General features: G+C 33.3%; 48 protein-coding genes (1 of these 48 running past the window's edge). 23 read left to right on the top strand and 25 right to left on the bottom strand.

What is annotated here, in order from left to right:
* From atpD to ACYSNV_RS02070, 4 genes are all read left to right on the top strand, one after another.
* On the top strand, positions 1 to 1,251 hold the 3' portion of the coding sequence (atpD, locus tag ACYSNV_RS02085; protein ID WP_461760902.1) for a F0F1 ATP synthase subunit beta. 261 nt of this gene lie to the left of the window's left edge; only the last 1,251 of its 1,512 coding nucleotides appear in the window; its start codon lies off the left edge, out of view; it ends in the stop codon at positions 1,249 to 1,251.
* A 22-nt stretch (positions 1,252 to 1,273) separates the two neighbouring features.
* A complete protein-coding gene (locus tag ACYSNV_RS02080) occupies positions 1,274 to 1,555 on the top strand; it encodes a F0F1 ATP synthase subunit epsilon (RefSeq protein ID WP_461760901.1) in 282 nt (93 codons plus the stop codon).
* Positions 1,556 to 1,688: 133 nt separating this feature from the next.
* Positions 1,689 to 3,068 carry a DNA repair protein RadA gene (gene radA / locus ACYSNV_RS02075; RefSeq protein ID WP_461760900.1) on the top strand — a complete coding sequence of 460 codons (1,380 nt, stop codon included), beginning with the start codon at positions 1,689 to 1,691 and terminating at the stop codon, positions 3,066 to 3,068.
* 5 nt (positions 3,069 to 3,073) lie between these two features.
* On the top strand, positions 3,074 to 4,669 hold the full coding sequence (locus ACYSNV_RS02070) for a DUF4139 domain-containing protein (protein ID WP_461760899.1): 1,596 nt from the start codon (positions 3,074 to 3,076) through the stop codon (positions 4,667 to 4,669).
* A gap of 81 nt (positions 4,670 to 4,750) precedes the next feature.
* On the opposite strand, the gene ACYSNV_RS02065 is transcribed toward ACYSNV_RS02070, so the two are convergent.
* Both ACYSNV_RS02065 and ACYSNV_RS02060 read right to left on the bottom strand, forming a co-directional pair.
* Entirely contained in the window at positions 4,751 to 6,208 is a 1,458-nt protein-coding gene (locus ACYSNV_RS02065; protein WP_461760898.1) for a lipopolysaccharide biosynthesis protein, read from the bottom strand.
* Positions 6,209 to 6,252: 44 nt separating this feature from the next.
* Complete coding sequence (locus ACYSNV_RS02060) at positions 6,253 to 7,011, bottom strand: PdaC/SigV domain-containing protein (protein WP_461760897.1); 759 nt, start codon at positions 7,009 to 7,011, stop codon at positions 6,253 to 6,255.
* A gap of 246 nt (positions 7,012 to 7,257) precedes the next feature.
* Between ACYSNV_RS02060 and recO the strand changes: the two genes are divergently transcribed.
* The 4 genes from recO to ACYSNV_RS02040 all read left to right on the top strand — a co-directional run bounded on the left by recO (position 7,258) and on the right by ACYSNV_RS02040 (position 12,546).
* Positions 7,258 to 7,971: a DNA repair protein RecO gene (gene recO / locus ACYSNV_RS02055; protein ID WP_461760896.1), complete on the top strand. Its 714-nt coding sequence runs from the start codon at positions 7,258 to 7,260 to the stop codon at positions 7,969 to 7,971.
* 99 nt (positions 7,972 to 8,070) lie between these two features.
* Complete coding sequence (gene ileS / locus ACYSNV_RS02050; RefSeq protein ID WP_461760895.1) at positions 8,071 to 11,472, top strand: isoleucine--tRNA ligase; 3,402 nt, start codon at positions 8,071 to 8,073, stop codon at positions 11,470 to 11,472.
* Positions 11,473 to 11,479: 7 nt separating this feature from the next.
* The gene (locus tag ACYSNV_RS02045; protein WP_461760894.1) at positions 11,480 to 11,866 is read left to right on the top strand and encodes a TraR/DksA family transcriptional regulator; all 387 of its coding nucleotides are present in this window, start codon (positions 11,480 to 11,482) and stop codon (positions 11,864 to 11,866) included.
* Positions 11,867 to 11,952: 86 nt separating this feature from the next.
* Positions 11,953 to 12,546, top strand: a complete 594-nt coding sequence (locus tag ACYSNV_RS02040; RefSeq protein WP_461760893.1) for a lipoprotein signal peptidase — start codon at positions 11,953 to 11,955, stop codon at positions 12,544 to 12,546.
* Positions 12,547 to 12,601: 55 nt separating this feature from the next.
* Here ACYSNV_RS02040 and ACYSNV_RS02035 read toward each other — a convergent pair whose 3' ends face one another.
* The 3 genes from ACYSNV_RS02035 to ACYSNV_RS02025 form a co-directional block, all read right to left on the bottom strand.
* A complete protein-coding gene (locus tag ACYSNV_RS02035; protein ID WP_461760892.1) occupies positions 12,602 to 15,742 on the bottom strand; it encodes a S41 family peptidase in 3,141 nt (1,046 codons plus the stop codon).
* A gap of 65 nt (positions 15,743 to 15,807) precedes the next feature.
* On the bottom strand, positions 15,808 to 16,383 hold the full coding sequence (locus ACYSNV_RS02030) for a 5-formyltetrahydrofolate cyclo-ligase (RefSeq protein ID WP_461760891.1): 576 nt from the start codon (positions 16,381 to 16,383) through the stop codon (positions 15,808 to 15,810).
* Positions 16,376 to 17,329 (bottom strand): succinylglutamate desuccinylase/aspartoacylase family protein, encoded by a 954-nt coding sequence (locus ACYSNV_RS02025; RefSeq protein WP_461760890.1) that lies wholly within the window; start codon positions 17,327 to 17,329, stop codon positions 16,376 to 16,378. Before ACYSNV_RS02025 ends, ACYSNV_RS02030 begins: the two co-directional genes overlap by 8 nt.
* Before the next feature lie 180 nt (positions 17,330 to 17,509).
* Here ACYSNV_RS02025 and uvrC point away from each other — a divergent pair, with 180 nt between their 5' ends.
* From uvrC to ACYSNV_RS01975, 10 genes are all read left to right on the top strand, one after another.
* Positions 17,510 to 19,306, top strand: a complete 1,797-nt coding sequence (gene uvrC, locus ACYSNV_RS02020) for an excinuclease ABC subunit UvrC (RefSeq protein WP_461760889.1) — start codon at positions 17,510 to 17,512, stop codon at positions 19,304 to 19,306.
* 15 nt (positions 19,307 to 19,321) lie between these two features.
* Positions 19,322 to 21,556, top strand: coding sequence for a patatin-like phospholipase family protein (locus ACYSNV_RS02015; protein ID WP_461760888.1), 2,235 nt, complete (start codon positions 19,322 to 19,324; stop codon positions 21,554 to 21,556).
* 210 nt (positions 21,557 to 21,766) lie between these two features.
* Positions 21,767 to 22,933 carry a homogentisate 1,2-dioxygenase gene (locus ACYSNV_RS02010; protein ID WP_461760887.1) on the top strand — a complete coding sequence of 389 codons (1,167 nt, stop codon included), beginning with the start codon at positions 21,767 to 21,769 and terminating at the stop codon, positions 22,931 to 22,933.
* Positions 22,934 to 22,972: 39 nt separating this feature from the next.
* Positions 22,973 to 24,133 (top strand): 4-hydroxyphenylpyruvate dioxygenase, encoded by a 1,161-nt coding sequence (gene hppD / locus ACYSNV_RS02005; RefSeq protein WP_461760886.1) that lies wholly within the window; start codon positions 22,973 to 22,975, stop codon positions 24,131 to 24,133.
* Between the two features lie 260 nt (positions 24,134 to 24,393).
* Positions 24,394 to 25,173 carry a DUF3108 domain-containing protein gene (locus ACYSNV_RS02000; RefSeq protein ID WP_461760885.1) on the top strand — a complete coding sequence of 260 codons (780 nt, stop codon included), beginning with the start codon at positions 24,394 to 24,396 and terminating at the stop codon, positions 25,171 to 25,173.
* A gap of 2 nt (positions 25,174 to 25,175) precedes the next feature.
* On the top strand, positions 25,176 to 26,090 hold the full coding sequence (locus ACYSNV_RS01995; RefSeq protein WP_461760884.1) for a tryptophan 2,3-dioxygenase family protein: 915 nt from the start codon (positions 25,176 to 25,178) through the stop codon (positions 26,088 to 26,090).
* 14 nt (positions 26,091 to 26,104) lie between these two features.
* The gene (locus ACYSNV_RS01990; protein WP_461760883.1) at positions 26,105 to 27,343 is read left to right on the top strand and encodes a peptidoglycan DD-metalloendopeptidase family protein; all 1,239 of its coding nucleotides are present in this window, start codon (positions 26,105 to 26,107) and stop codon (positions 27,341 to 27,343) included.
* A gap of 3 nt (positions 27,344 to 27,346) precedes the next feature.
* Positions 27,347 to 28,957, top strand: a complete 1,611-nt coding sequence (pgi, locus tag ACYSNV_RS01985) for a glucose-6-phosphate isomerase (protein WP_461760882.1) — start codon at positions 27,347 to 27,349, stop codon at positions 28,955 to 28,957.
* 122 nt (positions 28,958 to 29,079) lie between these two features.
* Complete coding sequence (locus ACYSNV_RS01980) at positions 29,080 to 31,899, top strand: TonB-dependent receptor (protein ID WP_461760881.1); 2,820 nt, start codon at positions 29,080 to 29,082, stop codon at positions 31,897 to 31,899.
* Positions 31,900 to 32,015: 116 nt separating this feature from the next.
* The gene (locus ACYSNV_RS01975) at positions 32,016 to 32,966 is read left to right on the top strand and encodes an aldo/keto reductase (protein WP_461760880.1); all 951 of its coding nucleotides are present in this window, start codon (positions 32,016 to 32,018) and stop codon (positions 32,964 to 32,966) included.
* 65 nt (positions 32,967 to 33,031) lie between these two features.
* Here the strand turns inward: ACYSNV_RS01975 and metG are convergent, their stop codons facing one another.
* The 4 genes from metG to ACYSNV_RS01955 form a co-directional block, all read right to left on the bottom strand.
* A complete protein-coding gene (metG, locus tag ACYSNV_RS01970; RefSeq protein WP_461760879.1) occupies positions 33,032 to 35,092 on the bottom strand; it encodes a methionine--tRNA ligase in 2,061 nt (686 codons plus the stop codon).
* Between the two features lie 148 nt (positions 35,093 to 35,240).
* A complete protein-coding gene (locus ACYSNV_RS01965; protein WP_461760878.1) occupies positions 35,241 to 35,483 on the bottom strand; it encodes a hypothetical protein in 243 nt (80 codons plus the stop codon).
* 481 nt (positions 35,484 to 35,964) lie between these two features.
* Positions 35,965 to 36,528, bottom strand: a complete 564-nt coding sequence (locus tag ACYSNV_RS01960; protein ID WP_461760877.1) for a hypothetical protein — start codon at positions 36,526 to 36,528, stop codon at positions 35,965 to 35,967.
* Between the two features lie 140 nt (positions 36,529 to 36,668).
* The gene (locus ACYSNV_RS01955; RefSeq protein WP_461760876.1) at positions 36,669 to 38,099 is read right to left on the bottom strand and encodes a DUF5074 domain-containing protein; all 1,431 of its coding nucleotides are present in this window, start codon (positions 38,097 to 38,099) and stop codon (positions 36,669 to 36,671) included.
* 145 nt (positions 38,100 to 38,244) lie between these two features.
* On the opposite strand from ACYSNV_RS01955, the gene ACYSNV_RS01950 reads away from it, so the two are divergent.
* Complete coding sequence (locus tag ACYSNV_RS01950; protein ID WP_461760875.1) at positions 38,245 to 39,351, top strand: DUF2891 domain-containing protein; 1,107 nt, start codon at positions 38,245 to 38,247, stop codon at positions 39,349 to 39,351.
* A 30-nt stretch (positions 39,352 to 39,381) separates the two neighbouring features.
* Here the strand turns inward: ACYSNV_RS01950 and ACYSNV_RS01945 are convergent, their stop codons facing one another.
* The 5 genes from ACYSNV_RS01945 to ACYSNV_RS01925 all read right to left on the bottom strand — a co-directional run bounded on the left by ACYSNV_RS01945 (position 39,382) and on the right by ACYSNV_RS01925 (position 42,658).
* A complete protein-coding gene (locus ACYSNV_RS01945; RefSeq protein WP_461760874.1) occupies positions 39,382 to 39,729 on the bottom strand; it encodes a tRNA-binding protein in 348 nt (115 codons plus the stop codon).
* Positions 39,730 to 39,773: 44 nt separating this feature from the next.
* Complete coding sequence (locus ACYSNV_RS01940) at positions 39,774 to 40,340, bottom strand: 2'-5' RNA ligase family protein (protein WP_461760873.1); 567 nt, start codon at positions 40,338 to 40,340, stop codon at positions 39,774 to 39,776.
* 248 nt (positions 40,341 to 40,588) lie between these two features.
* On the bottom strand, positions 40,589 to 40,807 hold the full coding sequence (locus ACYSNV_RS01935; protein WP_461760872.1) for a hypothetical protein: 219 nt from the start codon (positions 40,805 to 40,807) through the stop codon (positions 40,589 to 40,591).
* A 118-nt stretch (positions 40,808 to 40,925) separates the two neighbouring features.
* Complete coding sequence (locus tag ACYSNV_RS01930; protein ID WP_461760871.1) at positions 40,926 to 42,176, bottom strand: aspartate kinase; 1,251 nt, start codon at positions 42,174 to 42,176, stop codon at positions 40,926 to 40,928.
* An 11-nt stretch (positions 42,177 to 42,187) separates the two neighbouring features.
* Positions 42,188 to 42,658: a GNAT family N-acetyltransferase gene (locus ACYSNV_RS01925; RefSeq protein ID WP_461760870.1), complete on the bottom strand. Its 471-nt coding sequence runs from the start codon at positions 42,656 to 42,658 to the stop codon at positions 42,188 to 42,190.
* Positions 42,659 to 42,751: 93 nt separating this feature from the next.
* On the opposite strand from ACYSNV_RS01925, the gene fbp reads away from it, so the two are divergent.
* Entirely contained in the window at positions 42,752 to 43,765 is a 1,014-nt protein-coding gene (fbp, locus tag ACYSNV_RS01920) for a class 1 fructose-bisphosphatase (RefSeq protein WP_461760869.1), read from the top strand.
* Between the two features lie 69 nt (positions 43,766 to 43,834).
* On the opposite strand, the gene ACYSNV_RS01915 is transcribed toward fbp, so the two are convergent.
* The gene (locus ACYSNV_RS01915; protein ID WP_461760868.1) at positions 43,835 to 44,266 is read right to left on the bottom strand and encodes a tellurite resistance TerB family protein; all 432 of its coding nucleotides are present in this window, start codon (positions 44,264 to 44,266) and stop codon (positions 43,835 to 43,837) included.
* Between the two features lie 314 nt (positions 44,267 to 44,580).
* On the opposite strand from ACYSNV_RS01915, the gene ACYSNV_RS01910 reads away from it, so the two are divergent.
* Together ACYSNV_RS01910 and ACYSNV_RS01905 are read left to right on the top strand one after the other, a co-directional pair.
* Entirely contained in the window at positions 44,581 to 45,012 is a 432-nt protein-coding gene (locus ACYSNV_RS01910; protein ID WP_461760867.1) for a deoxycytidylate deaminase, read from the top strand.
* Between the two features lie 18 nt (positions 45,013 to 45,030).
* Entirely contained in the window at positions 45,031 to 46,608 is a 1,578-nt protein-coding gene (locus tag ACYSNV_RS01905) for a S41 family peptidase (RefSeq protein WP_461760866.1), read from the top strand.
* Between the two features lie 68 nt (positions 46,609 to 46,676).
* Here the strand turns inward: ACYSNV_RS01905 and ACYSNV_RS01900 are convergent, their stop codons facing one another.
* From ACYSNV_RS01900 to ACYSNV_RS01890, 3 genes are all read right to left on the bottom strand, one after another.
* Positions 46,677 to 46,991, bottom strand: a complete 315-nt coding sequence (locus tag ACYSNV_RS01900; RefSeq protein WP_461760865.1) for a transposase — start codon at positions 46,989 to 46,991, stop codon at positions 46,677 to 46,679.
* Positions 46,992 to 47,333: 342 nt separating this feature from the next.
* Positions 47,334 to 47,510, bottom strand: coding sequence for a hypothetical protein (locus tag ACYSNV_RS01895; RefSeq protein ID WP_461761068.1), 177 nt, complete (start codon positions 47,508 to 47,510; stop codon positions 47,334 to 47,336).
* Between the two features lie 359 nt (positions 47,511 to 47,869).
* Complete coding sequence (locus ACYSNV_RS01890) at positions 47,870 to 49,930, bottom strand: M13 family metallopeptidase (protein WP_461760864.1); 2,061 nt, start codon at positions 49,928 to 49,930, stop codon at positions 47,870 to 47,872.
* Between the two features lie 161 nt (positions 49,931 to 50,091).
* On the opposite strand from ACYSNV_RS01890, the gene ACYSNV_RS01885 reads away from it, so the two are divergent.
* Complete coding sequence (locus tag ACYSNV_RS01885; RefSeq protein WP_461760863.1) at positions 50,092 to 50,796, top strand: SCO family protein; 705 nt, start codon at positions 50,092 to 50,094, stop codon at positions 50,794 to 50,796.
* 382 nt (positions 50,797 to 51,178) lie between these two features.
* Here the strand turns inward: ACYSNV_RS01885 and trpA are convergent, their stop codons facing one another.
* The 7 genes from trpA to ACYSNV_RS01850 are packed head-to-tail and all read right to left on the bottom strand — an operon-like array spanning position 51,179 to position 57,470.
* Positions 51,179 to 51,949 (bottom strand): tryptophan synthase subunit alpha, encoded by a 771-nt coding sequence (gene trpA / locus ACYSNV_RS01880; protein ID WP_461760862.1) that lies wholly within the window; start codon positions 51,947 to 51,949, stop codon positions 51,179 to 51,181.
* On the bottom strand, positions 51,939 to 53,132 hold the full coding sequence (trpB, locus tag ACYSNV_RS01875; RefSeq protein ID WP_461760861.1) for a tryptophan synthase subunit beta: 1,194 nt from the start codon (positions 53,130 to 53,132) through the stop codon (positions 51,939 to 51,941). Before trpB ends, trpA begins: the two co-directional genes overlap by 11 nt.
* Complete coding sequence (locus tag ACYSNV_RS01870) at positions 53,125 to 53,745, bottom strand: phosphoribosylanthranilate isomerase (protein WP_461760860.1); 621 nt, start codon at positions 53,743 to 53,745, stop codon at positions 53,125 to 53,127. The genes trpB and ACYSNV_RS01870 overlap by 8 nt, the downstream gene beginning before the upstream one ends.
* Positions 53,742 to 54,530 carry an indole-3-glycerol phosphate synthase TrpC gene (gene trpC, locus ACYSNV_RS01865; protein WP_461760859.1) on the bottom strand — a complete coding sequence of 263 codons (789 nt, stop codon included), beginning with the start codon at positions 54,528 to 54,530 and terminating at the stop codon, positions 53,742 to 53,744. The genes ACYSNV_RS01870 and trpC overlap by 4 nt, the downstream gene beginning before the upstream one ends.
* On the bottom strand, positions 54,527 to 55,516 hold the full coding sequence (gene trpD, locus ACYSNV_RS01860; protein ID WP_461760858.1) for an anthranilate phosphoribosyltransferase: 990 nt from the start codon (positions 55,514 to 55,516) through the stop codon (positions 54,527 to 54,529). The genes trpC and trpD overlap by 4 nt, the downstream gene beginning before the upstream one ends.
* A 1-nt stretch (position 55,517) precedes the next feature.
* A complete protein-coding gene (locus ACYSNV_RS01855) occupies positions 55,518 to 56,081 on the bottom strand; it encodes an anthranilate synthase component II (RefSeq protein ID WP_461760857.1) in 564 nt (187 codons plus the stop codon).
* A gap of 3 nt (positions 56,082 to 56,084) precedes the next feature.
* Positions 56,085 to 57,470, bottom strand: coding sequence for an anthranilate synthase component I family protein (locus ACYSNV_RS01850; RefSeq protein ID WP_461760856.1), 1,386 nt, complete (start codon positions 57,468 to 57,470; stop codon positions 56,085 to 56,087).
* Between the last annotated feature and the right edge of the window lie 201 nt (positions 57,471 to 57,671).

Below are 57,671 nucleotides of genomic sequence, written 5' to 3'. Positions count from 1 at the left end.
GAAGTATTTGGTAGATTGTTTAATGTTGTAGGTGACGCTATTGACGGTCTAGGAAATTTGCCTAAGTCTGGAGAGAATGGTTTACCAATTCACCGTGAGGCTCCTAAATTTGAGGATCTTTCTACATCTACAGAGGTTCTTTTCACAGGAATTAAAGTTATTGACTTAATCGAGCCTTATGCAAAAGGAGGTAAAATTGGTTTATTCGGTGGTGCTGGAGTAGGTAAAACTGTATTAATTCAAGAGTTAATTAATAACATCGCAAAAGGTCACGGAGGACTTTCAGTATTCGCTGGAGTTGGTGAGCGTACACGTGAAGGTAATGATTTACTACGTGAGATGTTAGAGTCTGGAATTATAAAATACGGTGAAGATTTCATGACATCTATGGAAAATGGAGGATGGGATTTATCTAAAGTAGATAGACCTGGTATGAAAGATTCAAAAGCTACTTTCGTATTTGGACAAATGAATGAGCCACCAGGAGCTCGTGCACGTGTTGCTTTATCAGGTTTAACTATTGCGGAATTTTTCCGTGATGGTGCTGGAGATGATCAAGGAAAGGATGTACTTTTCTTTGTGGATAACATTTTCCGTTTTACCCAAGCTGGTTCTGAAGTTTCTGCTTTATTAGGTCGTATGCCATCAGCTGTTGGTTACCAACCTACACTAGCAACAGAAATGGGAGCTATGCAAGAGCGTATTACTTCTACTAAAAAAGGATCTATTACTTCTGTACAGGCTGTTTATGTACCGGCGGATGACTTAACTGACCCGGCTCCTGCTACAACTTTCGCTCACTTAGATGCTACAACTGTATTATCACGTAAAATTGCTGAGTTAGGTATTTATCCTGCAGTAGATCCATTAGATTCTACATCAAGAATTTTAGCGCCAGAAATTTTAGGAAAAGAACACTATGACTGTGCTCAAAATGTAAAAGAAATTTTACAAAAATATAAAGAGTTGCAAGATATTATCGCAATTCTAGGTATGGAAGAGTTATCTGAAGAAGATAAGCTTTCTGTACATAGAGCTCGTAGAGTTCAGCGTTTCTTATCTCAACCATTCCACGTTGCAGAGCAATTTACAGGAATTCCAGGAGTATTAGTTGACATTAAGGACACTATTAAAGGATTTAACATGATTATCAATGGTGAATTAGATCATTTACCAGAAGCAGCTTTTAACTTGAAAGGATCAATTGAAGAAGTAATTGAAGCTGGAGAGAAAATGAACGCTGAGTTTTAATAATCGTCAAAATTTATAAATCATGAGATTAGAAATAGTAACGCCTGAGGCTACGATATTTGCTGGTGATGTGACTTCGGTTTCAGTACCAGGAGTAAATGGAGAGTTTCAAATGCTAAACAATCACGCCTCTATTGTATCTGTCTTAACAAAAGGTGAGATCAAGTTTACAGGGAGCAACATTTCTATAAAAGAGGCATTTAGTTCTAAATTTGCTAAAGTTTCAAATGATACATATCATTTATCTATTAACTTTGGTACCATAGAATTAAACGATAATAAGATTATTATTTTAGCTAATTAGTTAGTTAATAATGTAAATACACAAAGCCGACTCGTATTTGAGTCGGCTTTTTTTATTACCTTAGTTTTCTCCGGGTAAGCAAGATGTATGCAGGAGAGAAAAAAGAAATTATTTTTTACAATACCGTATTTAAATGGCTAAAGTTAAGACAGCTTTTTTTTGTCAAAATTGTGGAACGCAATCTGTTAAGTGGATGGGGCAGTGTAGCGGTTGCAAGCAGTGGAATACCTTAGTAGAGGAGGTAATACAAAAGCAAGATAAACCTACTTGGCAGGCTCCAAGTAGTTCTGTAGGAGGAATTATCCAAAGAACTTCAAAACCGTTATTAGTTAATCAAATTGATAGTAGCGAGGAGATTCGTTTGGACACGCGAGATGGAGAGTTGAACCGTGTCTTAGGTGGCGGATTGGTAGCTGGTTCAATGGTTTTGTTGGGTGGCGAACCTGGTATTGGAAAAAGTACCTTACTGTTGCAAATCTCATTGGGGTTGCCATATCGTGTTTTATATGTTTCTGGTGAGGAAAGTCAAAAGCAAATAAAAATGCGAGCAGATCGCATTAACCCTAATAATGATAATTGTTTTATATTAACAGAGACTAATACCCAGAATATCTTTGCGCAAATTCAAAATATCAATCCTCAAGTTCTGATAATAGATTCTATTCAGACTCTACATACTGATTATATTGAGGCTTCCTCGGGTACTATTTCGCAAATTAAAGAATGTACTGGAGAGCTAACCAAGTTCGCCAAAGAAACTGGAACTCCAGTATTAATTATTGGTCATATTACCAAGGACGGTAGTATCGCTGGGCCAAAAATGTTGGAGCATATGGTTGATACGGTTCTCCAATTTGAGGGTGATCGTAACCATGTATACCGTATTTTAAGAGCAAATAAAAACCGTTTTGGCTCTACGGCTGAGTTGGGAATCTATGAAATGGTTGGCTCAGGTTTAAGGGAGGTATCCAATCCATCGGAAATATTATTGTCTCACAAAGAAGAGGATTTATCTGGTACTGCGATAGCGGCAACATTAGAAGGAGTACGTCCTTTAATGGTGGAGGTTCAGGCCTTGGTAAGTACTGCTGTTTATGGTACTCCACAAAGGAGCAGTACAGGGTATAATTTGAAAAGACTCAATATGATTTTAGCAGTTTTAGAGAAAAGAGCTGGGTTTCGTTTGGGACAGAAGGATGTTTTTTTAAATATAACTGGGGGTATTAATGTAGATGATCCTGCTATAGATTTAGCAGTTGTGGCGGCAATTTTATCTTCAGATCTAGATGTTCCTATTGGAAAAAATGTGACCTTCTCTGCCGAGGTTGGCTTATCTGGGGAGATTAGACCAATTAACCGGGTAGACCAGCGTATTTTGGAAGCTGAAAAATTAGGTTTTGATGCAATTTTTATCTCCAAGTATAATAAGATAAGTTATCAAGGAAGTGGTATTCGAATTATATTAGTAACCAAAATTGAGGATATAGTACGAGAACTATTCCAAGTAAATTAGTGTATATGGGTAAAGTAAATATATTTGTAATTGGCTTTTTGTTATTTTCAGGGATTACCTGGGGACAACAAAAAATATATCAAGAGGCTAGTTTAAAACATGCTAGGGTGTATTTTAACGGTAGTGATTTAGCACATGAATTTAAAATTAAATTACCAAAGGGTACTTCTGAAATAGTTGTTAGTAATTTAGCAGAATCGGTAAACGATAATACTATTTCCATTAGTCCAGATAAGCCATTGAGTATCCTTCGTACTAGTTATACTAGTGATTTCGATATGGCGCAATCCTTGCAAACACCTTTGAATGCTGTAAACGATAGTATATTCAAATTTGAAGCTAAATTACAGTTATTAGATAATAAGATCACCTCCCAAAAAAATTCTTTAGAGTTATTGGATACGAACCGTATTTTACCTAACACAAGTGGGCAAGGATTTACCCAAGAGCTTTCTAAGTTACTGGATTTTTATTTGTATAAACGTACTTCATTGGCTAACGAATTAGATGCTTTGCAACAGGAAAAACTAGTTTTACAAAAAAAATTAGTTGATCTCAAGGCCCGTTTGCAAACAGGACATATTGCAGGTAAGAAATTTGGTAATGGAAAAATTATTGTACAGATAAGTAATCCCGTTGCTCAAGAGGTTTCTTTTATATTGAGATACTTTACTCCTTTGGCAAGTTGGAAAGCGATATATGAATTAAATGTTCCAGAAATAAATAAAGATATCCAAGTTGTTTATAAGGCGGATGTTCGTCAAAATACTGGTTTGGATTGGGATAATGTTTCTTTAAGTTTAACCAGCGGATATGCTAATTTAAGTAATATTATGCCCAAATGGGATACATGGTTTATTGACTATATTAATCCTGTTCCCATTGCTGTGCGTGCAGCAAGTGTGAGGAAGGCTAGTGTACAGACAGCCGATCAGTTTCAGTATACGGAAATGGCATTAGAGCAACCTATGTTGGTTGCAAATGTGTCTGAAACAGAGTTGAATGTAAATTTTGATATTAATTTACCTTATACAATTCAATCAGGTAAACAAAGTAATCTAGTTACCTTAGATGAATTTTCTGTGCCCGCAAGTTATACTTATTTTAGTGCCGTTAAGCTTGATCCTTCTGCGTATTTAATAGCAACAATAAAGGATTATAACCAATATAATTTTTTAAAGGGACAGGCCAATGTTATGTTTGAGGGTATGTATGTTGGAAAGACTACTTTAGATGTTAACACTACCCAAGATGTATTAAGTCTTAACTTAGGAAAGGACCCAAGGGTTCAGGTGTCTAGAAAATTGATTAAAGATAAAGCAGGATCTCGTTTATTATCCGGTAAAAAGATTGATAGTTATCTTTACGAGATTATTGTTAAAAATAATAAATCGAAAGACGTTAGTATAACTATTCAGGATCAATTTCCAATTAGCTCTAATACAGATATTGAAATTAGTATAACCCAAAGAGATGGAGCTATGGTTGATCAAGAAAAAGGTCTTTTTACGTGGGATTTAAAATTGGATGCTGATCAAAGTAAAACCCTTCGTTTCGGATATGATATTAAATATAATAAAGATCAAAAGTTAAGCCTTTAAAAAATTGAAATCGTCCTGATAAAATAGTCATGTTCCAAAAAGCTAAACATTTTTTGGAGCATGTTAAAAAAGGACAGTTTTTTATTTTTGTAATATGATACGTATTAATTTTCGTTCTAGTTTTAATATTACAAATAGGAAAATAAAGATAAATGTGATTCCAATTATGTAATTTTCTCTGAAAAAATAAAAATAGATAAAGGACAAAGAAATAGACAGTGATAAATAGCCTGAAATAGCTTTTTTATCATAGGGTATTGGATAGTATTTTTGTCCCAGTAGGTAAGATATTATCATCATTGATCCATAGGCAATTAAAGTGGCAATAGCCGACCCAATATATCCTAAGTAGGGGATAAGTGTGAAATTGAATATTAGAGTTAATATGGCTCCTATAATAGAAATATAAGCTCCCACCATAGTTTTGTCCGTTAGCTTGTACCATACCGATAAATTGGTGTAAATACCCATACAAAGATTGGCTAGGATAATTAATGGTACGATACTCATTGCTGGCCAATAGTCAGGGTTTCTAATGATTAATTGTTTAAGAATGTCTGAGAAAACGATTATAACTAGCATTATAATGCTACCAAATATGGTAAAGTATTTTGTAATTGTTGCATATTTAATGGGCGCATCCTCATTTTTAGCATAATTGAAAAAAAAAGGTTCAATTCCCAAGGTATAAGCTTGGCGAAAAAGTACCATGAATAGCCCTAATTTGTAGCAAGCTGCATATTGACCAATTTGGGATAAAGCTACATCTTTTGGTAGAAGTCTTTCTAATAAAATTTTATCAAACCCCTCGTTAATTGCAAATGCTATTCCCCCAATCATTATCGGCACTCCATATCGTATCATTTTACCAGCTAGTGTTAGGTCGAAACGCCATTTTAGTCTAATATATTCTTTGTAAAATACTAAGAAGGTAATGGCGCTTGCTATTAAATTAGCAATAAAAAGATAGGCTACTTGGTAATTTTCTATGTATAAACCATTCCAAAAGCTTTCAGGATAAAGTTGACTTAAAGAAGGTAAAAGGTATAGGAAAAAAACATTTAAGAGTGTAAATACGGTAACGTTACCAATTTTAATTAAACTATAAAATACAGATCTTTGGTCCGCTCTTAATTTAGCAAAAGGAATAATTACGAGGGTATCTAATACTAAAATCCAGATAACATATTGAAAAACTTCTTTAGATATGTTTAAAAATTCACTCCAAAAGTCTTGCGTGAGTAAACTTATAGCCAAGAAAGTTAAAGAGGTTAGGGTTAGGAATAACGTAGCGTTATTATTCACCTGCTTTTTGTTGTCTTGTAAATTGTAATATCTAAAAAAAGCAGTTTCCATTCCAAAGGCCAAAATCACATTGAAAAAAGTTATAATAGCAAATACTACACTATATTCTCCATAAGCCTGATCAGGCATTACTTGCGTGTGAAATGGAACTAAGAAAAAGCCAATAACTTTTGGGAAAACCGCCGCTAAACCATATATGGCGGTTTGTTTAAATATTTTTTTATAGATACTCAAAGTGACTCAAGTGTAATTAATGAATTCTTTTGTGTAAAAGTAAATTATTTCTGATAAACAATCTCTAAAGGAGTTACATTGTAAGCTAAATAAGGTGCAATTTCTTGTAAAGGAAATTCAATGTAATCGGGTTGTTGTGAAACTGGAAAATTAACTTCATTAAAATATGCAAACACAATTTTATCATTATGAATGAATATCTGTTCGGGATAAGCTAAAATACCTTTGTTATCTTTTAGTTGTTGACCATAGTTTATTTTAGACTCAATAAGAGGCATTACTTTAGGCCAATTAGTAAAAAGCTTATCAGGAGTTAGGATTTGTGCGTCTTGTAAATCAAAAAGTAATCCGATACTATTTTGGTAGCCATAGGCTCCGCCGGCAAACGTATAGTAATCTATTTTTAAAGCATATAGACTATCGTTGATAAAGGTATTGTTTGCCTTAACAGTTGCTTTCCAAGGCATAGACTCATCGGGGTACTGTTTTACAAAATCCTCATATGAATCTAAAAAAGCACTAACTAGGCTCTGATAAGTATTAATGTTGTTTAGATCTGTTTCAAAAGACATCAAATCAACAATAGTTGCTAAGGTTGCTTGATTAATGGAATTCTTAATATCGTGTTGTGCGTTAATTATAACAGGCACATCAATTTCAATACTTGTACAATTATCCTCTTGACAATTTACATCGGATTGACCCTGGAAAAATTCTTGTTTAAAAACAATATCCTTTGAGCTTTGCGATTCACAACTTATCAAAACAAAGGTAAATGATAGTAAGAGTAGTATTTTTTTCATAGCATGTTTTGTTACAAAGCTATTGAAAAATAATCCAAAAAGATAGTAGTATTGCACTTATAATCCTTTCTTTAGCAAAATTTCCGGTAGTTCGTTGGTGGCATTAGTAAATTATAGCATAAAGAGGGTTATGTGGGTAACAATACGTAAATTTGTCAAAACTTTTTGAATACTGGCCAGATAATTATGCATTGTTTTTGGAGTTATTAAAGAAGTTAGAAAATATCAAAGCAAAGCTTTTACAAAATGTTAGTAAAAACCCAAGCCATTGTAATAAGTGCATTAAAATATCAGGAGAAGGGATTAATAGTTAGGTGTTTAACTAAAGAAGTCGGCTTGCAAACTTTTTATGTGCCTAATGCTTTTTCTAAGGGGAAGTCATCTTCAAAGATTGCTTATTTTCAGCCTTTAATGAATTTGGAGGTTGAATTCGTTTTTAAGAATAAAGGTAAGATGGAATATTTTAAAGAAATAAAAATAGGTCATCTTTATCAGGACATTTATTATGACTTTTATAAAAACAGTATCGCAATTTTTATAGCTGAAGTTCTGCATTTAACCATTACCTTACAAGAGAGAGATTTAGAATTCTTTGCATATTTACAAGCTGCTTTAATGTGGTTGGATACCCATGATCATCCAGCGAATTTCCACTTAATTTTATTGTTAGATTTATCTAAGTATTTTGGATTTTATCCTGATTTATCGCAGATTGATAATGATTTCTTTAATTGGAAGGAAGGGGGATTTACCTCTATGTATAGTCTAGAATGTTTCGATGCAGAGCAAACTCACTTATTTAAAAAGTTAGTAGATTTAAATTTTAATAAAGAACAAAAAGTATTTACTAGTAAGGATAGAAAAATTTTACTAAACTTGTTAGTTATCTATTATCAAGAACACCTTAGTAATTTTAAGAAACCTAAATCATTGCAGGTTTTACAAGAAGTTTTTGGATAATTAATTACATTAAATATTTTCCTACCAATTAATTAGGTGTTAATTAGTGGAAAATGTTTAAATTCGCGAAATTGATAAAAAATATTACAGTTAATAAACATGAGCAGTAAATTTACAGAATACAAGAATCTTGATTTGTCAGGGGTAGCTTCAGAAATGCGTGAGTTTTGGAAAGAACAATCCATATTTGAGAAGAGTATTAGTACAAGAGACGATAATAAGCCATTTGTGTTTTTTGAAGGACCACCTTCGGCTAATGGTAAACCAGGAATTCACCACGTGATGGCTCGTGCGATTAAAGATATTTTTTGTCGATATAAAACTCAAAAAGGATTCCAAGTTAAGCGAAAAGCAGGCTGGGATACTCATGGTTTACCTGTGGAGTTAGGTACCGAGAAAGAGTTAGGTATTACCAAAGAGGATATCGGAACTAAAATATCTATCGAAGATTACAATAAGGCTTGTAAGCAAACAGTTATGCGTTACACAGATCTTTGGAATGATCTTACTGAGCAAATGGGGTATTGGGTGGATACTCAGAATCCATATATTACGTATAAATCGAAGTACATGGAATCTGTTTGGTGGCTATTAAAACAGATTTATGATAAGGACTTATTATATAAAGGATATACAATTCAACCTTATTCTCCAAAGGCTGGGACAGGCTTATCTTCCCATGAGTTAAATCAACCGGGTTGCTACAAAGATGTTACAGATACAACAATTGTAGCTCAGTTTAGAGCAATAGAAGATTCTTTGCCTGATTTTTTACAACAATATAAAAATATTGATTTTCTAGCCTGGACAACAACTCCTTGGACATTACCTTCTAATACTGCTTTGACAGTTGGACCAAAGATTGAGTATAGTTTAGTAAAAACATATAATCAGTATACTGGAAAGCCAATCACTGTTATTTTAGCAAAAGCCTTAATTGCAAAGCAATTTGCTGGTAAGTTCCAAAAAGTGGAGACTGAGCAAGAGCTTCAGACTTATTCATTTGGAGATAAAAAAATTCCTTATCTAGTAATAAGTGACTTTAAGGGAGCTGATTTAGTTGGAATTAGATATGAGCAATTACTTCCGTATACATTGCCTTATCAAAATCCAGAAAATGCATTTAGAGTTATTGCAGGTGATTTTGTTACCACAGAAGACGGTACAGGAATTGTGCATACTGCCCCGACTTTCGGAGCAGATGATGCCAAGGTGGCCAAAGAGGCTACCCCTGAGGTTCCAGCTATGTTAATTTTAGACAAAGATGGCTTTGCTGTTCCTTTAGTGGATCTACAAGGAAGATTTGTGGAACAAATGGGAGAATTAGCAGGTAAGTATGTTAAAAACGAGTACTACCAGGATGGAGAGGCACCAGAGAAGTCTGTTGATGTGGAAATTGCGATTCGTTTAAAAGAAGAAAATAAGGCTTTTAAAGTTGAAAAATATGTGCACAGCTATCCACATTGCTGGAGAACTAATAAGCCAGTTTTATACTATCCATTAGACTCGTGGTTTATTAAGATTACTCAAGTAAAAGATAGAATGTTTGAGTTGAATCAGGATATTAATTGGAAACCTAAAGCCACAGGAGAAGGACGTTTTGGGAATTGGCTTAAAAATGCAAATGATTGGAATTTGTCTCGCTCTCGTTATTGGGGAATTCCTTTACCAATATGGAGAACTGAGGATAAGTCCGAGGAAATTCTAATTGGCTCTGTAGAAGAATTAATTCAAGAAATTGAAAAATCTATCAAAGCAGGTGTTCAAAAAACAAATCCTTTCCAGGAATTTGTAATTGGAGATATGTCAGAGGGTAATTATGATAAGGTTGATTTACATAAAAACGTAGTAGACCAAATTACTTTGGTTTCTGCAAGTGGAAAGCCAATGAAACGAGAAGCTGATTTAATTGACGTTTGGTTCGATTCAGGTGCAATGCCATATGCTCAGTGGCATTATCCATTTGAGAATAAAGAATTGATAGATAATAATTTAAGTTATCCAGCTGATTTTATTGCAGAAGGGGTTGACCAAACAAGAGGATGGTTTTATACCCTACATGCCATTGCAACTTTAGTATTTGATACAAATGCATACAAAAATGTTGTGTCCAATGGTCTGGTATTAGATAAAAATGGTTTGAAAATGTCAAAAAGTTTAGGTAATACTGTTGATCCTTTTCAAACCCTACAAGAGCATGGACCAGATGCAACACGCTGGTATATGATTTCCAATGCAAATCCTTGGGATAATTTAAAGTTTGATATCGAAGGTATTAACGAGGTTAGAAGAAAGTTTTTTGGAACTCTTTATAACACCTATAACTTTTTTGCTTTATATGCCAATATTGATGGCTTTACTTATAGTGAGAAGGATATTCCATTGGAACAAAGACCAGAAATCGACCGTTGGATTTTATCAGAGTTAAATACCTTGGTACAAAAGGTAGATGAATATTATGCCGATTATGAACCTACAAAAGCAGCTCGTGCAATTGCTGAGTTTGTATCAGAAAATTTAAGTAATTGGTACGTTAGATTATGTAGAAGAAGGTTCTGGAAGGGAGATTATGGTCAAGATAAGATTGCGGCGTATCAAACTTTATATACCTGTTTATTAACAGTAAGTAAGTTATCGGCTCCTATTGCGCCATTTTTTATGGATAAACTTTACAGAGATTTAACCCTGGCTACAAATACAGAAGCGTTTGAATCTGTACATTTGGCTAAATTCCCTGAGTTTAATCAGGATTTAGTTGATCTTGGTTTAGAAAGTAGAATGCATAAAGCTCAAGTTATATCTTCTCTTGTATTGTCATTGCGCAAGAAAGAGATGATCAAGGTGCGTCAACCTTTGCAGCGTATTATGATTCCTATTCTGGATCCAAGTCAAAGACAAGAAATTTTGGCTGTAGCTGATTTGATCAAAGCAGAAGTGAATGTTAAAGAAATTGAGCTTTTAGATGATGCTTCTGGAATTTTAGTAAAACAAATTAAACCAAATTTCAAGACATTAGGACCTAGATTTGGAAAAGACATGGGTCTCATAGCCAAAGAGATACAGAATTTTACCGCTCAAGAAATTAATGAGATTGAAAAAAATGGTGAAATTAAATTAAATTTAACAGAAAAAAGTGTTATATTGAACATATCTGATGTTGAAATTACATCTCAAGATATAGAAGGATGGTTAGTGGCTAATGAAAATGGTATTACAGTTGCATTAGATATTACAATTACATCAGAATTAAGAAATGAAGGAATTGCTCGTGAATTAGTTAATCGTATCCAAAATATTAGAAAAGACTCTGGTTTTGAGGTTACCGATAAGATTCAGATTACCATGGAAGAGCAAAAAGATATAAAGGAAGCGGTTTTAGCTAACTTAGATTATATAAAGTCTGAAACTTTAACAAGTGATCTGAGTTTTGTTTCTGACTTACACCAGGGTATAGAACTGGAGTTTGACGAACTAAAAACGCGAGTATTGGTTATTAAATAAGTTTGTTATGAAAGAAGTTAGTGAATTAGTACGTTACTCGGATGCCGAGTTAGCAGACTTTAAAGAGTTAATTCAAGCTAAGATCTTGAAAGCTCAAGCTGATTTAGATTTAATTAAAAGTGCTTACATGAATGATTTAAATAATGGGACAGATGATACATCCCCTACTTTTAAAGCATTTGAAGAAGGAAGTGAAACAATGTCTAAAGAGGCTAATTCTCAGTTAGCAATTCGCCAAGAGAAATTTATTCGTGATTTGCGTAATGCTCTTATAAGAATCCAGAATAAAACATATGGCATTTGTAAGGTAACTGGAAAGTTAATTGATAAAGAACGATTAAAGTTAGTTCCTCATGCTACAATGAGTATAGAGGCAAAAAACTTACAACGTTAATCTTTAATAAAAATGAAAACGCTCTTATTAGAGCGTTTTTTTTATACCTTAAAATAATTTACATTTGCTGATGTAAATAAATAGAAATGTCGTTAAAAAGAGCTATCCTACTTGTTGTAGTGGTATTGGTATTAGATCAATGGTTGAAGATCTTTATAAAAACCAATTTTTTATTAGGAGAGGAATACTATGTATTTGATTGGTTTAGGATTCATTTTATTGAAAATGATGGTATGGCATGGGGTGTTGAACTCCCTGGTGACTATGGTAAGTTAGCATTGACTCTTTTTCGTATTGTAGCAGTTTGTGGAATTGGCTGGTGGCTGGTGGACTCTATAAAAAAGAAAATGTCTAATTATTTAATAGTTGCTATATCTTTGATTATGGCCGGCGCTATTGGAAATATTTTGGACTCACTTTTTTACGGTATTATCTTCAATGATAGTATTCATCAAGTAGCTACGCTTTTTTCAGATAACCCATATGGAACTATTTTTCATGGTAAAGTAGTAGATATGTTCTATTTTCCTATTTATCGTGGGTATTTGCCAGATTGGTTGCCTATATGGGGTGGAAAGTATTTCACTTTTTTTAATGCCATTTTTAACCTTGCAGATGTTGCAATATCGGTTGGAGTGGGTATTTTAATAGTTTTTAATAAAGTCATATTTAATAAATAAAAAAGCTCCTAGATTGGAGCTTTTTTTTGTTATAATTTTTTTAAAAATTTACCTTTTAATCTAATTGCTTTAAAATGTGATTTACAGCGGCATCTAATTGGGGATCGTTGTTGTTTAATCGATCCATAAAGGTGTTTTTGATGTAGATATCAGGAGATACTCCTGTTTTCTCTAGGTTTTCACCTTCTAAGGTGTAAGTACCCCATGCCGGCAAGCGGTATGAAGAGCCATCAACAAGTGATTTCGCAGAAGTAAAGATTATCCATCTATAAGTTTCTTGTCCAATAATGGTTCCTAATTTAAGGGCTTTAAAACCTTGGGCCGTCATTTCTGCGTCACTTAAAGAAAATTCATTTATTAAAAGAACAATTGGTTTGCCACTTGGAGCAAAGTTACTTTGAACCGTTAAGGCGCCTTCACGATATTTCCATTGTAGATAAGGTCTTTGGGCAAGGAAATTTAGTACCTTATCGTGAACATTTCCACCGGTATTGAATCTAAGGTCTAAAATAACTGCTTCTTTACGATGTTCTTGTTCTACCATGTCTAACAGGAATGAATCTAATTGTTCACCTGACATGTTTTTCATATAAGAATATGCAATTCGATTGTTACTAAGATCATTGACTCTTTTACGATTTTCATATATCCATTGATCGTATAATAAAGCTTTGTTCTCTACAAAATTAATAGGATGTAATTTAACGGTAAATTCTTTGTTGTTTCGTAGAAAGGTTAAGCTTATCTCTGCTTGCTTTGATGGGAAACTAAAATATTGTTCTCTGTTTTTTTGAATATCTATTTCTTGCCCATTTACTTTTGTTAAGACATCATTTTTTTGAATGTCAATATCGGTTGCAAAAGCTGGACTCTTTCTAATTATGTAATCTACTTTGTAAGGATTGTCCTTGTCAAAGACGATTCCAGTTTCTACTGTAATATAATTCAATCTTGTTTTTTCTTCTTGTCCATTTGAGTTAAAACCTAAATGAGAAGATCCTAATTCACCTAGCATGTCATTTAGTAGTATGCGTAGATCTGCTCGGTTGTTTACATAAGGAAGATATTGGGCAAAGTGTGTTTTCATTTGTTGCCAGTCGATGCCGTGAAAATTTTCATCATAGAAGTTTTCTTCAACTCCTGCCCAGGTTTCAAAGTACATTTGGTCAAACTCTTGCTGTAAACTTTTGGAAAATTCATGTTCTATTTTAATCTCCTCTGGCTTGCCATCTTTTAAGTCAAATTTAAAGATGTTTTTCCCATTTAACCCATAAAGATTCTCATTTACCCTTATAATGTTATACATGGAACTGTCAAACGCTTTTTGTGTTTTAGCTTGTTCGAAATCTTGATAAGTTTTTTTATATAGCGCATACTTTCCATTGTCCTGGTTAGAGATATAGAAAACAATTTGCTTTTCTTTATCTTGGAATACCACAGGTGAGCTTTGATTACCAAATCTATCACTAACTAATTCAATACGCTCTAATATACCATCGGTATTAATGTTGATGGTTTGTATTTCTTGTGGTTTATTAACCACAGTGTTTTTTGATTTTTTGTTTACTTTGTCCGTTTGGCTCTCTTGTTTTTCAAATAATTCATCATATTTATTTGAGCGAAAATCTTTTGTCAGCCAATCCACAGAAAATCTATAGATATTGGGATTTTGCATTCCTAGTGGATAGGAAGGATTGATACGATCTGATGTGAAATAAATATATTTACCATCGGGTGAGAATACTGGATTACTTTCAGCTACACCAGTATTGGTTAAGTTTACTGTTTTTTTATTTTGGATATCATAAACAAAGATATCTTCTTCAAAGTTTCGTTTTGCTGTAAATAAGACATACTTTCCATCAGGTGAAAATGAAGGTTTAGAATTTTGGAAGGCCCAAATTTCGTCATTAACAATTACCTCGGGGTTAAAATTATTTAAATCCATTAAAACAACCTGATCTCTACCACTTAAATAAACAGCTTGACTTAAATCATGGTTTAAGGTAATATCTCTATTGTTTCGTAAATCTTTGGTTAATTGCGTTATTTCAGAATCTTTTACTAGGTCTAATTTGAACCAGTTTTGATAACCTTGATAAGTTTGACTAAATAAAAGTGTTTGGTTGTCTTTTAACCATTTAACTTCCATAACTCTTTGTGAGCCATCAGTTATTTGTTTAATAAACTTACCTTTAGTATCACTTACAAATAGGACACCTCTACTGACAAAAGCTATTTTTTTATCATCTTGAGAGACATCGAAATAGCTAATGTTATTGTTGGTATTGTAGCTTTGTTCTTTATCAATATTAGTTTGCTTGTTTAATTCTATGGTTAAGGGAGTTGTTGTTCTGGAGTTTGTGTCGAAAATAAATAAATCATAATCCTTTTCAAATATAACTTTAGAACCATCAGCACTAACAAAAGGCTTTTTTATAGAAGTGTCAAAGTGAGTTAAAGCTACTTTTTTACCATTTTCAAAACTATAAAGGTTATAATGGCCATTTTCCTGATCGGATATGAAATAGATATTTCCATTTCTATCTACTGTGGGACTGAAATCTTTACCGTCATAATTTGTTAAGGTTTCAAATTCTTGTGTTTCAGGATTATATTGGTGAATATCTGGATTGTTTTCACCTTTATATCTCTTACGTGCAATTTGGTTTGCACTCTCACTAGAATTGGTAAATAAAAAGTTTTGATTTGGAGTTTCTACCAGTGCATTGGTATTATTAAAGTAATTATCAAATAAAGCTACCGGAGTTGAACCGTCTTTATCAACTTTGTATGAAGCAAAATTTTTATCCGAATTACTGGTATAATAGATAGTTTTATTATCCCATGACCAACTCTCCAATTGGTCATTGGCTTGGTGAAATGTAAGTTGTTTGATTTGTCCTGAGTTTAAAGGCATGACAAATATGTCATTGTTACCAAACTGGTTGGAATTAAAAGCTAGGTATTTTCCATCTGGCGACACGCGTGGGTTTGTTTCCTCTCCTTGTAAAGCAGTTAAACGAGTTGCAACTCCAGTATCTAATGGGGCTTGATAAATATCGCCATCGAAGCTAAAATATGCTGTTTTGCCGTCTGGACTTAACGAAGGGTTAGACATGAATTTAACCTGACTTTGGGCATAAGTAGCAAAAGTCAAGGATAAGGCCATTAATGTTAGGGTATTTTTTATCATTGGTTAATATTTTTAATAAACATAAAAATATTTTGAATGATTCACTAATACTCATTACGTTAAAATTATAATTTTTTATGAAAACTGTAGGTTTTGTTAGGAGTAATACAATAGTCTAAAGGAATGTCAAGGTGGTAAACATCACTAATGGATTCTTCGGGGGGGAAAAAACTCAAACCTACTTTAATAGTGTCTTTCTGACATAAACTCAAAAAACGATCGTAAAAACCTTTGCCATACCCAATTCTATTGCCTGTTTTGTCAAAAGCCAATAAAGGAATAAAAACTACTTGAATTTGTTCTTCATTAATTTTTATACCCTCAACCGGTTCTGGTATACCATAACTATTTTCTTTTATAATGGTATTATCTGTTAATAAAAAATGAGTTAGTGTACCATCGGTAAAGTTACTTTTGGATAAAATGATGTTTTTATCCTTTCCTGCTAAAATTTGCAATAAGTATTCCGTATTAATTTCCTTTTTTTTGGTGATAGGAAGAAAGATATGATAATTGCTTTTATCCCAAATAGGAAGTGTTAAGCTTGTGTTGGCTATATCCAAGCTAAATTGCTCTAGGGTTTGATTATCTAAAGATAGACGTAATGTGTTATATTTTTTTCTTAAAATGTCTTTATTCATTACAAATGGTTTTAGAAATATTAAAAATAGCATCTCCTTGATATACAATAGGAGAATGGTTTACATTAATGACATATCCACTTATTGGTGATTTAACTTTAACATTCTCTTTTCCATAAGGATCGGATATTTCCGCTAAGGTAGTTCCTTTTTCAACAAAAGAACCGATTTCTACTTGATCATGTAACAGACCTGATTTTCTGCTTCTAATCCATTGTGCCTTTTCAATGGTAACTACCTTATAATGTGGGTCAGGTAAGTGAAAATGATCTGCAAGCATATCAAAATGGGCTAAAAAACGCATTGTTCCCTCTACTCCCATGCTCGATACATCTTTATTTATATCTAATGACTTACCTCCTTCAAAAAGTAACATTTTTACATTGCGTTTAGCACATGCATTTCTAAATGAACCCGCAATTTGATTTGAATATAGAATAAATGGAGGTTGGAATATATCTGCAAGCTGCTTTAATTGGGGATCATTGGAGGCAATTCTAATTTGAGGTGCATTAAATCGACTTTGTCCTCCGGCATGGAAATCAATCGCATAGTCCACAAGTGGAATTATAGATTGCAAAAGGTGATAGGCAAAACGCCCCGCTAAAGACCCATCTTTACTTCCAGGAAATACTCGGTTCATATCTCTACCATCTGGAAATTCCCTAGATTTATTAATATAACCAAATATGTTTATCACAGGAATGCAAATTATAGTTCCTCTTTTGGGTATGTTTATTTTTTTATGAACTATTTGCCTTACAATATCTACGCCATTGAGTTCGTCTCCATGAAGTCCAGCCGATAGTAATACGGTAGGACCAGGATGTTTACTTCTAGAAACGATTACGGGAATTTCTAAATTCGAAGCAGTGTGTAATTTAGCAATTTCAAGATTAAGCTTTATTGTTTGCCCTGGTGCGATGGTGTGTTGGAGTATTTTCATTTTTGGTGAGTAATTTTAGTGAAGATATAAAAACTTTGGCATAGGTTTTTAATCGCGTTATAATTTTTTAGGGATGATTTTTTATAATTAGCAAAATACTTTAAGTTAAGTTTTTCAGGCTTTTTTTTATAAGCTAAAAAACTTAAGGTATTTTTGTTATAAATAAATTTAATACACCCCATGGAACCATCTGCTGATTTATTACTGCAAATAAAAACTTTACCTAATGAACCTGGAGTATATCAGTATTTTGATAAGGAAGATAAGATATTGTATGTAGGTAAAGCGAAAAATTTAAAAAAACGTGTTAGTTCGTATTTCAATAAAATTCATCAAGAAGGTAAGACCAATGTATTGGTAAAAAAAATAGCTTTTATAAAGCATATTGTTGTTCCCACCGAGACAGATGCATTATTATTGGAAAATAACTTAATTAAACGACTACAACCTCGATATAATGTTTTATTGAAAGACGATAAATCCTATCCATGGATTTGTATCAAAAAGGAACCTTTTCCAAGAGTGTTCTCAACAAGACGAATTGTTAAAGACGGTTCTGAATATTTTGGTCCTTATACAAATATTAAAACAGTCCATACTTTACTAGAACTAATCAAAGAGCTTTATGCACTACGTACTTGTAATTATGATTTGAATCAAACAAATATTAGATCTGAAAAATATAAAGTGTGTCTTGAGTATCATATCGGAAACTGTCAAGGTCCGTGTCAGGGATATGAGTCAGAAAAACAATATGATAATAAAATTATACAAATCAGAGATATTTTAAAGGGTAATTTTAAGGATAGTTTACGTGATTTTAAGGCATATATGGCGGATTTGGCAGCTAACTTAGAATTTGAGCAGGCACAAAAGGTTAAGGAGAAAATAGAGCTTTTAGAAAATTATCAAGCCAAGAGTACAATTGTTAACCCTAAGATAAGTAATGTAGATGTATTTTCTATAGTGTCTGATAACACAATGGCCTATGTGAATTTTCTACAGGTTTCTTATGGATCTATTATCCGTTCCCATACCTTAGAGATGAAAAAAAAGTTGGATGAATCAGATCCCGAATTACTTTCATTAGCCATAGTGGAGTTAAGAGAGAGATTTAATTTGAACTCTAAAGAAGTTATTGTTCCTTTTAAAGTGGAGTTAGCACAAGGAATCCTTGCCACTATTCCTAAGTTAGGAGATAAAAAAAGACTTTTGGAATTATCAGAACGCAATGCTAAGTTCTATCGTATGGATCAGCTAAAGCAGATTAAAATAACCGATCCTCAAAGGCATGTTGATCGAATTATGGCTCAGATGAAAAAAGATCTTCGTATGCATGTGGAGCCTAGATATATTGAATGTTTTGATAACTCTAACATCCAAGGAAGCGATCCAGTAGCAGCTTGTGTTGTTTTTAAAGATGCAAAGCCCAGTAAGAAGGACTATAGGCACTTTAATGTAAAAACAGTTGATGGGCCTAATGATTATGATTCAATGCAAGAGATTGTGTATAGGCGTTACAAAAGGCTCTTACAAGAGCAAGCACCCTTGCCGGATTTAATTGTAATTGATGGGGGTAAGGGACAGTTATCTGCGGCCTTAAAAAGCTTAGAAGAATTGGGCTTGCGTGGAAAAATCACCATCATAAGTTTGGCTGAACGTTTAGAGGAAATATTCTACCCAGGAGATAGTATACCTATGTATTTGGATAAACGCTCTGAAACTATGAAGGTAATTATTCATCTTCGAGATGAAGCACATCGTTTTGGTTTAAGTTTTCATCGTAATCAACGTAGTAAAAATGCAATTACAAGTTCTCTTGATGGTATTCCCGGAATTGGAGAAAAATCCAAGATTGCTTTGATGAATCATTTTAAAAGCGTTAGTAGAATAAAAAAAGCTTCATTTGAAGATTTACAAAAGATTATAGGAAAAGCTAAAAGTAAGGTGTTAATTGATTTTTTTAAAGTAAATTAGAACAATTTAAATTCTATGAGCTTACGTTTTATAATTCTATTATTTGCCAGTTTACTTTTTGTTTGGTCTAAGGCGCAGGCTAGCGATAGTTTAGTACATAAACCAAAAGTAGGGTTAGTTTTAAGTGGCGGTGGGGCTAAAGGATTAGCTCATATCGGAGTATTAAAAGTTTTAGAGCAAAATAATGTCAAAGTAGACTATATTGCCGGTACCAGTATGGGAGCCATTATAGGTGGTTTATATGCATCGGGTTATACTGCCACTGAATTAGACTCTATTTTTAATAGTATAGATGTTTCGGCATTAATAAAAGACTATATTCCTAGATTGTCAAAATCATTTTATGAAAAGAAAAATGATGAAATTTATGCAGTAAGCTTGCCATTTGAGAAATTTAAGATAGGTTTTCCTAGATCTTTATCAAGAGGGATGTATAACTATAACCTTATGAATACTTTATTGGCTCATGTAAGACATGTTAGGGATTTTGACCAACTAAATACCCCTTTTTTATGTATAGCTACCGATTTAGGTAAAGGCGAGCCAGTTGTATTGGACAGTGGATACCTACCACAGGCTATATTAGCAAGTGGTGCTTTTCCTACTTTATTCGCTCCTGTGAATATTGATGGGGTTGACCTGTTGGATGGTGGAATTGTAAATAACTATCCCATTGAAGAGTTAAAGAATATGGGAGCTGAAATTATTATTGGAGTAGATGTTCAAGACGGACTAAAAAGCGCCGAAGAAATTGAGGGTGCAACTGATGTACTGTCTCAATTATCTAACTACTCTACAATTAGCCAGATGAAAGATAAAGTTGGGCAGACTGATATTTACATCAAACCAAATATTGTAGGGTACTCGGTAATTTCTTTTGCCGAGGGGAAGGCTATTATTCAAACCGGTGTGGAAGCGGCCAATCAAGTACTTGACCAACTTCAGGCTATTGGTAGAGAAGAAAGTATTATTTCTGAGCAGTATGTACCTAAAATGTATAATGACTCGTTGTATATTTCTGAAATAAATATAAAAGGATTAGATAGGTTTACTTTACGCTATATTCATGGTAAACTTGGTTTTAAACCCAATAGCACGATAACCTATCAAGATTTAGATCGTGGAATTACTCGTTTAAATGGTACCGAAAACTTTAGCGCTATTTCTTACCGCTTTGATAAGGATAATGAACAAGATATTTTAGATATGACCTTGATTGAAAACCCAATCAATACATATTTAAAATTAGGGGTACACTATGATGGTCTATATAAAACGGCTGCTTTGGTAAATATTACTAAAAAGAATTTTTTAACCAAAAGCGATGTGATGTCTTTAGATGTTGGATTGGGAGATAATGTTCGATATAATTTTAATTACTTTATAGACAATGGTTTTTATTGGAGTTATGGTTTAACATCTCGTTTGAGTCGATTCAATAGAGAATTACCTTATGACCTGCTTGTAAAGGCAATGGGGGGGAATTTAAATATTCCAAATGCCCCTAAAGAATTCAATGTGAATTACGCCGATTTAGAGAATCGATTGTTTGTACAATCTTCCTATGCCCAAAAATATGTATTTGGGTTGGGATTTGAACACCGCTTTTTGGACATAACGAGCAAGACTTTAACTAGTCATAAGAACAGATTTGACTATAGTAATTATTTAGGAGTATTTGCTAATATTTTAGTTGACTCTTATGATAATAAATATTTTCCCAGAAGCGGTTTTTTAATCAAAGGAGAATATCGAAATTTCTTTTATTCTAGCGATTACTTAGAAGATTTTGTTAATTTTTCAACAATTTCAGGACAAGTTGGAATAGCAAGGCGAATTAGCCCTAAATTAAGTTTAGATTACAGAGCTAGGGTAGGTGCCGTTATTGGTAAGGCACCTAGTGTAGGGTTTGGTTATTACTTAGGTGGATATGGCTTTGCGGATAAGGATAATATTATACCTTTTTATGGTTATGATTTTTTAAGCTTAGGAGGTAATAGTTATTTGTTAAACTCTATTCAATTTGATTATGAGTTTTTAAAGAGACACCATCTAAATTTTTCGGTGAATATTGCAAATACCGGAGATGACATTTTCTCAGAAGCAAGTTGGAGTCAATTGGCAAAGTATACGGGGTTTGCTATTGGTTATGGAATGCAAAGTGTTATAGGTCCGCTAGAAGCAAAATTCTCTTATTCTCCAGACACAGGCCGTACTTATGGCTATATTTCAGTTGGATTTTGGTTTTAGAATTCTAAATTTTAATTAAGATAAATTTATATATATGTGAAAATTAACAGTATATAAATTTGGATAATTCATTTTTATGTCTATTTTTGTTGTATTATGAAAATACAATGGGACGGTTTATTGGCTTACTTAAAGTTCCTCATCAAGAGAAATCCGGAATGAGGTAACATTTACTTATTATTTATTAACCAACTTTAATTATAAGTATTTATGCCATTATATCATCACCTAGGGAAAATTCCCCCTAAACGTCATTCTGTTTTTCGAAAGGATAACGGAGAATTATATTATGAACAATTGTTTGGCACAATTGGGTTTGACGGAATGTCAACTAATATGTATCACTTACACAGACCCACACAGGTCAAAAAAATTCTTGGGCAATACAGTGTTTTACCAAAAATAGCTGTTGCCAATAATATTCAATCCTATCGCCTAAAAGGTTTCCAAATCAAGCCTGAAAATGATTTCTTACAAAGTCGCAAGACAGTTTTAACCAATAGTGACTGTTCCATTGTATTGGCGGCTCCTAAGGAATCAATGAGGGAGTATTTTTATAAAAATACAGATTGTGATGAACTTTTGTTTATTCACAAAGGCCAAGGGACTTTAAGAACTATGTTAGGGAATTTAGAATTTAAGTATGGTGATTATTTGCTTATTCCACGAGGTATTATTTATCAAATAGATTTTGAAACTCTGGATAATCGACTTTTTATAGTAGAATCAAAAAGTCCGATTTATACTCCGAAACGTTATCGTAACTGGTTTGGGCAATTGCAAGAACATTCACCATTTTGCGAAAGAGATATTCGCCGTCCTAGTAATTTGGAGACACATGATCAAAAAGGTGACTTTTTAATAAAAGTAAAAAAGCAAGATGAGATTTTTGATATGATCTATGCTACGCATCCTTTTGATGTGGTAGGATACGATGGATTTAATTATCCCTATGCTTTTTCAATTCATGATTTTGAGCCAATAACCGGACGTATTCATCAACCACCACCTGTGCATCAGACCTTTGAAAGCCAGGGATTTGTTGTTTGCTCTTTTGTTCCTCGATTATATGATTATCATCCCCAGGCTATACCTGCACCTTATAATCACAGTAATATTGATAGTGATGAGGTTCTTTATTATGTGGATGGAGACTTTATGAGTAGAAATGATGTTCAAGCTGGACATATTTCTTTACATCCGGCTGGTATTCCTCATGGTCCACATCCGGGAGCTGTAGAACGTTCTATAGGAAAAAAGCAAACACAAGAATTAGCTGTAATGGTTGACACATTCAAACCCTTAATGGTTTGTCAAGATGCCATGGATATTGCTGATTCCGATTATTACAAATCTTGGTTAGAGCCAGAAAACTAATTACACCAAACATTATTTAACTACAAAAAAACAAAAATTATGAGTAGAGAAGTTCAGTCCGTAGAATTTGGTCTAGAAAAAATATTTGAGGGAGCTCAAGATTTCCTTCCTCTTTTAGGAACTGATTATATTGAGTTTATTGTTGGAAATGCCAAACAAGCAGCTCATTTTTATAAAAGCGCTTTTGGATTTCAATCTTTGGCCTACGCAGGTTTGGAGACCGGAGTGAAAGATAGGGCATCTTATGTATTGGTACAGGATAAAATACGAATTGTTCTTACCACACCATTAACCGCAGAGTCTGTTTTAAACGATCATATTGTTAAACATGGTGATGGTATAAAAGTTGTAGCCTTATGGGTAGAAGATGCCACAAAGGCTTATCAAGAAACTATTAGCCGTGGGGCTAAGTCTTATCAAGAACCTATTGTTGAACAAGATGAATTTGGAACTAGTGTTAGAGCTGGAATTTATACCTATGGAGAGACAGTACATATGTTTGTAGAAAGAAAAAATTATGATGGGGTATTTCTTCCAGGCTATGTGAAATGGGAAAGTGATTATAATCCAGAGCCAGTAGGATTAAAGTACGTTGATCACATGGTTGGTAATGTGGGCTGGAACCAGATGAATATTTGGGTAAAGTGGTATGAAGATGTAATGGGATTCGTTAATTTCTTGTCTTTCGATGACAAGCAAATCAATACCGAATATTCAGCCTTGATGAGTAAGGTTATGTCAAATGGTAATGGAAGGATAAAATTTCCTATAAATGAACCGGCAGAGGGTGTGAAGCGATCTCAGGTTGAGGAGTATTTAGATTTTTATAATGGACCGGGTGTACAACATGTGGCTGTGGCTACCGATGATATTATACATACGGTAACTCAAATGAAGAAAAGAGGAGTGGAATTTTTGTCAGCCCCTCCACAAGCCTATTATGATGATATACCTAGAAGACTTGGAGTTCATATGGAAATCATGAAAGAAGATATTAAGGAACTTCAAAAATTAGGTATCATGATTGATGCAGATGAAGAGGGGTATTTATTGCAAATCTTTACCAAACCTGTAGAGGATAGACCCACATTATTTTTTGAGATAATTCAACGAATGGGCGCTCGTGGTTTTGGAGCTGGAAACTTCAAGGCTTTATTTGAGTCTATAGAGCGTGAACAGGAGAAGAGAGGAACGCTTTAGTATTCAGTTAATTAAATATTAAAATAGGTTATTAATTGGCCCTTGTTGTTAAATATCAGTTAAACCTAAATCAGGGTTGTGATATTTTAAAAAAAGCTATACATTTGCACTCGCAAAAATAAGGTCGTCATAAGCTTTATTTGAGTGTAATAAATTTTTCATAATTTATAGTTTTTTGGTTGGTTAATAGCATAAAAACTCAGTCATTTGTTTGACTGGGTTTTTTTGTTTGTATTTTTGAACGTATAAAGTTGCCAACCATGAGAAAAAACATATTCCTTTTTGTATTGTGCATTATGAATTTAAATGTCATGGCACAAGATTTTTCAAAAGCATTTCAAGCTGGAGAAAAACTCAAGTTTAAAATTAGCTATGGATTGCTAAATGCAGGAATAGCTACCTTAGAATTATCCGAAACATCTTATCAAGGGCAAACGCTTTTTCATGCTAAAGGAATTGGGTATACCACAGGGGTACCTAAATTATTTTTTAAGGTATATGATGATTACCAAAGCTATTTTACTAAAGGTCCGGTTATACCTTATCGATTTATTAGAAAAATTGATGAAGGAGGGTATACTAAAGATCAAGAGGGAGTGTTTAATTATAGATCCAATACCGTACTTGTAAAGGACTATGAAAAAGAAAGAGAAAATACTTACCCTATTGTTAAAGGAGTGCAAGATATTGTGTCAGCTTTTTATTATCTTCGCTCAGTTCCTACTTTAGAAAATTTAAAAGTGGGGGAATCAGTTAAAATAGCTATGTTTTTTGACGGAGAGACTTTTGATTTTAAGTTGGAGCTTTTAGCCAGAGAAACGATAAAGACAAAGTTTGGAAAGGTTAGCTCCTTGAAGTTTAGGCCCTATGTTTTAGCAGGCAGGGTTTTTAAAGAAAAGGAAAGCTTAACAGTTTGGGTGTCAGACGATAAAAACAAAGTTCCTTTGCGAATAAAGGCCAGTTTAGCTGTAGGTTCACTAAAGGCAGATCTTGAGCAGTATAGTGGATTAGTGAGTGATTTAGAAATTCAAGCAAAGTAAGTATGAAGGATAAAATATTAAATGAATTAGATCATAAATTTAGCGATATTGGGCAAAAAACCCAAACACACTTACAGGGCTTGCTTTATGCAAATCCTCTAACTTATTGGGACTATATACAAGTCGATGCTTTATTGGCTTTACAAACCCAACGTAGTACCTTGCCTGATGAAATGGTTTTTATTGGTTATCACCAAATCAATGAGCTGTTATTTAAAATGATCTTATGGGAAATAGATCAACTTGCAGCAATGCAAAAGATAGATGCCAAGGTTTTTGTGGAAAAACTGGGACGTATTTCTCGTTATTTCGATATGCTTACCTCTTCTTTTGCTATTATGGAAAATGGTATGGACCGTGAGCAGTATTTGAAGTTTAGAGATACTCTTACTCCAGCAAGTGGCTTTCAAAGTATTCAATATCGTTTAATTGAATTTGGTTCAACACATTGGAGCAATTTAGTAGATAAACGATTTGTTAACCAGTTAAGTGAACAAACCACCCTTGAGCAGGCTTTGGAATTAATGTATTGGCAAAGTGCAGGGAAAGATTTTAAAACAGGACAGAAGTCTTTTTTATTAAGTTCTTTTGAAAACAAGTATAAGAAAGTTCTTATTAATGCGATGAAAGATTATGAAAAAACAAATTTATGGCAGAAATTTGTGGAATTGCCATTACAGGTAAGAGAAGATCCTTTAGTGATTAAGGCCATGCGGCATTATGATAAAACAGTTAATGTAACTTGGGTTTTAGGACATTATAGGGCAGCTTTAAAGTATTTAGAGGGGCCACAGGGCACTAAAGAAGCTACAGGGGGTAGTGATTGGAAAAAATATATGTTGCCTAAATATCAGAAAAGGATTTTTTTTCCTGAGCTTTGGACGGAACAAGAAAAAGAAAATTGGGGAGAAGAATAAAAAAAATAATAAGTTTGAAACATTTTATAACAATATGTCTGGTTGCCATTAGTTTATGGGCTTGTAAGAAAAGTGACCAACAAGAGCAAGTAGTTTTACAAGAGGATGAGAATATCGAACAGGTTATAGCGGAACTTTATGGTTTTAGTTTAAATGACTTTGAGGTTGTTGAGGATACCGTTCGAAATGGTGATAGTTTAGGGAAGATTTTTGCAGCCAACAATTTAAATGCCTCCGAGATTCATAATATAGTTGAGGCTGTGAAAGATACGGTTAATGTAAAAAATATAAGAGTAGGAAAGCCTTATAGTGTTGTTAGATATAAAGATACTCAGAAGCTAGCTGCTTTTATTTATCATCCCAGTATTATGGGGTACCAAGTTATAGATTTGCGTGACTCGGTAAGGGCGTTCACAAAGAATTATCCTGTAACTGTCAAAAAAAGAACCATCGCTTCTAATATTGATGGATCTTTGGCTCTAAGTTTATCTAAGCAGGGAATAGATGAATCTTTGGCTACTCGTATGTCACAAATATTTGCTTGGTCTATAGACTTTTTTAAATTACAACCAGAGGATCGTTTTGCTGTGACAATTCAAGAAAAGTATATTAATGATACAATATATGTTGGGATTTCTCAAATAGAGGCTGCATATTTTAATCACAGAGGTAAAGATTTATATTCATTCCCTTATAAAAGACCATCTAGTCAAGGGGTAGAGTATTACGATGAACAGGCCAGACCAATGAAGAGTATGTTTTTGAAGGCGCCACTAGAGTTTTTTAGAATTACTTCACGTTATACTAAAAAGAGATTTCATCCTGTACAAAAGACATGGAAGGCTCACAGTGGAACGGATTACGCAGCACCTACAGGTACTCCTATTATGTCTACAGCAGCTGGGGTAGTTGAAAGAGCTGGCTATACGGCGGGAAATGGAAATTATGTAAAGGTTCGTCACAACGGAACTTATTCTACCCAATATCTTCATATGTCAAAAATTCTTGTAGAGAAAGGACAATATGTTGCACAAGGGCAAACTATTGGTTTGGTAGGTAGTACAGGATTAGCAACAGGACCTCATGTGTGTTATAGATTTTGGAAAAACGGCGTACAAGTGGATCCTTTGTCTCAAGTTTTGCCAAATTCCGAACCAATGGATAAAAAAGATATTCCTGCCTATAAAGAGTATATCGCTCCTTTAAAGCAAGAATTAGATGCAGTTATAAAAAAGAAATTTTCTCAAGAATAGATAATGTTGAAAAATATTAATCCATCCACAACTAGTGCTTGGAGTGAATTGCGTAAGCATTTTAGTGACATGGAGTTTATACAGATGCAAGATCTTTTTGCATTGGATAAGCAAAGGGCTGAAAAGTTCCACTTGCATTTTGATTCTTTTTTGTTAGATTATTCTAAGAATAAGATTACAGAACAGACCTTAAAACTTTTACTTGATTTAGCAGAGCAAGTAGCTTTAAAAGATGCTATAGAAAAATTATTTAAGGGATCTAAAATTAATGTTACCGAGAATCGCGCTGTTCTACATACTGCACTTCGTGATTTTTCAGGGAAAGAACATTTATTTGTGGATGGTGATAACGTGCTGAATCAAGTTTGCCAAGTTCGTTATAAAATCAAGGAATTCACTGAAAAGGTATTAAATGGAGAGTATAAAAGTAGTACTGGTCAAAAATTTACCGATGTGATTAACTTGGGAATTGGAGGTTCAGATTTAGGGCCCAAGATGATTGTAGAGGCTTTAGCGAATTATAGAAATGATTTAGCAGTACACTATATTTCCAATATAGATGATGATTATCTTTATTCAGTTTTAAAAGAGTTGGACCCTAAAACAACGTTGGTTTTAATAGTTTCTAAAACTTTCACAACTCAAGAAACCATATTAAATGCCAATAAGATTAAGAATTGGATGGATTCTGAATTACATCATGATTCTTCTTGTCATTATGTGGGTGTAACAGCAGATATTCAACAAGCGGTAAGTTTTGGAGTTAAGCAAGAAAATATCTTCCCTATGTGGGACTATATTGGTGGTAGATTTTCTTTATGGAGTTCCGTAGGGTTATCTATTTCTTTGGCAGTAGGTTATTCAAATTTTGAATCCTTATTAAAGGGAGCCTATAAGATGGATCAGCACTTTAAAGACGCAGAATTTCATCAGAATATGCCAGTTATAATGGGGCTTTTAAGTATATGGTATAATAATTTTTATAACTATGAAACAGAAGGTATTGTTCCTTATAGTGAATTGTTAAGTAAATTCCCTGCACACCTTCAGCAAATGATTATGGAAAGTAATGGGAAAGATAAGAATAGGGAAGGGTATCCGGTGAATTATCAAACAGGAACTCTAATATGGGGAGAAGTAGGCGTGTCAGCTCAACACGCATTTTTTCAGTTATTTCATCAAGGTACAAAAGTTGTTCCAGTGGATTTTATTGGGTTTGTCAAACCCTTTTACGCAGAAAATTCGAATCATGATATATTAATGAGTAATTTTTTCGGGCAAACGGAGGCCTTACTTAATGGTAAAAGGGGTGAAAAAGCATCGGATAGTGAGTTGGAAATGTTAAAATATTTTAGAGATTTTGAAGGGAATAAGCCTTCAAATACACTCTTAATTGACTGTTTGTCTCCTGAAAACCTAGGTATGTTAGTAGCTTTATATGAGCATAAAACTTATGTACAAGGAATTATTTGGAACATATATAGTTTTGATCAGTTTGGTGTGGAGTATGGCAAGGTACTAGCAAAAAATATTCAATCAGAAATAAAGGATAAAGTTGTTGGTAAGCATGATGGAAGTACCGAGTTTTTATTGAATTATTACTTAAAAAGATGATTTGTTAAATTTTAAGTTTTAGAAAGATGTTAAAAGTTAAAATTTAATACTGGCATCATATTAGATAGGTTTGTTTTTTGTACATTTGCAGCGAAAATAATTTTATCACTTACACTTTTACAATGAAAAACTTGAAGAACTGGGTGCTTATGTTAGTAATGGCTTTTACTACGGCATCTGCACTTTCACAAAACAAAGTTACTGGTATTGTTGTTGATGGTGAATTCCAAGAGGGATTACCTGGTGCATCAGTAATAGTAAAAGGAACACAAAACGGAACATCAACCGGTATGGATGGTGAATTCGAATTGAACGTTTCACAAGCAAAGGGAGAAATAGTTATTTCTTTCATTGGTTATAGCTCTCGAACAGTAGCCTTTACTGTAGATGCTAATAACAAAGCAAATCTGGGGACTATTATCCTATCTTCAGATGAGAATATGTTAGAGGATATTGTTATTATGGGAGTTGCAGACGTTGCAAAAGACCGTAAAACACCAGTAGCTGTTTCTACAATTAAAGCTGCTGAAATTCAGGAAAAATTAGGTTCTCAAGAATTTCCTGAAATTTTAAACACAACACCATCCGTTTATGCTTCTAAACAAGGAGGTGGTTTTGGAGACTCCAATATTAATATTCGTGGATTTGATCAAAGAAACATCGCTGTATTAATTAACGGTATGCCTGTTAATGATATGGAAGGTGGAGCTGTATACTGGTCAAACTGGGCTGGACTTTCAGATGTTACTTCTGCTATGCAAGTTCAAAGAGGTCTAGGGTCTTCTAAAATTGCTATTTCTTCTGTTGGGGGTACAATCAACGTTCTTACTCGTACTTCAGAGGCTAGAGAAGGTGGTAAAATCAATGCAATTGTTGGTAACAACAATTATTTAAAAACAACTGCTTCATATAACACTGGTATTTTAGAAAATGGTCTTTCCGCTTCTATTTTACTTGGTTATAACCGTGGAGATGGTTACGTAGAAGGAACTGGTTTTGAAGCTCAAACTTATTATTTAGGTTTAGGATATAAATCTAAAGATGAGCGTCATAACTTACAGTTTACTTTTACTGGTGCTAAACAAGATCACGATCAACGTAGCACGTCAGTTTCTATTGAGAATCATAGAATGTGGAATAATGGGGGAATAAACAAACATTTTAACCCAGACACAGGATTCTATAATGGAGATCGTTTTAATTTTAAAACAAATTATTATAATAAACCAGTAGCAGCTATTAACTATGATTTTAATATCAATGATACTTGGACTTTAGGAGCTGTTGTATACGGATCTTGGGGACGTGGTGGAGGAACTGGAACTATTGGTGGAGGACCAAATGGTTATAGAGACTTCGGTACAGAGGTAAGAGATGCTAATGGACATATGCGATTTGATGATATTGCAGCTTGGAACAGAGGTGAAGTGGTTGCTGATTGGGATAATAGCGCTAATATTTTAGATACACCTTTTGCAGGTGCAGAACAAGGATACTATGTGCAAAACTATAACAGTAAAAACAGAGCTGTAGGTGGATGGGCACGTCGTTCTAGTATTAACTCTCATGACTGGTATGGTACTGTGATTAATATGAATGCAAAAGTTAACCAATTTTGGACAGTTGATTTTGGTTTAGATGCTCGTATTTACAAAGGATACCACTACCAAACATTAGATAATCTTTTAGGAGCTGACGGATATGTAGTTGCGAATAATAGAAATAATGGTGGTGAGAAATACATTGTTAGTCAAACTTATGATGCAAAGGCTACTTTAAATCCTTGGGTAGACTGGAATGGTAGAGAAAAAGTAGGATATCACAATGACGGAAACGTTAAGTGGTTAGGTGGATTTGGACAAGTAGAGTATTCTAAAGATAATTTATCAGTATTTGCTCAAGGGTCTATTTCTAATCAGTGGATGCAAAGAGTTGATTACTTCAACTATGACCGTTCTACTGCTGAAGGAGAAGCAGAATACAAAACAAACTGGAAAAGTATTTTTGGAGGAAGTATTAAAGGAGGGGTAAACTATAATATTAACGAAGTTCATAATGTTTTTGTTAATGCGGGATATTTCTCTCGTCAACCATTTATGAACAATGGTGTTTATCTTAACAATACAAATACTGTAAATCCTAATTTAACTAATGAGAAAATCTTAGGATTTGAGTTTGGATATGGTTTAAGAACAGATCGTTTACGAGCTAATTTAAATCTATACAGAACATCTTGGAAAGATAGAGTAACACGTGCTACAGGTAGATTTGACAGTGATCAATTAGACCAAAATGGAAAACCTATCCAAATTAATGGTTATGCTACATTAGTAGGTGTTGAACAAGTACACACGGGAATGGAAATTGACTGGTTGTATAATCCTGCTGATCGTTTAAACATTACTGGATCTTTCTCATGGGGAGACTGGAAATATGCTAAAGATGTAACAGGTACTTACTATAACGAAGATGACAATACACCAATCTATGATAAGGATGGGAATTTAGAAACAAAAACGTTATATATTGATGGAGCTAAAGTTGGGGGTGCACCTCAGTTAATCTTAAACCTTGGAGCTAATTATGAAATAGTTCAAGGGTTAAAAGTTGATGCTAACTGGAGATACAACGATAACTTTTACGGTACATTAAACGTGGATGGAGCTTCTGATAGAGGTAAAGCTGGTTCTATGAAAATACCTGCATTTAACTTAATGGATGCTGGTGCTTCATACCGTATGCAAGTAGGTAAAGATTTATCTAACTCAGTGGTGTTTAGAGCTAACGTAAATAACGTATTTAACACTACGTATATCACAAGTGCAAGAACAAACATCGAGGCAACTGCCAATAGTACAACTTGGAAGGGAATCGATGAAAGAAATGAAGTTATGTTTGGTGTTGGTAGAACTTGGAACTTTGGAATTACTTTCAATTTCTAATCAAACAAAGCAAATTATATATCAAGGCGGCAACCATAAGGTTGCCGCTTTTTTTATGCTTATTTTTAAATAAAAGCATTACCTTTAGTAGATAACAATTAATAAATTGCATTATCATGGATAAATTTAAATTTGGAACGACTGATTTAATGGTCCCTAGGGTTTGCTTTGGAGGGAATGTTTTTGGATGGACTTTAAGTGAAAAAGAATCTTTCTATATGTTAGATATGCTTTTAGATTATGGACTGAATTTTATAGATACAGCTAATAATTATTCACACTGGGTTTCGGGTAATGCTGGGGGCGAGTCAGAAACTATTATTGGTAAGTGGTTACAACAAAGTGGTAATCGTTCTAAAATTGTACTTTCCACTAAAGTGGGAGGAACAATGGGAGATGGAAGTAAAGGATTAAAAGGAGATTATATCAAAAAGAGTTTACAGGAGTCTTTAGTTAGGCTTAATACGGATTTTATTGATTTGTATTTCTCACATTATGATGATTTACAGACTCCACAACAAGAGACAATGCACGTGTATAATGATCTGGTTACTCAAGGTAAGGTAAGATTTTTAGGAGCTTCAAATTTAAGTGCCCAGCGAATTGTCTCAGCCAATGCAATCGCTCGTGAACAAGGATGGCATAGCTATAGTGCGATTCAACCTTTATATAATTTATACGATAGAGAAACCTTTGAGAAAGAGTACTTACCTATAGCAAAGCAGGAAAACTTAGCTGTAATTAGTTATTTTGCCCTAGCAAGTGGGTTTTTAAGCGGGAAGTATAAAAACCTTCAAGATGCAGAGCATAGTAAGAGAAAGGATATGGTAGTAAAGTATTTCAACGCGAGGGGTAGTCGTATTTTACAGGCTGTTGCGGATATTGCAAATAAGTATAATGTAACAATGAGTCAAGTGGCTATAGCATGGCAATTACACCGTGCGCATATAACCGCGCCTATTGTTAGTGCGACCTCCAAAATACAATTACATGAATTAGTGAATTGTGTTACTTTGGACCTAACTCAAGAAGATATGCAGCAATTAAATTCTGCTAGTGACTATTAAGTAGAAGCGTATTTATAGTGAGAAATAAATAAGGCTACCAACACGTTGGTAGCCTTATTTACTTTTTAATTTATCGTAGAGCCATTATCTATATTGTCTTGGTCGGGATTTACAAATACTAGTTTTCCTTGTTTGTCCTGAGTCATTAATATCATACCTTGACTTTCTACTCCTCTTAAATTTCTCGGAGCTAGGTTTGCTAAAACAGTTACTTTTTTACCAATAATTGATTCTGGAGTGAAATGTTCTGCAATACCAGAAACAATTGTTCTTATATCAAGTCCTGTATCTACTTTTAATATTAATAATTTATTTGCTTTGGGCATCTTCTGAGCCTCTATAATCGTTCCAACTCTTAGATCTAACTTACTGAAGTCTTCAAAACTAGCAGTTGGTTTTTGTGGTTCGGTTTGCTTTGCAGCTATGCTATTAGCTTTTTTAGATTCTTGTAGCTTGTCTAATTGCTTCTCTATTTCCTGATCTTCAATTTTGGAAAATAATAATTCTGCTTGTCCAATTGTATGTCCAGGTACCAATAAGGAATTGTCTAAGGAGATTTGTGTCCAAGTTATATTTTGATCTAGCTGCAAAATATTTTTGAGCTTATTGGCTGTAAAAGGAACAAAGGGTTCTGCTAATGTGCTTAACGCAGCAGCAATTTGCAAGGCAACATACATTTGTGTTTTTACTCGTTCGGGATCTGTTTTTATTAATTTCCAAGGCTCTTCATCAGCAAGATATTTATTTCCTAGACGTGCTACGTTCATCATCTCTGTTTGTGCCTCTCTGAATCGATAGCGATTAATTGAACTCTCAATTACATTAGGATATGCTCTTAATTCGTTTAAAGTATCCTGATCTACTTGGGTAAATGTATTTGGAGTTGGAACTACCCCTTGGTAGTATTTGTTAGTAAGTACTACAACTCGGTTAATAAAGTTTCCAAAAACCGCTACTAGCTCATTGTTATTTCTTGCTTGAAAATCCTTCCATGTAAAATCGTTATCTTTTGTTTCAGGCGCATTAGCTGTTAGAACATAGCGAAGAACGTCTTGTTTTCCAGGAAAATCTTCTAAATATTCATGTAACCATACAGCCCAATTCTTTGAGGTGGATAGTTTTTGTCCTTCTAAATTTAAAAATTCATTGGCAGGTACATTATCTGGTAGAATGTAAGAACCTTCAGCTTTAAGCATTGAAGGAAATATAACACAATGAAAAACAATATTGTCTTTACCAATAAAATGTACCAGTTTAGTTTGTTTATCTTTCCAATATGGTTCCCAGTCTTTGTTGTTTTCTTGTGCCCATTCTTTAGTAGAAGAAATATATCCTATTGGAGCGTCAAACCAAACATATAATACTTTACCTTCCCCACCTGGTACAGGTACAGGAATTCCCCAGTCTAAGTCTCTTGTTACTGCTCTTGGTTTTAAACCATCTTCCAACCACGATTTAACTTGTCCGTAAACATTGGATTTCCAATCATTTTTATGTCCTTCTAAGATCCATTCTCTTAAAAAGCCATCATACTGATCTAGTGGAAGAAACCAATGTTTAGTTGATTTTAAGATTGGTGTTGTTCCAGTGATTGTTGATTTTGGGTTTATTAAATCTGTTGCATTTAGTGAAGTACCACATTTCTCACATTGATCACCGTAAGCTTCTTCATTGGCACATTTTGGACAGGTACCTATCACAAAACGATCAGCTAAGAATTGCTCTGCTTGTTTGTCATAAAGTTGTTCGGTAACTTCCTCAATGAATTTACCGTCTTGATATAATTTTTGAAAAAACTCAGAAGCTGTATCATGATGTACCTGTGAAGAGGTACGTGAATAGTGATCAAATGAAATTCCAAAATCTGCAAAGGAATTTTTAATGATTCCGTTATATTTATCAATGACCTGTTGGGGTGTGATGCCCTCTTTTTTTGCTTTCATAGAAATAGCAACACCATGTTCATCACTTCCACAAATAAAAGCTACATCTTTGTTTTGTAAACGCAAAAATCGAGCATATATATCAGCTGGTACATAGACCCCTGCTAGATGACCAATATGAATTGGACCATTTGTATAGGGTAATGCCGCAGTTATAGTATATCTTTTAGGATCTTGTATCATAAATAAAGTACAATTTTGAAAAAATGAATATTTCGATAATTATGCAAAAATACGCATATCTGTTGGATAAGCACTATTTTATTTTATACTTGTTTTGTTGTAGAAATACTTTTTTTTTAGTCCGTAGATTTTAGGCTATGTTTAATAATCAAGGGACTTGTTTGGTTGTCAGAGAATCTTTTTGATTCGTTTTATTTAATTGATCCTGTTGTTGCTTAAAGCTTTGATTGGAAGATGAAGAACTATTGTTTTTGGTGCCATGCATGGGGATACTAATACTTTTTTGATTTGTTGCAGACTCAGTAGTATTTGTTCTTTTCACAGGCTCCTGACATGCTGTTGCAAGTAGTGAAACGAAAAATACCGGTGCGAATATTTTTTTTATTATCATGATGAATTTATTTTTTATTTAATCGTATATTGAGGTTAAGTTACTTGGTTTTTTAATTTACGTTTGTTCTTATTTGTCAAAATTAAAATAACAAACAAAATTACACTGGTTAGGCTGCCAAGCCAAAAAAGATATATACCTATATGAAAGGGTAATTTCATATGTTTGTGTGAGGTTGTAGTAAAATCTATAAAAGAGTAGTAGATTGCCAAAGTTAGTAATACCAGTAATATAAAGTAGCAAGTCAAGGCTAATTTATCGACAAGCAAGTGTTTGATTATCAGTAGTATTGCTATAAAGCAACTTTGAGCGCAAAAAATGGTAACGGTAGTTTGAATTGGAGTGGTGAATAACATATATTCTTTGTAAAAAAGATGAATACTGATTTTTCCAATAAATGACATTTGTTTTATTAATAAAGCGCAAATCATTGCTAAAACAAACTGAAATAGCAGTAATAAAAGTATTTTCTTCCACATCATTATTCAGTAACTATCCAAGTATTATCCTTTGTATATCTTAATTTAAAGTCTTTTGTAATAAAGTCAGAATTTGTGTTTTTACTGGGTTTTAAGTCATAAAAAGGTGTAGGTTCTTTATCTAAAAATACCCTTACTTTAGCAGTTCTTTTTCCCTTTTCTAATATTTGTAATGTATTTTTTTGTTGTAGTACTAGTAATTGGGTTTTAACCACCACGCGATTATTGCGATTTTGTACTATGTAGGGCGTTGATTTTGGGGTAATGGAAATAGTTGCACTCCAGGTACTATCTTTTGCAAGCCATTTCTTCTTGGTATCTTGACCTTGGAAGTTTAAATAACCTTGCTGCTCTAAAGTATTATAAACTGTAAGAAGTCGTTTGTTTTTACTAACCTTGAGTTTGGTCTTACCAATGGTAAAAGCAGTTGACTCATAAATGGGTTTTTCTTGTAAGTATGTCTCTATTGTTTGTAGGGCAATACCCTTGTTAATATCATGTTGCGAGCAACTTATTAGAAATAGGCTTAAGATAGCAATTAATATAAAGTTATGTGTCTTAGTCATAGCGATATAATTTTTAACTAAAGTACAAAATCTACAGTAATTATAAAGAGGTTTTGCAGGTAGGATAAGAAAATAAAAAAAGCAGGATTATCTAAAAGGTAGATAATCCTGCTTTGTCATTTATTGAATTATAATCTGGTTTATCTAATCCAAACTTGGATTGATTTCTCAGTTTGTTTTCCATTGGAAAGAACTGTCAAGTTAAAAGAGGTTTTACCTTTTTTATCTGTACTTTGTATTAATAATTGGTTATCGGATATTTTAATATCTACAAAACTTGGATCGGTATTTGAAATTGTATAGGTGGCCCATGTAATGGGAGTGTCTGGATCAGATACGATTTCTGATAAAGGGATTGAAAAGTTCTTTTGTGAATTTAAAATAAGTTGATTTATGAGTATTTCAGGACTATTGTTGTCTTCGAAAAATGACATAGCAGGAAACCAGTAATAACCTGCTTCTGGGTTTATTTCCGTATGTTTGTCGTCGTTTTGTAAGAATATATCAGACTTAGCCATTTGTCCCTGTGGTGTAATAAATCTAACTAGATTATACGAATAATTAATTCCCCAACCTTGTCTTACTAAGTTTAAAACGATTTGATCATTAACTGGATTAATACCTAGTCCTGCTCCATAGAATTCTAGATCTTTACCTTGCTTATCTTGACCAACAGTATGAATATCTTTGAGTTGCGAGGTTTGTGTATTAAATTGGTATACTTTGTTATCATAGGTCCAAAATAGATAATCCGACTGGAAGCTAGCCTTTAAAGAACCTGCATTCCAGGCAAACCAAGTTGACTTGATTGGTGCGATACTTATATCTATCTCCTGAGGCATTTCTTGAAGGTTTGCAGGATCGATTTTTTGAATTTTAGTATCTTTTCCAGCCCAAACCAAGCCGTGCCTATCTAGGGTAACTTGTGTGAAGTTTCCTTCTATTACTTTTTCAACCGTGTCACTTTGGGTATCAATTATAAATAAACCTTTTCCTTTTACAACGGCATAAACTTTATTGTTAATATATACCATATTACCCGTTTCTGCTGTTATTTCTGGGATTTGGCCTGTGATGTGTATATTGTTTTTAGAGGAGATATCTAAAATTGTAATTCCATTTGAGGTGGAAATATATACTTTGTTTTGAGAAACACCGACAAATGATCTACCATCACCTAGAATATCTTGTTCGATTTGAATAACCTGTAATTTTTTATCGGTAATTACCAAACGGTTATCTTTTTTTGAAATAAATAGATAGTAATCACCATAGGCTCCGGCAAAGGAGGTTGTAAGACCTAGAGAATTAGTTCCAGAGGTATTAGCCTTGTCAAAAACATTATAATTTACCGAATAACGATTCGTAATTTGGTTTACAGATCCCAGGTCATAACCATACCAACCTTCGTTTGCTATATAAAAGCCGCTAGGTTCAATCAAAGGGGTAGGCGAATCATTAGGAATTAGTTTGAATTCTGCGTCTAGAGATGCGTTGTCATCACTATTACAAGAAGTTAAGCTAATTGTAATTGCAAGTAGTGTTAAAGTTATAAAATTGATTTTTTTCATGGGATTATGTTATTTTTCTAGTAATCTAGGAGTGCTAAAATACTCATATTGCTTTTTAATTCCTATTGTATTTAGAATTTCTGTAATTTAGTTAATCAATAGGTGTATATTTATCTAAAGTCATTGAAAAAAAAACATATAAATTATGAGGTTATTACCCAAGATATCTGGTCTTTGTATAGCTGTTTTTATGGTTAGTTGCAATTCTAACTCTGCATCCAAAGGCCTACAAGAAACAAATAACATTACTCCCTTAGAGCTAAACCTTACCCAAGCCAAGAAAATTATTGAATTACCATTAGGATGTATAGAATTAGAGTATCCTAATAAACTTGGACAAGTTTTAGATAGTGATAAAGACTTAGCTACTCCTAAAGCGCTTCGCCCTATTTTTTATGGGTGTTTTGATTGGCACTCTTCGGTTCATGGATACTGGTCAATTATAACTTTGCTTGAAAGATTTCCAGAACTTGATGCTAATCAGAATATAAAAACACGATTGGATAAGTTAATAACTCCGCAGAACTTAGCCATTGAGAAAGCTTTTTTTGAGCAACCATACAATAGAAATTTCGAGCGCACCTATGGATGGGCTTGGCTTTTGCAATTGCATAAAGCATTGAAACTCTCTAAGGATCCAGATGCTATAAGATGGAGTAAGACAATTGAGCCTTTAGCAAATCTTTTTGTACAAAGGTACCAGGAGTACTTACCTAAACTAGTTTATCCGGTAAGGACAGGAACTCATGATAACACAGCCTATGGATTAGCCCTGGCTTTGAATTATGCCAAAACGATGGAACTTAAAGAATTCGAGGAGCTAATTGTGACAACCTCTAAGCGACTTTATCAATCGGATCTCAATTGTAATTTAAGCTTTGAACCAAGTGGGCATGATTTTTTATCTCCTTGTTTGCAAGAGGCAATGTTAATGGGAGAGGTTTTAAATAGTGATGAGTATCCATCTTGGCTACAAGGATTCCTACCGGAATTGTTTCAAGAGGATTTTAGCCTTGAAATAGCAAAGGTTAGTGATAGAAGTGACGGACATCTAGTACATTTAGATGGATTGAATTTCAGTCGTGCAAATTGTTTGATAACCATCGCAAATAAAATACCGTCTTTAAAACCAAGGCTTATTCCAATGGCTCATGAGTCTTTCAATAGTGCATTTGCCAATATAAGTGATGATGATTATATGGGTAGTCATTGGCTTGGTACCTTTGCCTTATATACATTGGTTAATCAATAAAAACAAAGTCCTTTTAAAAAAGGACTTTGTTTAAGCAATTCTAAGACCATTTGCACAAGGCTTATCAATGGTAATAAGGGTTACATCTTTTCCTATAACAGCCCCCATTACCAGGCATTGGCTTTGTAGGTTTGCTATTTGTTTTTCGGGAAAGTTAACCACGGCAATAATTTGTTTGCCAATTAACTCTTGTGGATTGTAAAGAGTTGTAATTTGCGCAGAACTTTTTTTTAACCCAAGCTCACTACCAAAGTCAATAATTAGTTTATAAGCTGGGTTTCTAGCCTCTTTAAATAAGGAAGCTTCAATTATTGTTCCAACGCGCATATCTACTTTAAGAAAATCATCCCAGGAAAGATTGTTGGTTAAGTTTTTCATGTATTTTTTATATTAATAAGAAAGTAAGTTGTTCTAAATGCTATTTAAAATAAACTCAGTTGCTTTTGGTAAGTTTGTTCTTTAGATAAAAAAGAAAAGTTTTCTATAATATCGAATTGTAATTTTTCGGTATTTAATTTTCGCAATGCAATACCTTGGCAATGCATTTTTAAATCCGGCTTTTCGAAAAATTCAAAAGCTTGTTGAACCTTAGCCGATGTTAATTTACGGGCTATTGATAAATGCGGTAGGGTACTAGTGGTTATTTTTTTAAATGGTAGAATTTGATTAATTTGTTTAGCATAATCCTGTAGAATTATACTAGCCTGTGGATCTATATCAAGATAAAAGGCTCCATTTGGAAAGTTTTTAAATTCTTGAAGATAAACATCAATAGGTTTGAAATGTGCACAACAGCGTGAAAGAATAGGTTTTAAGTGATCTATTTGCGTTTTTTGAGCTTGAAATTCTGCGATAGTAATATGGGCAATAGCATTTTTACTATTAAACCAACCAATATGTTCTGCTAAAGCTAGTTTCATTTGTGCTACTTGTTCGATGGTTTTTTGATCAGGTAAAAAGCAAATGGAATATTTATTAGTTTGATTCATGTTTTTGGTTTTGTTAATAAGTAGCAAGTCTATTACCAAGCTGAAAAAGCGCGTGGCTATGTGTTATTTATTTAACAGCTACTGTAATTATTTACTTACTAGCCAAATATCGCATTATATTTTATTTTATAAGCATAGTTTATGTTAAGAATTATAGCAAATGTTTCTATGAAAGTAAAAATAACTTCAAATAAAACTAGTTAAAATATTTAACCGTTATTACCCAATTAGGTGATAACGGTTATTAATTAAAAGATAATTATTTTGCCTTTAAAGCCTTCCTTGGCATACAAATCTATATTATTTGCTTTGGAAACATAAACTTTACAATATTCAATTTGGTAGACAAACTCGTCTATTAATCGAAAAACTTGTACAGTTGGGTTCTCTATCTTATGGTCTTTAAAATCAATAACAAGAATGTTATTATCAAAGTCTAAATAAGTGAATTCGCGAATGTATTTCATAATGCAGCCATTTTTTAATTAGCTGTAATTTACGAAATCTTTTGTATATATATCTTTTTTTATTTTTGTAAGTAACTTGTTAGCTGGCGTCTATCTAATTATACTATTTCGGAAATATCTATTTTGTAACAATTTGGAGTGTTTTTTGATTTACTTGTTTTAATAAAACAGTGTGATTTTTCAGTATAAAATCCGCTGAATTTGCATTAGGATGTCTTATAGTATAAAGTGATACGTTTTGATTATAGCTTACTTTATAACTTGCAGAAAGTTTTTCACGAAGTTGGTGGAAATTATTAAACTTGTCCTCAAGACACACCGAGAAGCTAATAGCAGAGTTTTGTATAACGTGAACTTTCATGTGATATAGATGGAACAAATGAAAAATATCGCTAATATTTTGCTCCATTATAAATGAAAAATCTTTGGCAGAGAGTGAAATTAAAAGTTGATTTTTCTTAACTATAAAACAAGGTACTTCCGGGGTTATACCGTATTCTAGACTCACTAGAGTTCCTGGTGCTTTTGGATCAATAAAAGACTTTACATGTAAAGGAATAGTTTTATTTTGAAGTGGTTGTAGTGTTTTGGGATGTATAACCGATGCACCGTAAAAAGCCAATTCTATAGCTTCCTGATAGGAGATGCGCTGTAATAATGTAGTTTCTTCAAAATATCTAGGATCTGCATTTAACACCCCAGGTACATCTTTCCATATCGTAACACTTTTGGCTTGAAGGATATTTGCAAAAATTGCCGCTGAGTAGTCCGAACCTTCTCTACCAAGGGTAGTGGCAAAGCCATTAGGATCTGAACCTATAAAACCTTGTGTGATATATAGATTTTCTAGGTCTATTTTATTCAGAATGCTTTGTTGACTTTCTTGCCAATTAACATTTGCTTCTCGATAGGTTATATCTGTTTTAATTACCTCTTTTGCATCTAACCATGTATTGGTAATTCCCACTAGGGTTAAATAATGATGAAGTATTAAAGTGGATATAACCTCTCCAAGGCTTACTATTTGATCGTAAATAAAATTGTAATTAGGAGACTTATTGTTTTCAAGGAAATTATTAAGTTTATTAAATACTTGTTCAATATCTTGAATTACAGATTGTTTTTCATCGTTAAAGAGTTGATCTATTATAGGATAGTGAAAATCTTTGACTACCTGTAATGCGGTTTGAATTTGATCTTTATTATGTAGGTAATTGTGAACAACTTGCTCTAATGCATTAGTTGTTTTTCCCATTGCAGAGGCTACAATTAGAATTTTACTACCACTATAAAGAGATAGTATATTTTTAATATTTTTAATATTTTCTGCATTACAAAGAGATGCTCCTCCGAATTTAAATACCTTCATTACTATGTTTTTTATTTAGTAGCCAACTTCTCTATGGCTTCTTGTCCCATTTGTACCGTGTACCAATCCTGTAATACATCAGCACCTGATGCTTTGTAAAAATCAATAGCTGGTTGATTCCAATTTAAAACAACCCATTCTACTCTTTTTACTCCTTGTGCTTTGGCTATTTTGATAACCTCTTTATATAGTGCCATACCTGCTCCGGTACCTCTTTTTTGTTTGGTAACAATTAAGTCCTCTAAATGAATTGTTTTTCCTTTCCAAGTGGAGTAACGGTTATAAAACAAAGCCATGCCTATTATTTGCTGTTGTTCTTGTGCTACTAAAACATGAAACAACGCATGTTCACCGAAACCATCTCTTATCAAATCTTCTTTGGTTATAATTACCGCATCAGGCTGCTTCTCATAAGTTGCTAATTCTTGGATTAATTCTAATACTCTAGGCATATCCTCTGGGGTTGCGGCTCTGATAATCATAATATTTTAGTTTTACTAGTTATTGCTTCAATAGAACAACAAAATTAACGATATTTGCAGAATTAAAGACACAACTAAAGTATCATTTTTATAATGACAACAGAAAGACACCAAACACTAGGGGAATTTATTATTGATAAACAAGAGGATTTTAAGTATTCCTCTGGTGAGTTATCTCGATTAATCAATTCTTTAAGACTTGCTGCAAAAGTAGTAAGTCATCAAGTTAACCAAGCAGGGTTAGTAGATATTATTGGAGCTCAAGGTACGGAAAACGTACAAGGAGAAGCTCAACAAAAATTAGATGTATACGCTAATGAGATTTTTATTAATACTTTAATAAATCGTGAAATAGTATGTGGAATCGCCTCGGAAGAGGAAGATGATTTTATTTCTATTAAAGGAAAAAAAGGAAATAATGAGAATAAGTATGTAGTACTTATGGATCCATTAGATGGTTCTTCTAATATTGATGTTAATGTTTCTGTTGGAACAATTTTTTCGATATATAGAAGAGTAACTCCTATTGGTACTCCAGTCACACAAGAGGATTTCTTACAAAAAGGTGAAAACCAAGTTGCTGCTGGATATATTGTTTATGGTTCTTCTACAATGTTAATTTATACTACTGGTAATGGTGTGAATGGCTTTACGTTAAATCCAGCAATCGGAACTTTTTATTTGTCTCACCCTAACATGAAGATTTCAGAGCAAGGAAATATTTATTCTGTTAATCAGGGTAACTATATGCAATTTCCACAAGGAATCAAAGACTATATAAAATATTGTCAGGAAGAGGAGAAAGACAGACCTTATAGTTCTAGATACATAGGAAGTTTGGTTTCGGATATTCATCGAAACATTTTAAAGGGAGGAATTTATATGTATCCTTCTACAAAAAAAGCTCCAAATGGAAAACTACGCTTACTTTATGAGTGTAACCCTATTGCCTTTATTGTAGAGCAAGCTGGAGGTAAAGCCTCCGATGGTTATACTCGTATTATGGAGATTCAACCCACAGAGTTGCATCAGCGTGTTCCTTTTGTGTGTGGAAGTAAGAAAATGGTGGAGAAAGCAGAAGAATTTATGTCAAATTATATTCCATAAAATAAAAATGCCCCAAAAAGTGTCTAACTTTTTGGGGCATTGCTATACCTATAAAAACAGAGTGCTTTTTTATTTTTTTATTTTTTTAATTTCTTCTATAAAAGTATCTAAGTCTGTATTTAGCACTAACAAGGACAAAGCTTTATCTACTAAATAATCAATGTCTTGGGTAAATCCTAGGGCTACGGCGAATTTTTTTAGAATATCCTTTTGTTTTGGACCAAGTACATGGTCGATATAGGTCATGCGGGCTAAATCATACAGGCGTTCAATACGTAGTATTTCTGAATAAGGTGGATTCACTGGATACTTAGTAGGATCTTTTAAAATGTTTTTATAATCCTCTGGTAATATCTCTAGTCGATGAGCAAGTTGATCAATAAACTTTCTCTCCTCCACAGTGCAATGTCCATTGGCTAAAGCTACACGTACAATAGAGGCAAAATGTCCTCTGTTTCTGTCTACGAAATCCGCGTCGAATACTTCTCTATCTAGTTCCATAGTCGTTCAATTTTTAAATTAATACCTTGTAATCTTACTAAGTATAAGTCAAGGTAATACTTTTTTTTATAAAAATTATATTTTTAATACTTAAAAATGACTTAAATTTTAGGATGATTTTTTTTTATAACTTAATTATAGTTTTTTTCTATTCAAATCAAAAAAGTATTGATTTTTTGCTAGTGTGTTAGCTAGGTGTGGAAAGTCATAATACTTTTTTGTTCTTTAGCTAAGAGACAATGGATAGTTGATAAAACATTTATGTACTTTTGTTTAGTCTAATACATGATAAATTAAATATATAAAAATCTGATATGGATAATCAAGCAAAAATTGCCAAATACGATAAAGCATATTTACGAATTGCAAGAGAATGGGCTCAACTTTCTTATTGTAAAAGGAAGAAAGTCGGTGCCATAATTGTAAAGGATCGAATGATTATCTCTGATGGCTATAATGGAACCCCAACAGGATTTGATAATTGTTGTGAAGATCAAAATGATTTAACCCATTGGTATGTATTACACGCAGAGGCTAATGCTATTTTAAAAGTAGCTAGTTCAACACAGAGTTGTCGTAACGCAACTCTTTATATAACCATGTCTCCATGTAAGGAATGTAGTAAGTTAATCCATCAAGCAGGAATTACAAGAGTAGTATACTTAGAATGGTACAAGGACGCGGAAGGAATTGACTTTTTAAAGCGTGCTGGAGTGCAGGTTGTACATATTACCGATTTAGATTAAATAAGGATTTAAAAGATTATGAAAAAAGTTTATTGGCCTATTATTATTTCGATTGCGTTGTGTCTAGGGATACTTCTAGGAGCATTTATTGTATCGGCTAATTATAGAGCTAAAAATAGTTTATTTAATAGTCAAAATAAATTAAAGCTTAATCGTCTGATTGATTTTATTGAAAAAGAGTATGTGGATAATGTTAATACAGATTCTATTGTAGAGATTGCTGTTGGTAAAATATTAGAGCAACTAGATCCTCATTCAGTTTATTTAGGTAAACAGGAATTCGAGCAAACCACAGAATCTATGCAAGGTAGTTTTGTCGGTATTGGCATTAACTATTATTATTATAATGACAGCATAGCAATTATTAAAAATGTTCCATTTGGACCTGCTAGTAAATCGGGATTGCTACCTGGGGATAGAATTCTAAGAGCAGAAGGGGAAAAATTATTTGGTCCAAAAATATCGGCAGATTCTATAAATAAATTTTTAAAGGGTCCTGTTGGTAGTGATGTAAATCTACAAGTTTATCGTAGGTCTTTTGATAGTATAATGGAATTTACTTTAAAAAGGTCACAGGTTGTAATACCTAGTGTGGATATAGGAAGTGTGTTGTCCGATAGTATTGGATTTATAAAAATAAATAGATTTTCAAAAACGACACATCAAGAGTTTGTAGATGCATTAACTAAACTCTCACCAAAAAATATCAAAGCCTTAGTTATTGATCTGCGAGATAATGGTGGGGGTTATATGAATCAAGCTGTGAAAATTTTAGATGATTTACTTTTGGATAATCAGGTAATTGTTAAGACCGTTTCCAAAAAAGGAGAAACAAAAGTTACCTTAGCAAAAAGCTCAGGATTATTTACACAAAAGCCTGTTTATATTTTAATAAACGAACAAAGTGCTTCAGCTAGTGAAATCATAGCTGGAGCAATCCAAGATAATGATAGGGGAGTTATTGTTGGTAGACGTAGTTTTGGAAAAGGATTGGTGCAAAGAGAACTTCTTTTAGGGGATGGCTCTGCAATTCGGTTAACTACAGCACGTTATTACACCCCATCGGGTAGATCTATCCAAAAGCCGTATAAAAATGGACTTCAAGAGTACAATCGTGACTTCCTGAATCGTTATAAGCATGGAGAATTATTTGCCTCAGATAGTATTCAAATCGCTGATAGTTTACAATTTAAAACTTTAAATGGGCGAACTGTTTATGCTGGTGGTGGTATAGTTCCTGATATATTTGTTGGTTTATCTTCAAGTTTAACTGCGGAACCCACAGTACTTTTAATGCAAAGTGGTATAGTAAACTATTATGTTTTTGAAACCATCGATAAAGACAGAGCTAAGTACCAAGCCATGAGCAAAGATGAACTAGTAGCGTATTTAACTAAAGACTCAATTGTTTACAATGGATTTATCAACCACTTATCCTCTAAAGGTCTATTTTTTAAATTAGATAAACACAAGCAGGTAGTTATGCACTATTTAATAGCTGAATTTATTCATCAAATTTTGGATCAAAATCAATATTATCAATGGTTAAATAACAGTGATCCAATGTTGGTAAAAGTTAGGGAAGATTTAAAATAAAAAATTTCCTTTTTTTAAGCAGGGCAATGATAAACTAGCCTCTTATTAGAAGATGTCCTTTTTAAAGGCTAAATACCCAGTAGGACTAGGTACGTATCGGAATCTTTATTGTAATCAAATTTATCTTGCTGTTTTCTTGCACCATCACTAATTACAATATTTAACTTAGTTACTACTTTAATATTCCTGCCTTTTGCATATTCTAAATTTTCATTACCTGAATAAGCTGCATCGCCATTTATATCTTCAACAGTCATGCCTTTATCTATAAGGTCTTTAATTAAAATTTGCAATAAGGGATCGTCTCCCTTTTTCCCTGAAGTAACTATAGCACTTGTAATAATGCACTGCTTACGCATAGCAATATGAGTTTTTTTAACCATAGAATTTAGTGTCCTGTGTTTTACTTCCTTTACGAGCATCTTTATCTTTAGATAAAGTAGACGGCTTTTGAATATCTTATAGAGTATCCTGTAGTATTTCAAACTTCTCTTGTACTTTTGGATAGCAAGAAAACCAGAGTTTTGTTTTAAAAATACAATTAAAGCTTTTCTGTAAGCTAGCTCATGGTCTAGGTTGGTTTTATAGGTAAGCTAGATTTAATCGACTCACCCAGTGCTTTTTAAAAGCTGGTAAATTCTCACTTTTAGGGAGGCTTACAGACCTATTTACTGTATGGGTGGTATATACAATAATAGCTTTAGATCTTATAATCTATTGGGAGATTATAAGCGAACTGTTTCAGGGATAAGTACCTTTAATAAATCGGTATCCGGCAATCTTAGTTTTCTAAAATCAGTAATTGTATTAGGATTAATAACATCATTGCCACGAGCCATATCGAAGAAGTATTTACAAGCCATGTCAAAACAAGAACATTCTACTACAGCCGCATCACAGATTTCGTAAATGTTTTTTAAAAGTAGGTATTTATATAGCTTAATTATTAGACTCAGCTGTTTGTTTGTTGGTTAAACAGTAATTATTTGTCAGCTGATTAAGAAAAAACGAAAAGTCTACTAAATAATAGTAATCTTACGCCAGGATATTATCCTAAAATAATTAAATCATATAAACTACCGTAAGGTTTTAAAGACAAAGATTGCTGAGATGGTAATATAGAAAAACAGGTAAATACAAACAGAAAGAGGTAAGCTATAAAAGCACTTGCTTTTAATAGTTTACCTCTTTGTTTTTAAGCCTTAGTTGGATAAAAAGACTTTTCAGTGACCTCCTTTTTAAGAGGGCATTTTATTAAGAATTACCAAATTTTTACTCGGTCTTCTGGTTTTAAGTATAAAGAGTCTGTTTCTTTAATGTCAAAAGCTTCATAGAATGCATCAACGTTTTGTAAAGGAACATAAGCTCTGTAGTGTCCAGGAGCATGAGGGTCAGTTTTAACTTGATTTCTAACAGCCTCATCTCTGGATTTAGTTCTCCAGATTGTAGCCCATGAAATAAAGAAACGTTGCTCTGGTGTGAAGCCATCTATTTCTCCAGGATTTCCATTTTCTTTTAAATATTTTTGTAATCCATCGTAAGCGGCATTAACACCTCCAAGGTCTCCAATATTTTCTCCTAAAGTGAATTTTCCATCTACAAAAACTCCTGGTAGTGGCTCCAATGCACTATATTGATCAGCTAAAGCAGTTCCAAGGGCAGTAAATTGTTCTAAATCTTGATCTGTCCACCAGTTGTTTAAATTACCATCTTTATCAAATCTTGATCCCGAATCATCAAAACTGTGTGAAATTTCATGTCCGATAACAGCTCCGATTCCTCCGTAATTAATAGCTTCATCTGCTTTATAATCATAGAAAGGTGGTTGTAGAATTGCTGCAGGGAATACAATTTCATTGTATAATGGATTAAAATATGCATTTACGGTTTGTGGTGCCATTCCCCAACGAGTTTTATCAACTGGCTTACCGTAATCAGCAATGTTTTTTGCAACGCTCCATTTTCTATTGTTTATCATGTTATCAAAGTAATTACCACCTTGATCTACGTTTTTAATCTCCATTGTTGAATAATCTTCCCATTTGTCAGGGTATCCAATTTTAATGGTTGTTGCGTATAATTTGTCAAGAGCTCCTTTTTTAGTTTCTTCAGCCATCCATGGTAAGTTTTGGATTCGCTCACCGAAAGAAGAGATAACATTATCAATCATGTCTTGCGCTTTTTTCTTTGCCTCAGCTGGGAATTTTTGCTCCACATACAATTGACCTAATGCCTCACCAACACTTCCATTAACAACAGCTAATGCTCTTTCCTCTACTGGTCTTTGTTCTTTAGCTCCTTCTAAAGTTTTAGAATAAAACTCCCAATTGGCTGTTTCCATATCGGTTGTTAAAATAGAAGCATTTCTATTTACCAAAGTCCATTTTAAATATGCTTTAATATCATCCAGATTTTTTTGCGTCAAAATATTATTTAAAGCTGCAATATATTTAGGTTGGGATACAATTACTTTGTCTAAATTATTAAGTCCTCTTGCTTGGAAATAAGCTTGCCAATTAATAACAGGAGCTAATTTTTGTAACTCAGAAATGCTCATTGGGTTATAGGTTAAACGAGCATCTCTTCTTTCTACTCTTGTTAATCGAGGTTCAGATAGTTTTGTCTCAAAATCTAAAACGCGTTTAGCATCCTGTTGAGCTTCCTGGTCACTTTCACCAGCAAGAGTTAACATGCGTGCAACGTGAGCTACATATTGATCTCTTTTCTCCTTCATGTCTTTGGTGTCTAACATATAATAGTCCTTGTCAGGTAACCCAACAGAACCAAGAGATAGATAAACAACATTTTCATTAGAGTTTTTAGCATCTGCACTAACATATGTGGAATATAATCCAAGACCTCCTTGATCGGCCAAAGCATTGATTAATTCATTTACCTGAGAAATGTTTTGTAGTGCATTTATTTGCTCTAGGTAAGGTTTTAAAGGCTCAACACCTAATTGATTTCTGGTTTGTTGGTCTAAATATGTTTTAAATATGGCAACAGCTTTAGCTTGATTGGAATTGGGGTCTAAATTATTATCAGCTGCTGCTTGCTTTAAAATAGCTAAAGCATCTTTATCGGTATTTTGTCGTAATTCGTCAAAACTACCCCATCTAATTCTATCGTCAGGAATTTCTGTTTGATCGTACCAAGTACCGTTTACATAATTAAAAAAATTGTCTCCTGGATTTACACTGGTATCCATATACTCCAACGTAATTCCATGATTTTCTTGCTCTTGCTTTTGTTTCTTATCTCCATTACATGAAGCTAAAGTACCTAAAACAAGGGCAGAGGCTAGTAATACCTTCTTGTTCATAATATATTTTGATTTAGGTTTTTAGTGATATTCTAACAAAAATAGCAATTAAGTTTTATCTATATAACTTTTGAGGATTTTTTTTGTAAAAATAGCATTTATAAAGACTTTAACCTTTTTTAAAATCCTTATTTGTAAGTTTGTACAAAATCAGTATAACCATGACAGACTTCTTTAAAAAGTATAGATACTTTTTTATTTTCTTGTTTTTATTGTGCGCTGGGATTTTAGTGATGTTTTACAATGCTTTGAAATATCGTAAGTCTCTGCCTGTATATACTCCTTCAATGGTAAATCCTGAATTAGTGGATACTTTAATTCAACATCAGGCAAATAAGCAAAGGCATCGTGTTGCAGATTTTAGTTTTGTTAATCAAAATGGGGACACAGTAACACACAATGATTATAAAGGGCATATTTATGTGGCTGATTTTTTCTTTACTACCTGTACGACGATTTGTCCTATTATGGGAGATAACATGGTATGGTTACAAGAGAAGGTGAGAAGTTTACCAGGAGTTAAGCTCTTATCTCATACGGTGATGCCAGATATTGATAGCGTACCTGTATTAAAGCAATATGCAATAGATAATCAAGTGGATGATTCAATATGGAATTTAGTAACGGGAGATAAAAAAGATATCTACTTTATTGCTAGAAACTCCTATTTGGCAGTAAAAACAGGTTCGGAAGATCAGCTTTATGATATGGTTCACACAGAGAACTTTGTGTTGGTGGATAAGCAAGGAAGAATACGAGGATTTTATGATGGAACTAACCTAGATACGGATGACCCGGAGGCAAAAAATATGCAACAGCTCTGGGAGGATATTCAATGGTTGTATGAACATCAAAAAGACCAATAAGATAAAATGAAAAAAGGAAAAACTTTATTTAAGAGTTTTTCCTTTTTTTATGGATTAAAATTAAATATCTCTTTATTTTATTGTGACTATCAGAGTATAGTACTTTTGACTCTGATTTTTTTTCTTATTCAAAAATATTTTGTACTTTAAAAAAGTACATCCTTTAAAACAAGAAGCATATGATTTATTTAGAGGTTTTGGCTTACCTTTTTTTATTTTTTCTAGTTTGTTACCTGGTTAAAATAATTTTTACTAAATCAAGGCCATTTAAAAAAGGTTCTTGCTCTAACACAAAAGACTCTGAGAACTGTTTATAAATGTTTTTAAGCTAGAAAGTCATCTTTTGACTACTGATATCTAGAAAGTCCGATATTTTGTTTTTTTATCTAATTTGAGATATAAAGTTAGTAATGCTTTGTTGACTTACACCATTTTTGCGTAGATGGTCTATAAACGCAGTACCTATAATAGCGCCAGAGCTATGGTTACAAGCCTGTTTATAACTTTGCTTATCTTTTACTCCAAAACCTATTAAGGTAGGATTATTTTTACAGACTTTTGTTGCTGTTTTGTAGTATTGTTCATTGGCCTGTAGGTCGATATTACTTCCTGTAATCCCATTACTTGATACCATGTAAATAAAACCAGTGGCATGCTGATCGATTAATTGAATTCTTTCAATTGGAGTCTGTTGGCTTATTAAAGCGATGTAGCTTAGAGATTTTTTAGCCATACTTTCTTTGAAATGTAAATTGTAGTAATCCATAGGTAAGTCGGGAATGATAATGCCATCAATACCAATTTCTTCGCATTTTTTAAGAAATTCTTCCACTCCATATTGTAGAATTGGATTTAAATAACCCATAATTACTATAGGTATTACGGTATTATCTCGAATCTTGGCTAGATCGTTTAAAATGTGGGTTAGAGTCGCTCCATTATTTAAGGCAACCTGTGAGCTATCTTGTATGGTTGGGCCGTCGGCTAATGGGTCAGAGAAAGGAATGCCTACTTCTATTAAATCGACTTTGGCTAGTTCCAAGCACTTGATAATTTCAATGGTGTTATGTAACTCAGGATATCCTGCGCTAAAGAATATAGATAATATGTTTTTGGGTTTATCTTTAAATAATTGTGTTATTCTATTTTTCATAGTTTAAGTTTTTTTGATAAGTTGATAAATCTTTATCACCTCTACCAGAGAGGTTTATCACTACAATATCTGTTGGATTTAGCGATATTTTATTTAAGTAAGCCAATGCATGGGCAGACTCTAAAGCAGGGATAATTCCTTCTTTTTGACTCAGCTCAAGAGCTGCTTTTAAGGCCTGTTGATCCGTTATACTATCTACTTTAATTTTATTGGATTCAAATAAATAAGAGATGGCAGGACCAATACCTGGGTAGTCTAAACCAGCAGAAATAGAATATGGCTCTTGAATTTGACCATGGTTATCTTGCATTAGATAAGTCAAGCTACCATGGATAACTCCAGGTTTACCTAATTCAATACTAGCAGCACTTTTAGGTGTTTCAGTGCCTTGTCCTGCGGCTTCCACGGCAATTAGCTTTGTATGATTGTTGTCTATAAAATGATAAAAAGCTCCCATTGCGTTACTACCACCTCCAACACATGCAATTACATAATCTGGTTTGTCTAATCCATGTTTTTCTAGTAATTGATTTTGGATTTCTTTGCTTATAATCGACTGAAATTTAGCAACTAAATCAGGATAAGGATGTGGACCTACTACCGATCCAATAACGTAATGAGACTCTGTGGGGTAATTAATCCAATGTCGTATTGCTTCATTTGTTGCGTCTTTTAAGGTTTTACTACCACTATGCGCAGCTATAACATTAGCTCCTAACATTTTCATTCTATCTACATTGGGTTTTTGTCTGTCCATATCTTTGGCTCCCATATAAACGGTACATTGTAGCCCAAGTAATGCACAGACTGTAGCTGTTGCAACTCCATGTTGTCCAGCTCCTGTTTCAGCGATTATATGTTTTTTTCCTAATTTCTTTGCTAAAAGTACTTGACCAATTGTATTATTAATTTTATGGGCCCCCGTATGATTTAAATCTTCTCTTTTTAGGTAAATTTTTGCGTTATGCTTGTTTGAGAGATAATTGGAGTAGTATAAGGGAGTTGGTCTACCTACATAATCTTTTAGTAGTAGATCCATTTCATGGATGAAAGTAGGATCAGTTATTGTTTCTAAGTACTTATCTTGTAACTCTTTAATATTTGGATAAAGCATTTCGGGGATAAATGCACCTCCGAATTTTCCGTAGTATCCTTGTTTAGTGGGTTTAAAATCTTTATTCATGTGTAATTATCTTTATAATTTTTTTGGTGATATTGTAATCTTTTATTCCGGGACTCTGCTCCAATTTACTATTCAAATCGTAGCCTTTTAACTGTGGATGATTTAACCTCATTGCCTGGGCAATGTTATCTAGACCTATTCCGCCACTTAGTAAAAAACTGGTTTTACCTTTGTATTTCTTTAAGATATCCCAATTAAAGCTTTGTCCACTGCCTCCATATAAAGGTGTGTTTGTATCAAATATGAATCGCTCACAATACTTTTGATAGGGCGTGGTAGTATTAAAATCAAAGTGGTTGTCAATTGAAAAGGCTTTAAAAACTTTTATTTTTTTAGAAACAAAATAATGACAATCCTCAGGAGTCTCCTTTCCGTGTAACTGGATATAATCTAAATCTAATTCTTTGACTTTTTTAATAATAAAGTCTTTTGATTGATTTACAAAAACTCCTACTTTATAAACTGTAGATGTCTTTAAAACAATGGGATAATTTTTATCCTGTAAACATCTGCTAGATTTTGGATAGAATATAAATCCAAGATAAGTTGGATTTAAAGTTTCTAATTCTTTTATATTGTGATTTACTCCACAGATTTTAATTTCTTTTTTCATTTTAAATTTAGAATTAGTTCTTCAAGTGCAGTCTTTGGGTTGCTTTGTTTCATAAAATATTCTCCTATTAAAAATCCTTGAAAACCATTATCCTTTAATTGATTAATAACATCAGGGGAATCTAATCCACTCTCGGCAATTCTTATGGTGTTCTTGGGTAACAAGCCAGCTAAATCTATGCTGTTTTGAATATTAACCTCGAAGTTGTTTAAGTTGCGGTTATTAATGCCTATAAGTTCAATAGGTAAATGAGCGAAGAGTTCTATTTCTTGCTTGTTTTGTGTCTCTAAAAGCACTTGTAAACCGACTTGTTTGGCTAACTCTGTATAGCTTTTTACCTGAGAAGGGGTAAGCATTTTAGCTATTAATAAAATAGCATCTGCTCCTAATGATTTTGCTTCAATGATTTGGTAGGGATCTACTATAAAATCTTTTTGAAGTATAGGAATAGTGGCATATTTACATGCCATTGTAAAGTCATCGACTTTTGCACCGAAAAACAATTGGTCATTTAATACCGATAAAGCGCTAGCTCCGTTTTGTTGATAAATTTCAACATAATCTTTTATATCAGCATTTGAATTTATTACACCCTTTGAAGGTGACTGTCTTTTAAATTCACAAATAAGTCCTTTTTTTGAAGGATCTAATATCGCTTTGGAAAACGATTTGCATACTCTTGAGAACAGCGAAGATGACTCTAATATTTTTGTAGGCTGAAGTTGTTTTCTTTTTTCTACTTCTTTTAATTTATTGATTTTAATCTGATCTAAAATTGTTTTCATAGTTCTCTTAAGATTTCAAATTTTTCTTTGGCCTTACCAGTATACAAGGATTCTTTAGCTAGTGATAAGGCCGTTTGCATGTCATAATTAGGATAATATGTTTTTATCGCCAGGGCGCTATTGGCAAGTACTACATTGTTTTGAGCTTGTGTGCCTTTGGCTTTTAGTATCTGCCAGAAAAGATAAGCTGAATCTTCAGCTGTACGTCCAGATTTAATACTCTCAGGGGTATTGTATGGCATATTAAAGTAACTTGGTGAAATAATAGTTTCCTTAGAATTAGTAACAATCTTACAGTCTTGGGTTAAACTACATTCATCATAACCATCCAAAGCATGTATAATGGAATATTTGGTATTTGATTGTTGTAAAAAATACTGGTAAATTCTTAGTACTTCCAAATTGGAAAGACCTATTAGCTGTACTTTAGGCTGTGCTGGATTAGTTAAAGGGCCCAAGATATTAAAGAATGTCCTCACTGCTAACTCTTTACGAATAGGGCCTATTGTTTTCATTGCAGGATGAAATAAAGGAGCATGTAAAAAACAAATATTTGCTTGAGATAATTGCTGTTTAAGCTTTTCGGGATTTGCTGTAAATTTGATTCCTAAGTTTTCCATAACACTAGAGGATCCAGAAATAGATGAAACTCCGTAATTACCGTGTTTCGCAACTGGAATACCTGCTCCAGCTACAATGAAACTTGCCAGGGTTGAGATATTAAAGGTATCTTTATTATCACCACCTGTTCCACATAGGTCCATTGGATTAAACTCACTTAAATCTACAGAAATGCATAGCTCTAACATGGCCTCTCGAAACCCTTTTAGTTCTTCTAAAGAAATGGCTCGCATACAAAAGCATGTTAGTAATGCTGAGGTCTGTATCGCGGAGTACTTGTCTTTAGCAATATCCAAAAGTATCTGTTTTGCTGTTTGATAGCTTAAGGTTTTACCTTGTATTAATTGATTTAGTATCTGTTTCATATTAATTGTTATTTAACCAGTTTTCTAACATTTGCTTACCTTGTGGTGTTAAAATGGATTCGGGGTGAAACTGTAACCCTGTTATATTATAATTCTTATGTTCGAAGGCCATGATATTTCCAGATGAGTCTGTTGCAAGTAACTTTAAGCATTCGGGTAATTCCTTAAGTACCCATGAATGATAATGACCAATTAAAGTACCTTGGTCGATGTTGTTAAATATTGTGTCTTGATTTACAATATTTAATGGAGTACTAACACCATGTAAAGGTTTGGACATTTGTTGTAAATCAGCTTTAAAAAACTGTCCAATTGCTTGATGTCCAAGGCATATTCCTAATAGGTGCTTTGTGGTAGCATATTGTTTTATAAGTTGTATTACAGCGGGATTATCTTTTGGTAATCCAGGACCTGGAGAGATTATAATTCGGTCGTAGAATCGTACTTCTTCTAAATTAATGTGGTCATTTTTCACCACTTGTATCTCTATTTCTTTAATTGTTTTCAGTAAGTAAACAATGTTATAAACAAAGGAGTCGTAATTGTCAATAACTAGTATTTTCATATTTTATAAGGTTTGAGCCATATCTATGGCAGTTCTAATAACCGAAAGCTTATTGTGAATTTCATTTAACTCATTTTCTAGATTGGATTCGATAACTACCCCGCAACCCGCTTGATAGTAAAGCGTATTATTGTAACTTAAGGCAGAGCGAATAAAAATTGCTTGGTTTATAGTTCCATCTAGACCAATAATACCTACACTTCCACCATAAAGCCCCCTGGATTTAGGCTCATAGAGATTAATTAATTGTATGGCTTTTGTTTTTGGAGCCCCGCTTAGTGTTCCAGCAGGGAAAGTATCTTTAAATATTTGGAAGGTGTTTTGCTGTTTATCTAGGGTTCCCTTAACTTTAGAAACAAGATGAATTACATGCGAGTAGGATTCGATTTGTTTAAACTTTTCAAGCTCTACTACTTTAGCATTTTTACTTAGATCATTTCTTGCTAGATCTACCAACATGACATGTTCGGCACATTCCTTTGGATCATTTTGCAATCTAATAGCTAATTCTTGATCCTTTTTTGGGTCATTTGTTCGTTTGAAAGTTCCTGCTATTGGATGTATGTAGGCTTGACTATCTTTAACAATTAGTTGTGCTTCAGGTGATGAACCAAAAATTTTGAAATTCGTATAATCAAAGAAAAACAGGTAAGGGGATGGGTTTATACTTCGTAACTTTCGATATACATTGAATTCATCTCCAAGGAACTTTTGTTTATATTCACGAGATAATACTAACTGAAACACATCGCCTTTGGCACAATGAGCTTTTGCAGTATCTAAAGTTTTTAAGAATTCTGCATCTGTTAGGTCTGTGGTTTGACTAGAAAATTTTGAAAATGGATAAGTAGGAATAGAGCTTGTTTGAATCAAATCCAGTATAGCAGATATGGTTGGTTGTTGGTTTTCTTGTAAATGCTCTAAAATATATAATTCATTATTATAATGATTAAAAACGATAAGGTATCTAAAAAAGTGATATTGCATAATAGCAATATCTTTTTCAGATTGTTGAAGCTCGATATTTTCAAATAAAGATATAGCATCATAGCTTGTATAGCCAAATAGGCCATTTGTGATAAAATCTATTTCAACGGGTTTTTCAACTTGTAGACAATTAATAAATTGAGTTAGCTTCTGGCTAATATCAATATCTGAATTTAGAAAATTATGATGTGCGTTTTCTGTAGAGATAACCGTATTGGTTTTATCTACATAGAAATGTGCAATGGGATTCAAACAGATATAAGAATAGCTGTTTTCTCTTTGACTATAATCGGAACTTTCTAGTAAAAAGCTATTTGCAAATTTATCTCTAAGCTTTAGGTAAAGCTCAACAGGGGTATGTAAATCTGCTAAGGTTTTGTGATAAATGGTATTGTATTTCATTGTTATTTAGTTTTATATAAAAAAATAGGCCTGCTGAGAATTCAGCAGGCCACAAAATAGTATTAGGTAACTATACAATATAGGAGGGTCAACCGAATTTAATCAGGAAAATCGATTGCCACCACCAAGTTAAAAATGAAGTATAGAATTGCATATGAATTGTTTTTAAAAATAAAAAAAGCCTACTAGAGAGTTCTAGTA

The sequence above is a fragment of the Myroides sp. LJL119 genome, assembly GCF_054871605.1.
The sequence above is the reverse complement of the archived record's forward strand: the minus strand, read 5'-3'. Positions and strand labels throughout refer to the sequence as shown.

Excerpts from the sequence above, each read along its gene's own strand:
- ACYSNV_RS02080 (WP_461760901.1), top strand. The coding sequence starts at position 1,274 with ATGAGATTAGAAATAGTAACGCCTGAGGCTACGATATTTGCTGGTGAT.
- radA (WP_461760900.1), top strand. The coding sequence starts at position 1,689 with ATGGCTAAAGTTAAGACAGCTTTTTTTTGTCAAAATTGTGGAACGCAA.
- ACYSNV_RS02070 (WP_461760899.1), top strand. The coding sequence starts at position 3,074 with ATGGGTAAAGTAAATATATTTGTAATTGGCTTTTTGTTATTTTCAGGG.
- ACYSNV_RS02060 (WP_461760897.1), bottom strand. The coding sequence starts at position 7,011 with ATGAAAAAAATACTACTCTTACTATCATTTACCTTTGTTTTGATAAGT.
- recO (WP_461760896.1), top strand. The coding sequence starts at position 7,258 with ATGTTAGTAAAAACCCAAGCCATTGTAATAAGTGCATTAAAATATCAG.
- ileS (WP_461760895.1), top strand. The coding sequence starts at position 8,071 with ATGAGCAGTAAATTTACAGAATACAAGAATCTTGATTTGTCAGGGGTA.
- ACYSNV_RS02045 (WP_461760894.1), top strand. The coding sequence starts at position 11,480 with ATGAAAGAAGTTAGTGAATTAGTACGTTACTCGGATGCCGAGTTAGCA.
- ACYSNV_RS02040 (WP_461760893.1), top strand. The coding sequence starts at position 11,953 with ATGTCGTTAAAAAGAGCTATCCTACTTGTTGTAGTGGTATTGGTATTA.
- ACYSNV_RS02035 (WP_461760892.1), bottom strand. The coding sequence starts at position 15,742 with ATGATAAAAAATACCCTAACATTAATGGCCTTATCCTTGACTTTTGCT.
- ACYSNV_RS02030 (WP_461760891.1), bottom strand. The coding sequence starts at position 16,383 with ATGAATAAAGACATTTTAAGAAAAAAATATAACACATTACGTCTATCT.
- ACYSNV_RS02025 (WP_461760890.1), bottom strand. The coding sequence starts at position 17,329 with ATGAAAATACTCCAACACACCATCGCACCAGGGCAAACAATAAAGCTT.
- uvrC (WP_461760889.1), top strand. The coding sequence starts at position 17,510 with ATGGAACCATCTGCTGATTTATTACTGCAAATAAAAACTTTACCTAAT.
- ACYSNV_RS02015 (WP_461760888.1), top strand. The coding sequence starts at position 19,322 with ATGAGCTTACGTTTTATAATTCTATTATTTGCCAGTTTACTTTTTGTT.
- ACYSNV_RS02010 (WP_461760887.1), top strand. The coding sequence starts at position 21,767 with ATGCCATTATATCATCACCTAGGGAAAATTCCCCCTAAACGTCATTCT.
- hppD (WP_461760886.1), top strand. The coding sequence starts at position 22,973 with ATGAGTAGAGAAGTTCAGTCCGTAGAATTTGGTCTAGAAAAAATATTT.
- ACYSNV_RS02000 (WP_461760885.1), top strand. The coding sequence starts at position 24,394 with ATGAGAAAAAACATATTCCTTTTTGTATTGTGCATTATGAATTTAAAT.
- ACYSNV_RS01995 (WP_461760884.1), top strand. The coding sequence starts at position 25,176 with ATGAAGGATAAAATATTAAATGAATTAGATCATAAATTTAGCGATATT.
- pgi (WP_461760882.1), top strand. The coding sequence starts at position 27,347 with ATGTTGAAAAATATTAATCCATCCACAACTAGTGCTTGGAGTGAATTG.
- ACYSNV_RS01980 (WP_461760881.1), top strand. The coding sequence starts at position 29,080 with ATGAAAAACTTGAAGAACTGGGTGCTTATGTTAGTAATGGCTTTTACT.
- ACYSNV_RS01975 (WP_461760880.1), top strand. The coding sequence starts at position 32,016 with ATGGATAAATTTAAATTTGGAACGACTGATTTAATGGTCCCTAGGGTT.
- metG (WP_461760879.1), bottom strand. The coding sequence starts at position 35,092 with ATGATACAAGATCCTAAAAGATATACTATAACTGCGGCATTACCCTAT.
- ACYSNV_RS01965 (WP_461760878.1), bottom strand. The coding sequence starts at position 35,483 with ATGATAATAAAAAAAATATTCGCACCGGTATTTTTCGTTTCACTACTT.
- ACYSNV_RS01960 (WP_461760877.1), bottom strand. The coding sequence starts at position 36,528 with ATGACTAAGACACATAACTTTATATTAATTGCTATCTTAAGCCTATTT.
- ACYSNV_RS01955 (WP_461760876.1), bottom strand. The coding sequence starts at position 38,099 with ATGAAAAAAATCAATTTTATAACTTTAACACTACTTGCAATTACAATT.
- ACYSNV_RS01950 (WP_461760875.1), top strand. The coding sequence starts at position 38,245 with ATGAGGTTATTACCCAAGATATCTGGTCTTTGTATAGCTGTTTTTATG.
- ACYSNV_RS01945 (WP_461760874.1), bottom strand. The coding sequence starts at position 39,729 with ATGAAAAACTTAACCAACAATCTTTCCTGGGATGATTTTCTTAAAGTA.
- ACYSNV_RS01940 (WP_461760873.1), bottom strand. The coding sequence starts at position 40,340 with ATGAATCAAACTAATAAATATTCCATTTGCTTTTTACCTGATCAAAAA.
- ACYSNV_RS01935 (WP_461760872.1), bottom strand. The coding sequence starts at position 40,807 with ATGAAATACATTCGCGAATTCACTTATTTAGACTTTGATAATAACATT.
- ACYSNV_RS01930 (WP_461760871.1), bottom strand. The coding sequence starts at position 42,176 with ATGAAGGTATTTAAATTCGGAGGAGCATCTCTTTGTAATGCAGAAAAT.
- ACYSNV_RS01925 (WP_461760870.1), bottom strand. The coding sequence starts at position 42,658 with ATGATTATCAGAGCCGCAACCCCAGAGGATATGCCTAGAGTATTAGAA.
- fbp (WP_461760869.1), top strand. The coding sequence starts at position 42,752 with ATGACAACAGAAAGACACCAAACACTAGGGGAATTTATTATTGATAAA.
- ACYSNV_RS01915 (WP_461760868.1), bottom strand. The coding sequence starts at position 44,266 with ATGGAACTAGATAGAGAAGTATTCGACGCGGATTTCGTAGACAGAAAC.
- ACYSNV_RS01910 (WP_461760867.1), top strand. The coding sequence starts at position 44,581 with ATGGATAATCAAGCAAAAATTGCCAAATACGATAAAGCATATTTACGA.
- ACYSNV_RS01905 (WP_461760866.1), top strand. The coding sequence starts at position 45,031 with ATGAAAAAAGTTTATTGGCCTATTATTATTTCGATTGCGTTGTGTCTA.
- ACYSNV_RS01900 (WP_461760865.1), bottom strand. The coding sequence starts at position 46,991 with ATGGTTAAAAAAACTCATATTGCTATGCGTAAGCAGTGCATTATTACA.
- ACYSNV_RS01890 (WP_461760864.1), bottom strand. The coding sequence starts at position 49,930 with ATGAACAAGAAGGTATTACTAGCCTCTGCCCTTGTTTTAGGTACTTTA.
- ACYSNV_RS01885 (WP_461760863.1), top strand. The coding sequence starts at position 50,092 with ATGACAGACTTCTTTAAAAAGTATAGATACTTTTTTATTTTCTTGTTT.
- trpA (WP_461760862.1), bottom strand. The coding sequence starts at position 51,949 with ATGAAAAATAGAATAACACAATTATTTAAAGATAAACCCAAAAACATA.
- trpB (WP_461760861.1), bottom strand. The coding sequence starts at position 53,132 with ATGAATAAAGATTTTAAACCCACTAAACAAGGATACTACGGAAAATTC.
- ACYSNV_RS01870 (WP_461760860.1), bottom strand. The coding sequence starts at position 53,745 with ATGAAAAAAGAAATTAAAATCTGTGGAGTAAATCACAATATAAAAGAA.
- trpC (WP_461760859.1), bottom strand. The coding sequence starts at position 54,530 with ATGAAAACAATTTTAGATCAGATTAAAATCAATAAATTAAAAGAAGTA.
- trpD (WP_461760858.1), bottom strand. The coding sequence starts at position 55,516 with ATGAAACAGATACTAAATCAATTAATACAAGGTAAAACCTTAAGCTAT.
- ACYSNV_RS01855 (WP_461760857.1), bottom strand. The coding sequence starts at position 56,081 with ATGAAAATACTAGTTATTGACAATTACGACTCCTTTGTTTATAACATT.
- ACYSNV_RS01850 (WP_461760856.1), bottom strand. The coding sequence starts at position 57,470 with ATGAAATACAATACCATTTATCACAAAACCTTAGCAGATTTACATACC.